This window comes from Cryobacterium sp. N22 (assembly GCF_002929555.1).
In the GTDB taxonomy this organism is placed as follows: Bacteria; Actinomycetota; Actinomycetes; order Actinomycetales; family Microbacteriaceae; genus Cryobacterium.
This window is the reverse complement of sequence record NZ_PJJP01000039.1, coordinates 286,492-344,162: the sequence shown is the minus strand read 5'-3', so window position 1 is coordinate 344,162 and position 57,671 is coordinate 286,492. Positions and strand designations below refer to the sequence as shown.

The window sequence follows — 57,671 nt, the reverse complement described above, 5'->3', positions numbered from 1 at the left end:
GCCAAGATCGGCGTGGTGGGCCCCAACGGTGCCGGTAAGTCCACGATCCTGAAGATCATGGCCGGGCTCGATACCCCGAGCAACGGTGAGGCCAGGCTCTCGCCCGGCTACTCCGTCGGTATCCTCATGCAGGAGCCGGAGCTCGACGAAACCAAGACCGTGCTGGAGAACGTGCAGGAAGGCGTTGGCCCGATCAAGGCCAAGGTCGACAGGTTCAACGAGATCAGCGCCGCGCTGGGCGAACCCGACGCCGACTTCGACACCCTGCTCGCCGAAATGGGCACCCTGCAGGAAGAGATCGATGCCGCCGACGCCTGGGACCTCGACTCCCAGCTCGAGCAGGCGATGGATGCGCTGCGTACCCCGCCGGGCGACTACCCCGTCGTCGACCTCTCCGGTGGTGAGAAGCGCCGCGTGGCGCTCTGCAAGCTCCTGCTGCAGAAGCCCGACCTGCTCCTCCTCGACGAACCGACTAACCACCTCGACGCCGAAAGCGTGCTCTGGCTCGAGCAGCACCTCGCCAAGTACCCCGGCGCCGTGCTCGCCGTCACCCACGACCGGTACTTCCTCGACCACGTGGCCGAGTGGATCGCCGAAATCGACCGCGGCCACCTGTACCCCTACGAGGGCAACTACTCCACCTACCTGGAGAAGAAGCAGGAACGCCTGCAGGTGCAGGGCAAGAAGGACGCCAAGCTCTCCAAGCGCCTCGCCGATGAACTGGAATGGGTGCGCTCCAACGCCAAGGGCCGTCAGGCCAAGTCGAAGGCCCGCCTGGCCCGCTACGAAGAGATGGTGAACGAGGCCGAGCGCGGACGCAAGCTCGACTTCGAAGACATCCAGATCCCCGTCGGTCCCCGCCTGGGCGCCCAGGTCATCGACGCCAAGAAGCTCAAGAAGGGCTTCGGCGACCGGGTGCTGGTCGAAGATCTCTCCTTCACCCTGCCGCGAAACGGCATCGTCGGCGTGATCGGCCCGAACGGTGTCGGTAAGACGACGCTGTTCAAGACCATCGTGGGCCTCGAGCCGCTGGATGCCGGTGACCTCAAGATCGGCGAGACCGTCGACATCTCCTACGTCGACCAGAGCCGCGGCGGCATTGACCCGAACAAGTCGCTGTGGGAGGTCGTCTCCGACGGCCAGGACTACATCCAGGTCGGCAAGACCGAGGTGCCGTCGCGCGCCTACGTGTCCACGTTCGGCTTCAAGGGCCCCGACCAGCAGAAGAAGGCCGGTGTGCTCTCCGGTGGTGAGCGCAACCGCCTGAACCTGGCGCTCACGCTCAAGCAGGGCGGCAACCTGTTGCTGCTCGACGAACCGACTAACGACCTCGACGTCGAAACCCTCGGTTCGCTCGAGAACGCGCTGCTCGAGTTCCCCGGTTGCGCCGTGGTCATCACCCACGACCGGTGGTTCCTCGACCGCATCGCCACGCACATCCTCTCGTATGAGGGAACCGCTGACGCACCGGGCAACTGGTACTGGTTCGAGGGCAACTTCGAGTCGTACGAGCAGAACAAGATCGAGCGTCTCGGCCCGGACGCGGCCAAGCCGCACCGGTCCGCATACCGCAAACTGACGCGCGACTAGGAGCCCCATGCGGCTGCACGTTCCCATCCGGCTGCGCTGGTCGGACCTCGACGCCTACGCCCACGTGAACAACGCCGAGATGCTGCGCCTCCTCGAGGAGGCGCGCATCCAGGCGTTCTGGGTCAACGACGAGGCGGCCGGTGCGGCCGGTGCGCAGGGAACCGCGGTGCTGGACGGCCGGCCGGGCGCGGCGACGCTCACTCTGATCGCCCGGATGGAGATCGAGTACCTCGCGCCGATCCCGTACCTGCGGGAGCCCATCGACGTGCAGCTGTGGATCGGCAAGCTCGGCGGTGCCAGCCTCGACGTGTGTTACGAGGTGTACGGCCCGGCCGGGCAGGAACCCGCGCCGCTGTACGCCCGCGCGACCACCACGATCGTCCTGGTGGATGCGGCGACGGAGCGTCCGCGCAAGATCAACGACATTGAACGAACCGCCTGGACCCCGTACCTGGAGCCCGCGGTCGCCTTCACCCGCAAATAATCCGGGCGTGAACGGGGTCAGCCCGCGAGGACCTTGTCTCCGTCGAGCGTGACCGTGACCTCGGGGAGGGGGTCGGTGGCCGGGCCCTGCAGAACTGCGCCGGTGGCGGTGTCGAAGAGCGACTGGTGGCAGGGGCAGTTCAGGCCCTTCTTCTCCGGCACCACGATGCAGCCCTGGTGGGTGCAGATGGCGCTGAACGCCACGACCTCGCCGGCGGTGGGCTGCGACACGATGATCTGCGCACCGTCGAACATCACCGCGATGGCGCCTCCCACGGGGACGTCGGAGAGCACCGCGACCTCGGTGGGCGTGGCCGTGCCCTGATCTGTGCCTGCGCCTGTGCTCGCGCCGTCGCCGCCGGGCGCGCAGGCGGCCAGGGCGAGTGCCGTTCCTGCGCCGCCGGCGACGAGCAGGGTGCGGCGGGTGAGGTCAGCGGGGTGGGTCAAGATGCTCCTACGGGGCGAGAACGGACGTGGTCGTGCGGGTGGGCTGGAGCCTAGTCGCGGGGCTTGGGGACCCGCACCATGCCCTCCTGGGCCACCGTGGCCAGGAGCAGGCCTTCCCGGCTGTAGATGCTGCCGGTGGAGAGTCCTCGGCCGCCCTGGGCGGAGGGGGAGTCCTGCACGTATAGCATCCACTCGTCGACCCGGCCGAAGCGGTGCCACCACATGGCGTGGTCGAGGCTGGCGACCTTGAGTCCCGGGGTGGCCCAGGGCAGGCCGTGCCGGCGCATCACGGGTTCCATGATCGAGTAGTCGCTCACATAGGCGAGCGCGGCGCGGTGCAGGTCGGGGTCGTCGGGGATGGGCTCGAAAGTCTTCATCCAGATCATCTGCTTGCTGGTGTGCTCGCCGTCCACGGTGAGGTAGATCGACGAGGGCACATGGCGCATGTCGAAGGGGCGGTCGTTGGCCCAGGCGCGCGCGAAGTCGTGGTCGATGTGTCCGAGGGTGTCTGCCGTGGTGGGCAGGGATTCGGGGTCGGGCAGGTCTGTCGGCATCTCGAGGTGGTGCTCGAGGCCCTCGTCGGTGTCCTGGAACGACGCGATCATCGACAGAATCGGCACGCCGTTCTGGTACGCCTGGGTGCGGCGGGTGGAGAACGACCGGCCGTCGTGGATGCGGTCGACCGAGAAGGTGATCGGGTGGTTGACGTCACCGGGGCGCAGGAAATATCCGTGCATCGAGTGCACGTGCCGTTCGTCGGGCACGGTGCGCATGGCGGCAACGAGGGACTGCGCGAGCACCTGGCCGCCGAAGACGCGACCCTGCGGCATCCACTGCGACGGGCCGGTGAAGATGTCCTCACTGGTGCGGGCACCGGTGTCGGTCAGATCGAGAGCGGCCAGAAGACCCTCCAGCGGTGCGTGCATGCTGCCTCCTTGTTCGAGCTCGGGTCCGTGGACACCGACGTACCTTGGTAGTTTAGACAGCAGATGAGCCAGTCATTTTCCCTCTCAGATTCCCTGTCCCTCGGCGACCTCCAGGTCTACCTTTCGCGCGCCAGCCGGGTGGAGGACGGGTCGGTGCGGCTCGTCTCCGCGGCGGGCGTCCTGGCCGTGTACACCGCGATCCTGTACCCGCGTGGTCTGCTCGACTCGAGTCCCACGGTGTTGGGCCTGCGCACCTTCGCGCTCACCGAACCCGTCGAGCTCGACGTCGTCGTTCCGGTGCGGTCGCTGCTGGACCGGCTGCTGCGCCTCGAGGCGGCCGTCACCGACGTGGATGCCCCGGTCACCGTCACCGTGCCGCTGCAGGTCTCGTCGGTCACCTGGGCGGGCATCACGCCGCCACGGGGAGGCTGGACTTCCCACGGCAGCGCCTCACCGGCCGTCCTGGAGGCCGCAGCCCGCGAGGGGATCGCCGAGGTCGCGTCCGTCATCCCGACCGGCACCGGCGAGCAGATTGTGCAGCGCGTGCGGTCCGAGGTCTGGGGGCGCCCGATCGAGGCCCTCGACTTCGTGCCCTCCGGTGCCGCGTTCGCCGCGGTGAGCCTGGGCTTCCTGTCGGCGGATGAGCCGGTGCAGCTCTTCGAGACCGGCCCCTGGACGCGTCTGAGCACCGCCCGCGGCCATATCCTGGTGCGCCGCAAGCCCTGGTCCTTGCGCGCCTAACCCGCCACCCACCCCCGCGAACTGTGAGTTAAGCACTCAAACTCAGCGTTTTGTGGGGCTTAACTCACAGTTCGCGGAGGGGTCAGAGTGCGGCGGCGACGGCCCGGCCCGCTGTGCGGCCGGAGAACAGGCAGCCGCCGAGGAAGGTGCCCTCCAGCGAGCGGTAGCCGTGCACGCCGCCGCCGCCGAAGCCGGAGGCTTCGCCCGCCGCGTAGAGCCCGGGGACCGGCTGCCCGTCGGCGCGGAGCGCCCGGGCCGAGAGGTCGGTTTCGATGCCGCCCAGGCTCTTGCGGGTGAGCAGGTGCAGTTTCACCGCGATCAGCGGACCGTTCTCGCGGTCGAGCAGCTTGTGCGGGCTCGCCACCCGGATGAGCTTGTCACCGCGGTAGTGCCGGGCCTGGCGGATCGCGTTGATCTGAGCATCCTTGCTGAAGTCGTTGTCGAGCTCCCGGTCGCGGGCCAGGATCTCCCGCTCCACCTGCGCGGCGTTGATCTGCACCTCGGGGGAGCGCTGCTGCATTCCCGCGATCAGCTGGTGCAGGGTGTCCGCCACCACGAAGTCCTCGCCCTTGCTCTTGAACGCTTCCACCGGGCCGGGCGCGCCCGATCCGAGCCGCTGGGCGAGCAGACGCAGGTCCTTGCCGGTGAGGTCGGGGTTCTGTTCGCTGCCGGAGAGCGCGAATTCCTTCTCGATGATCTTCTGGGTGAGCACAAACCAGCTGTGCTCGTGGCCGGTCTTGAGTAGGTGTTCCATCGTGCCGAGGGTGTCGAAACCGGGAAACAGCGGGGCCGGCAGACGTTTTCCGGTGGCGTCCAGCCACAGCGAGGACGGGCCGGGCAGGATGCGGATGCCGTGGGCGGGCCAGACCGGGTCGTGGTTGACGATGCCCTCGGTGTAGTGCCACATGCGGTCGCCGTTGATCAGCCGGGCGCCCGCCGTCTCGGAGATCCCCAGCATCCGGCCGTCGACGTGGGCGGGCACGCCGGAGAGCAGCTTCGCGGGTGCGGGACCCAGCCGGGCCGGCCACTGGGCGCGCACCAGGTCGTGGTTGCCGCCGATGCCACCGCTGGTGACGATCACCGCCGACGCCCGCAGCTCGAAATCGCCGACGACCTCCCGGCTGCTGGTCTGCCCGCGCGGCGCGGCGCTCGGGGCCAGCAGGCTGCCCCGCACCCCGACCACGGCACCTCCTTCGACGATCAGCTCGTCGACCTGGTGCCGGTGCAGAGCGGTGACCAGGCCGGCGCGCACCCCCTCGCGGAGCCTGGTGATGAACGGCTCCAGGATCGCGGGCCCGGTTCCCCAGACGATGTGGAAGCGGGGCACCGAGTTGCCGTGTTCCAGTGCGGTGTATCCGCCACGTTCGGCCCAGCCGACGACCGGGAAGAATGTGACGCCGCGTTCCTTGAGCCAGGCCCGCTTCTCGCCGGCGGCGAAGTTGAGGTACGCCTCGGCCCACCGGGTCGGCCAGTAGTCTTCCGTGCGATCGAAGCCGGCGCTGGCGAACCAGTCCTGCCGGGCCAGGGCGAGGGAGTCTTTCACTCCCATTCGGCGTTGTTCGGGGGTGTCGACCAGGAACAGCCCGCCGAACGACCACCAGGCCTGGCCGCCGAGCGAGGCGGCATTCTCCTGGTCGACGAGCAGCACCCGCTTGCCCGCCTCCACGAGTTCGGCCGTGGCCACCAGGCCGGCCAGGCCGGCCCCCACCACGATCACGTCGGCGGAGGTGTTCGGTTGCGTGGGCAGGCCGGGGCGGGCTGGGCTCATGGTGACTCCATTGTCAGTGAGGCGGATGGTGCGCGGTTCGAGCGTTACGCGTCGAAGGTGTTGACCATAGCGTGTGCGGCGCGCTCGAGGTAGTCCCACAGGGTGGCACGCTGCAGCGGGGGCAGATCGCAGGAATCGACGGCGTTCCGCATGTGCAGCAACCAGCGGTCCCGGGAATCCGGGTTCACCTTGAACGGCTGGTGCCGCTGGCGCAGCCGTGGGTGTCCGCGTTGTTCGCTGTACGTGCCCGGCCCGCCCCAGTATTGCTCGAGGAAGCCGGTGAGACGTTCCGCCGCGGGACCGAGGTCCTCCTCCGGGTACATGGGTTTGAGGACCGGGTCGCCGGCCACACCACGGTAGAACTCGGCGACGAGCTTCTCGAAGAAGGGCCGGCCGCCGACTTCCTGGTAGAACGACGGGCCGATCGCCGCACCGTTCTCCCCGGCACGAAGGTGCACCGCTGAGGGTCCGGTGGTCGGGATGAGGACCGGTCCTTGTTCGGATGCGGCCCGCACTGCGGGATTCGTCGACGCCGGATCAGTCATGGGTGTCTCCATCGCGGGGTGTGGCCGGGTCGGACCGTTTTTCCGGCTGCGGCTCGGTCTGCTTGTCGATCGGCCGGGTCTTCGGCTTGGCCGGCTGCTTCGTGGCGGGCTTGGCGGGCGGTGCGACCGGCGAGTCGGCTGCGGGATGCTGTGCCGGTGTTGCCGGGCTGTCAGGTGAGTCAGAGAACTCGGGTGAGGCATCCTGCACCGGCAGCTGCACGGTACGGGGAGCACGGGGCGCCTGATTGCGGGCGATCGACGGGATGCGCACGGTGGGCTGGGCGCCGGCATCACCGGCCTGCGGCGTCGCCGGAGCGACGGGCCTGGCCGGCGTCTTGGCGGCTTTCGGAGCGGGCGGGTGCGGTGCAGCCTGCTGCGCTGCCGGAGCGTGCGGTGCCGGAGCGGGCGGCGACGCTGCCGCCGCTGCGGCGGCAGCTTCGGCGGCCCGGACCGCGCGGGTCCTGCGCGGCGCCTTCTTCGGCGGCGCAATCACGGGCAACGGTGTGGTGCGCGGCGGGCGGGCACCCTGCACGCTGGCCGCACCCTCGAACCCGGTGAGCACGATGCTGGTCAGCGACGGCAACTGCACGCCCATCGCGTCGAGGGCCCTCTTGAGCCGCAGTCGCAGTTCGCGGGCCACGTCGTCCTTGGCGGTGGTGCGAGTCTTGATCACGATGCGGATGACGATGGCATCCTCGGCGATCGACTCGATTCCCCAGATTTCGGGCTTCTCGAGCACCCGGGAGCGCCACTTGCTGTTGGTGGCCATCTCGACGGCCACGCGCAGCATCTCGGCCTGCACGGCCTCGACGTCGGTCTTGTACGGCACGGCGAGGTCGATGATCACACGGGCCCAGCCTTGCGACATGTTGCCCACGCGCAGGATCTCACCGTTGCGCACGAACCAGAGGGTGCCGTTGACGTCGCGCACCTGGGTGATGCGGATGCCGACGGCTTCGACGACACCCGTCGCCGGGCCGAGGTCCACCACGTCGCCGACACCGAGCTGGTCCTCCATCACCATGAAGAGGCCGTTGAGCACGTCCTTGACGATGTTCTGGGCGCCGAAACCGAGGCCGGCGCCGAGGGCTGCGGTGAGCAGGGCGAAGGAGGTGAGGATGTTCTGGTCGATCACCGTCACGATCAGCAGGACGGTGATCACGACGACCAGCACGTTCACGATGTTCGTGAGCACTGAGCCCAGGGTGCGGGTGCGCTGGACGGTGCGCACGGCAGCGACAGGCGAGACGTTCAGAGCCTGGGTGTCATCGACGTTCTGGGTCTTTTTCACCCCGGACACGATCTGGTTCACCACACGGTGAATGGAGAAGAGCAGCACCCAGCGCGCGATCAACGCGAAGATGATGATGATGGCGATTCTGATGATCGGCCATTGCAGAATCAGGTTGACTGTCGTCCAAAATGTGTCCCATGTCATAGCCCGCCCAGTCTACCGAGAGCTTTCTCTGGCCTTCCTGAAGGCGCGACGACGATGGCGCCGTACCGTTCCTGGAGGAACGATGCGGCGCCATCGGAACGACGCGAGTTCTCTACTCGCTGTCGCGGGCTTGCACGCGCAGGCTGCGCTCCACACCGGCGAGGTTCTCCACCACGAGACGGCGAAGCGCCGCGGGCTCCGGGTTGGCGTCCAGCCAGGCACGGGTCGCGTCGACCAGGGCCTGGTTCGACAGCGGCGACGGGTAGAGGCCCACGATGAGCTTCTCCGCGATGGAGTAGCTGCGCTCGGCCCAGACCTTCTGCAGCACGTCGAAGTACTGGCCCACGAACGGCTCGAGCAGGCTCGTGTCGTGCGCGCGCAGGAACCCGGCGGCGGTGACCCGCACGATGGTGTTCGGTGCGGTGTCCACGTCGATGAGCGAGGACCAGGCGGCCTGCTTGCCCTCGATCGTGGGGATGGCGGCGCGCGCGTTCGCGGCCGACTGGGCGCCGGTGGCGGTGTTGTCCGCGGCCAGGGCGGATGCGATCTCCGCCTCGCCCGCTTCGCCGCCGGCGACGAGCGCGGCGAGCAGCTCCCAGCTGAGGTCGGTGTCGATGTCCAGGCCCGGCAGCGCGAACGCTCCGGTGCGCAGGCCCGCGACGGCGGCCAGCTGGGCCGGCGTCTCGGCCACGGAGGCGAAGAACTTCACGAACTGGAACTGGGCGTCGCTGCCGGCCTCAGCACCCTGGGCCAGGGCCCAGAGTGCGTCGCCGACAGCGGTGACGGTGGCATCGCGGTGCTCGGGCGCGACGTAGTACTGCGCGGCGAGCGACACCTGGCCGAGCACTGTGCGCAGCGTCGTGGACTCGGTTTCGGTGGCGATGTTGCCGAGCACCAGCTTCACGAAGTCGCGCGGCGAGGTCTCGGCGTCGCGGGTGGCGTCCCAGACGGAACCCCAGACCAGCGAACGGGCCAGCGGGCTCTCGATCGCGGCGAGGTGCTCGAGCGCCACGGCGTGCGATGCGGGGTCGAGGCGCACCTTGGCGTAGGCCAGGTCGTCGTCGTTGAGCAGGATCAGGTCGGCGCGTGCTCGGCCGACGAGCTCCGGAACATCCGTCTGGGCGCCGTCGACGTCGAGCTCGACGCGGTGGGTGCGCACCAGGGCGTCGTCGACCAGGTCGTAGAACCCGATCGCGAGGCGGTGCGGGCGGATGGTGGGGTAGTCGTCCGTGGCGGTCTGCAGCACCGCGAACGCGGTGATGACACCGGCCTCGTCGGTCTCGATCTGCGGGCGCAGCGTGTTGACGCCGGCGGTCTCGAGCCACAGGGCCGCCCAGCCGGAGAGGTCACGGCCGGAGGAGGCCTCGAGCTCGACGAGCAGGTCGGAGAGTTCGGTGTTGCCCCAGGCGTGCTTCTTGAAGTAGGAGGCGACGCCGGTGAAGAACGCGTCGATGCCCACCCAGGCCACGAGCTGCTTGAGTACCGAGCCGCCCTTGGCGTAGGTGATGCCGTCGAAGTTCACCTGCACGTCTTCGAGGTCGGTGATCGTGGCCACAACGGGGTGGGTGGAGGGCAGCTGGTCCTGGCGGTACGCCCAGCTCTTCTCCATCGCCGCGAAAGTGGTCCACGCTTCGGTCCACTCGGTGGCCTCTGCGGTGGCGATGGTCGACGCCCACTCGGCGAACGACTCGTTCAGCCACAGGTCGTTCCACCACTTCATGGTGACCAGGTCGCCGAACCACATGTGCGCCAGCTCGTGCAGGATCGTGACGACGCGGCGTTCCTTGATCGCGTCGGTGACCTTGGAGCGGAAGACGTAGGTCTCGGTGAAGGTGACCGCGCCGGCGTTCTCCATGGCGCCGGCGTTGAACTCCGGCACGAACATCTGGTCGTACTTGTCGAACGGGTACGGGAAGTCGAACTTCTCCTCGAAGTACGCGAATCCCTGGCGGGTCTTCTCGAAGATGTAGTCGGCATCCAGGTATTCGAACAGGCTCTTGCGGCTGAACAGGCCCAGCGGGATGACGCGACCGTCGCTGGAGGTGAGCTCGCTGCGCACCACGGCGTACGGGCCGGCCACGAGGGCGGTGATGTAGCTGGAGATGGTGTGGGTGGGCGGAAAGGCCCAGGTCTTGTTGCCGTTGCCGGCATCCGTGGGCTCTGGCGTGGCCGAGTTGGAGATGACCTCCCAGGCGCCGGGCGCGGTGACGGTGAAGTTGAAGACGGCCTTGAGGTCGGGCTGCTCGAACACGGCGAAGACGCGGCGGGAGTCGGGCACCTCGAACTGGCTGTAGAGGTAGACCTCGTTGTCGACGGGGTCGACGAAACGGTGCAGGCCCTCGCCGGTGTTCGTGTACGCGGCATCGGCGACGACGGTGAGCACGTTCTCGGCCGCGAGGCCGTCAAGCTGAATGCGGATGCCGTCGCTGACGACGGCCGGGTCGAGCGGGGAACCGTTGAGGGTGATGCTGTGCACGCTCTGGGTGATCGCGTCGATGAAGGTCGAGCTACCGGCCACGGCGCTGAAGGCGACGGTGGTGGTGCTGGCGAAGGTCGTGGGACCCGTCGTCAGGTCAAGGGTGACGTCGTAACTGGTCACACTGACGAGCGCCTTGCGCTCCTGGGCTTCGATCCTGGTGAGGTTTTCTCCGGGCAACGGTTTTCTCCATCTTCGTTTCGCGCGGCGCTTCTGGCGCTTTTCGCATAGAGGACAAGCCTAGCCACGGTGACGGCGATGGCGCGCCTGATTATGCTGCCGGCATGAGAACCAGCACGGATGCCGCGGCCGATACCGCACTGCGCTACCGGGCCTTCGCGGAGGTCGAGGCCCGGGGGCTGAGTGCGTGCTACGAGGCCTGGGCGGCCGGGGTAGCCGAGGACCCCGCGACGATCGGATTGATCGACCGGCTGCCGGCGGCCAAGCGGCAACCCAACCTGGTGTTCAGTGCCGCCAGGTTCCACGGCGCCGAGGCGGGCGGGTACCCGGGTTTCCGCGCCTGGCTGGCGGCGCACTGGGCGGAGGTGGAGCAGACCTGCCGCACCCACGCGACCCAGACCAACGAGCCGGGCCGATGCGCGGTGCTGCTGCCGGCGCTGGGCAGCCTGCCGGGACCGCTGGCCCTGATCGAAGTGGGAGCCTCGGCAGGCCTGTGCCTACTGCCCGACCGGTACAGCTACCGGTGGGGCCCGGCCGGGCGGCTCGACCCGGCCGACGGCCCCAGCCCGGTGCTGCTGGAGTGTGCGGTCACCGGTGCCGTTCCCGTGCCGAGCCGGCTGCCCTGGGTGGCATGGCGGGCCGGCATCGACCTGAACCCGCTCGATGTGACCGACCCTGCTGACGTGGCCTGGCTGGAGGCTCTGATCTGGCCCGAGCACGAGGACCGGCGGGCCCGGCTGCGAGCGGCCGTGCAGGTCGCCCGCGCGACCCCGCCCCGGTTGGTGCGCGGCGACCTCAACGACCTGGTCGAGTCCCTCGTGGCCGAGGCCCCCGCGGAGGCCACCGTCGTGGTGTTCCACACGGCGGTGTTGGCCTATCTCGACGAGGCCGGCCGGGACCGGTTCGCGGCGACCATGGCCCGTCTGAAGACCGAGCGTGGTGTGCGCTGGCTGGCCAATGAGGGGCGCACGGTGGTGCCCGGAGTGGCCGGGACGTTGCCGTCGACCCTGCCCGCGGCATCCGGCACGGCCGATTTTGTGCTGTCGCTGGACGGCCGCGCCCTCGCACTCGCTCAGCCGCACGGCCGGGCCGTGCACTGGCTCGACTGAGCGCCGGCTACACCGGCGGTGTCGTCAGCACGGGGGCAACCAGCACGGGGGCGACCAGCACGGGCACGGCCGCGGCACGGTCTGCACCGGCCCGGATCGGCCAGGCGCCGTCGATGACGATCAGGTCGTCGCCCTTGGACTTGCGCAGGTACGTCTGGAAGCTCTGGGCCTGCTCCAGCGCCCAGCCGACCTGGCGGTCGTGGAGGCCATGCAGGTCGGTCTCATCGGTCTTGGCCAGCAGCGCCCAGGCCACCCGGCCGGTGGCCACGGCATCCGCTTCGGCGTCGTGGGCGCCCTCGAGCAGCACGCCGTAGTACTCGGCGGTGGCCACCAGGGTGCGCTTGCCCTTGCGGTAGCGGTCGATGGCCTTGTCGATCACGTAGGGGTCGAGAACCGGGCCGAAGTCTTCGATCGGCGCCAGGCCGTAGCGGCGGGCCTCAGCGTTGAGCATCGACAGGTCGAAGCTGGCGTTGTAGGCCACGATCGGGCGGCCGCCCTCGATGCTGCGGCGCAACACCGTGAGCATCTCGGCGATGGCGGTGGCCGGGTCGACCCCGTCACGCTGGGCGACCTCGTCGGTGATGCCGTGGATGGCGGAGGCTCCCTCCGGGATGGGGATGCCGGGGTTGAGCAGCCAGCTGTACGAGCCGTTCACCGTTCCGTCGCGCATGACGCGGCCGATGAAGCACGTGACGATGCGGTCCTCGTCGGTGTTCACACCCGTGGTCTCCAGGTCGAACACACACAGCGAGGGGATATCGGCAATGGCGGTTTTCGCGGTAGATGTCTGCACGCTCCGACCCTATCGGCGCCCACCGACACTGCCCGGCAGGTGCGTGGGAGTGCCGCCAATCCCTCCGCGAACCGTGAGAAAAGCCCCAGGAATCCGAGATTTTTGGGGCTCATCTCACAGTTCGCGGGAGGGGGCGGGGTTACCAGGTGCCGGGGCGGTAGTCCTTGAGGAAGACGCCGTGGATGTCTTCGCCGGCCTCGCCGCGCACGATGGGGTCGTAGACGCGGGCGGCGCCGTCGACCAGGTCGAGCGGGGCGTGGAAGCCCTCCTCGGCCAGCCGGATCTTGGTGGGGTGCGGACGCTCGTCGGTGATCCAGCCGGTGTCGACGCTGGTCATCAGGATGCCGTCGGAGAGCATCTCCTTGGCACTGGTGCGGGTGAGCATGTTCAGCGCGGCCTTGGCCATGTTGGTGTGCGGGTGCCCTGGCCCCTTGTAGCCGCGGCCGAAGACACCCTCCATCGCCGACACGTTCACGATGTAGGTGCGCCGGGCGTCGGATGCGGCCATCGAGGCCCGCAGACGGCTCACCAGCAGGAACGGCGCGGTGGTGTTGCACAACTGCACCTCGAGCATTTCGAGAGGGTCGACGTCTTCGACGTTGGCCGTCCAGCTGTTCGCCTCGTGCAGATCGGGCACCAGGCCGCCGGCGTCGATGGCGGTGCCCGCGGCCAGCCGGGCCAGCGAGGAGGACCCGGGCGCCAGGGCCAGCGCGGTGAGGTCGTCGGCGGTGAGGGCGGCGCCGGTGGCGGCGGCGGCGAGGATCGGGTGGCTGGCCACGGAGGCGGCCAGCGCGGTGGGGTGTGCGTCGTTGGTGTGCCCGAACGAGACGATCTCGGGCAGCTCGCCCTCCGGCAGCGGCGACGACTCGGCCTCCACCAGCGGGGAGTACGAGCCGGGGGAGCGGCGCACGGTCTGGGCGGCGTTGTTGATCAGGATGTCCAGCGGGCCCTGCGCGGCCACGGAGTCGGCCAGGCCGATCACCTGGGCCGGGTCGCGCAGGTCGATGCCCACCACGCGGAGGCGGTGCAGCCAGTCCTTCGAGTCGGGCATGGCGCTGAACCGGCGCACCGCGTCGCGGGGGAAACGGGTGGTGATGGTGGTGTGGGCGCCGTCGCGCAGCAGCCGTAGGGCGATGTACATGCCGATCTTGGCGCGGCCGCCGGTGAGCAGGGCGCGCTTGCCGGTGAGATCGGTCCGGGCGTCGCGCTTGGTGTGGCTCATCGCCGCGCAGCTCGGGCAGAGCTGGTGGTAGAACGCGTCGACGAGGGTGTACTTCTGCTTGCAGATGTAGCAGGCGCGCGGCACGAGCAGTTCCCCGGCGGAGGGCCGGTCGGTGCCCAGACGCAGCTGGGCGCCGATGGTCTCGTCGTCGATGCGGGTGGGGGCGCCGGTGGCGGTGGCCGCGATGACCTCACGGTCGGCGTCGGCGATCAACTGGCGCTTCTCGTGGCGGCGCACGGTCTTCACCGACTTGAACATCTTGGCAGTGGCCTGGCGCACGGTGACGAAGTCGGGGTCGTCAGGGTCGATCGTGGCGAGGGAGGCGAGCACGCGCAGGGCCACCTCGAGGTCGTGGGGGTCGATCGCGGATGCGGCGGCGGACGATTCGGCCTGGCCGGCGGCGGCGTGGTCGATGGCTTCGGGGGATGCTGCGTCTGCGGGCGCGCTCTGCGGGTGTTGCTCGGTGGTCATCAGAGAATTCTACGACGGCGCATCCGCCAGTCATACTGCCGGGCCTGCAGACAACTGTGGCCGGTGCGGACAATTGCGCCCGGTGTGCGGGTAACAATTGTCCGCACCGGCCACAGTTACCTCAGATGAGGGGGCGGTGCGAGGTGGAGCTAGACCTTGGCCGGCTCTGCGTCGGGTTCGGTCTTGAGCGACGAGAGGTCCATCGACGAGGTCGGCGGCTCGAACGTGGCGTCGAACGGCATCTCGTCGTGGTCGAGCAGCGGGTTCTCGAACTGACCGGCGACGAGCTCATGTGCCTCTTCGACCGACTGCACGCTCGGCATGGAGCCGGGCAGCGGGCGGTTGGCGGATTCCTTGAGCCAGAAGATGCTGATTCCGCCGATGAACGAGGTCAGCATCAGGTAGTACGCCGGCATCATGTCGTTGCCGGTACCCACGATGAGCGCGTCGATGATGATCGGTGTCGTTCCACCGAAAATGGCAACCGCGAAGTTGTAGGCGATTCCCATCGCTCCGTAGCGGCTGGCCGTGGGGAACAGGGCCGGCAGTGCGGAGGCGAGGTTGGCGACGTAGAACGTCACGGGTAGCGCGATCAGGGCCAGACCCGCGAGGGTGGTCCAGACCGAGCCGGCGCCGATGAGCAGGAACGCGGGGATGGAGAAGACCACGGCGCTGACCGAGCCCATCCAGAGCACCGGGCGGCGGCCGATCTTGTCGGAGAGGCGGCCGGTGAGCGGGATGCAGCAGGCCATGATCACGAGGATCGGGATGGTCAGCAGTGTTCCGTGCAGCGGGTCGTACCCCATGGTGCTGGTGAGGTAGGTGGGCATGTACGAGGTGAGCGCGTAGCCGACGGTGTTCGCGGCGGCGACGAGGATCATCGCGAGCAGGATGCCGCGCCAGTAGTTCTTGAAGATGGCGAGCGGTCCCTTGGGGATGCTGTCGTCCTCGACGAAGGCCGGGTCCTTCAGTGCGGCCTCCTGGGCGTCCAGGCTGGCCTGGAAGGTCGGCGACTCTTCGATCTTCATACGGAAGTAGATCGCGATCAGGCCGAGGGGGCCCGCGAGCAGGAACGGCAGACGCCAGCCCCACTCCTCCATAGCGGCCTGGCCCAGCGTCACCTGCAGGATCGACACGAGAGCCGCACCCATGGCGAAGCCGAGGTAGCTGCCCATGTCGAGGAAGCTGGCGAGGAAGCCGCGGTTCTTGTCCGGGGCGTGTTCGCTGACGAAGGTGGTGGCACCGGCGTACTCACCACCGGTGGAGAAGCCCTGTACGAGCTTGGTCAGCACCAGAAGCACCGCGGCCCAGATGCCCAGCTGTGCGTAGCCGGGCAGGATGCCGACGACGAAGGTGGAGGCGGCCATGAGCATCAGCGTCATGGCGAGAACCTTCTGGCGGCCGAGCTTGTCGCCGAGCCAACCGAAGAACACGCCACCGAGCGGGCGGGCGATGAACGTGGCGGCGAAGGTGCCGAGGAGGAACAGCGTCTGCACGGTGGGGTCTGCCTCGGGGAGGAAGACGGGGCCCATGGTGGTGATCAGGTAGCCGAAGACACCCACGTCATACCATTCCATGGTGTTTCCGACGATGGTGCCGCCGAGAGCCTTGCGAAGCATGGGGCGGTCGACGACGTTCACGTCGGACACCTTCAGCCGTCGTCGAAGCAGCGGCTTCTTGATCTTCTTCACGGGGCGATCCGCTCCGTTAATTGCGTTTGACATGAGTCACTTTCTGACAATAGAGATGCCTCTTGTGGGAGGTCATGACATGACTCTTGCGCAGACATGACAGGCCTCGGGTCGAGGTCATGAGATGCCTCAGATGGAGGTCACGTGCCCCGGATGCGGGGCAGCCCGTCAGTGGGCATAAGAGTCAATTTTAGCTTAATTTGCCCCAGAATCAGGCATTTCTCTTTCGATAGCCCCTCTGGACAGGGCTTTAGCCGGGTTTGAGGGGAGCCGGATTGTGCACATTTCGGGACCTTCGACTCGCTTAGGCTGGAGCGATGAGCGACTCTGTGACCTTCTGGTTCGACCCCTCCTGCCCCTGGGCCTGGATGACTTCTCGTTGGGTAGACGAGGTGAGTGATGTGCGCGGCTTCGAGGTGAGCTGGCAGGTGATGAGCCTGGCGGTGCTGAACGAGAACACCGACGTCTCCGAGGAGTACCGCGCGTTCTTCCCCCGGGCCCTCAAATACACCCGTCTGGTTCAGGCCGCGCAGGAACTGCACGGCCAGGAGACGGTGAAGGCGCTCTACGACGCCCTGGGCACCCGAATCCACCACGAGGGCAACTCGGATGCCGATTCCGTGATTCCCGCGGCGCTCGCCGAGGTGGGCCTGCCGGCCGACTTCGCCCGCTACGCCGAGAGCGACGAGTACGACGTGCAAATGCGCGCCAGCCACTTCGACGGCATCAACCGGGTCGGCCAGGACGTGGGCACCCCGGTGATCGCCGTGAATGACGTGGCTTTCTTCGGCCCGGTGATCTCGCCCGCCCCGACCGGCGATGCCGCCGTGGCCCTCTGGGACGGCGTGGTGGCGGTGGCCAGCTACGACGGCTTCTTCGAGATCAAGCGCAGCCGCACCCGCGACCCGATCTTCGCGCCCGACCTCGTCCCGGCCGCCGGATAACCCACCGGCCGGGCCGAAGGATTCTCAGGCCACGCAGGTCTGGGAGGTGATGGCGATCCCCGAGCCTGTCGGGCCGCCGCCGTAGACGTAGTAGAAGCGCATGCTCTCGTTACCGGAACAGACGCCGCTGGTTGCGACGGTCACCGAGACGGCCGGCGCGATGGCCGCGCCAGGCACGCACACGAGTGGTCCCGCGGTGCAGACGGCGGCGAGGGCGGCCCCGATTCCGCCTTGCTTGATCGAGGCCTGCTCGGCCTGGCTGAACTGCATGTACATCCGCCCGCCGGCCGTTGTGCCGACAGCCATGGTCTTGACCGGCAGGCCGACGGCCTGAGTGACGATGGATCGTTCCGGGGCGAGGGCGGGTGCTGCGTGAGCAGCGACCGTGCCGGTCACGGCGAACGTGGCCGCCAGCGCGATGGTGGCAAAAGAAGTGGCGATCTTCGTGGTACTCATCAGCATGGTGTCCGTTTCGTATGAATTCGTCGTTACGTATGGTTGTCGGTTTCGTAGAAGCGGCCAGCCTAGGTCAGGGGCATCGGGTACGGCACGTCGGCATATTGGGGGACTGGTCGTGCCGGGCGCAATGTTCGTGAGCGCGGCCGGGCGCTCCAGCAAAATAGACTCGTCCCCATGCGCATCCACATCGCCACCGATCACGCCGGCCTCGACTTCAGCACCCTTCTGATCAGCCACCTCGGCACCGCCGGTCACGAGGTCATCGACCACGGGCCCACCAGCTACGAACCGCTCGACGACTACCCGGCGTTCTGCATCAGTGCCGCCGTGGCGGTTGTCGCAGACCAGGCGGCCGGCGTCGAGGCCCTCGGCGTGGTGTTCGGCGGCTCAGGCAACGGTGAGCAGATCGCGGCCAACAAGGTGCACGGCGCACGCGCCGCCCTGGTCTGGAACCCGGCCACGGCCACCCTCGCCCGCGAGCACAACAACGCCAACGTCATCGCGATCGGCGCCCGCCAGCACCCCATCGAGGACGTCATCGCGTTCATCGACACCTTCATCGCCACCCCGTTCCCCGGCGAGGAACGCCACCAGCGCCGCATCGACCAGCTGGCCGAATACGAGACGACGGGCACCATCGCCGGTACTGTCCTGAAGTAGCAGACCTGTTCCTGAGTTCCTGAGTCCGAGAGGCGCCGCCGTGCCAGAGGGTCATTCCGTCCACCGCATCACCCGGCAGTTCGCGCGCAACTTCGTGGGCCGCACCGTGGAGCTCTCGAGCCCGCAGGGCCGGTTCGCGGCCGGTGCGGCTCAACTGAGCGGTCACGTCATGACGGATACACGCGCGGTGGGCAAGCAGATGTTCCTGGAGTTCGACAACGGCCTCTGGTTGCGGGTGCACCTGGGCATGTACGGCGCCTGGGACTTCGCGGGTGACATCATCATGGACGCCACGATCGCCTCGAGCAACGGCCGGATGGGGCAGACCAACCAGCGCGGCACCGACCTCGCTCCGGTGCTGGATTCAGCGGGGGAGAACTCCATGCACAGCATCGGGGCGCCCCGCCGCACCCGGGTGCGCATGGCCGAGCAGGAAAAGGAGATCGACCAGCTCGATACCTTCCCGCCCGAACCGGTCGGCCAGGTGCGGGTGCGGCTGCTCACCGACACCGTCTCGGCCGACCTGCGCGGCCCGACCGCCTGCGAGGTCCTCGACCCCGCCCAGGTGGACGCCGTGATGGCCCGGCTCGGCCCCGACCCCCAGCTGGACGACACCCCCGAAGCCGAACGGCGCTTCGTCGACACCGTGCAGAAGAAGCCCACCCGCATCGGGCTGTTGCTGATGGACCAGTCCGTGGTCAGCGGCATCGGCAACGTCTACCGCGCCGAACTGCTGTTCCGGGCGCGGATCAACCCGCACGCCCCGGGCAAGTCGCTGGGCGAAGCGAGCCTCCGCGCCCTCTGGCGGGACTGGGCGCACCTGCTGGCCATCGGTGTGAACACCGGCCAGATGATGACCATGGATGACCTGACCGGCGACGATTACAGCCTCGCGATGAAGAACCGGGCCGACCGGCACTGGGTCTACAAACGCGAGGGCCTGCCCTGCCGGATCTGCGGCACCCACATCACCCTCGAGGAGATGGGCGCCCGCAAGCTCTACTACTGCCCGTCCTGCCAGGCCTGACCTGCACCATCCGTTGCACCCGTTTCACCCGCCGCCCGCACCGTACCCAGGAGCTAAGCCCCGTGAGAACCAACCCCAGCTTCGCGTTCGACCAGGTCGACGAGGTGCGCCGGCTGATCCAGGAGTACCCCTGGGTTACCCTGGTGAGCTCCACCGACGCCGGCGAACTCGTCGCCTCGCACTACCCGGTGATCCTCGACCCGGCGGCCGCCGCCGACGAGATCGTGCTGCTCAGCCATGTCGGCCGGCCCGACGAGCAGCTGCACGAGCTGGGCGCGCACGAGATGCTCGTGATCGTGCAGGGCCCGCACGGTTACATCTCACCGGGCTGGTATGACGCATCGCCCGCCGTGCCCACCTGGAACTTCGTCACCGCGCACCTGCACGGCACCCCGGAGATCCTCTCCGACGCCGAGAACCTGCGGGTTCTGGCCGCCCTGGTCGACCACTTCGAGGACCGCATGGACGAACCCCGGCGCATGAACGGCACCCCGGAGAACGCCGACTACGCTGCCCGCATCGTCGCCGGCACCGTCGGGTTCCGGCTGCGGGTCACCCGGTTCACGGCCAAGGACAAGATGAGCCAGAACAAGCCGGCCGCCACTGTCGACCGCATCCTCGCCGAACTCGACGGCGACGGCCCATACGCGAGCCCGGCGCTGGCCGCCCGGATGCGCCACGCCCGCGCCGCCGCATCCGACCGAGCCACCGAATGAGCCTGGTGCTGCGCAACGGGCGACTGCCCGGCAGCGACGACCTCGTCGACGTGCGCATCGACGACGGCCTGATCACCTCGATCGGCTACCTCGCACCCACCAACGACCGCTCGCCGGCGACCCGCACCGTGGATCTCGGCGAGCGCTGGATCGCCCCGGGGCTCTGGGACAACCACGTGCACTTCAGCCAGTGGTCCCAGACCTCCCGGCGGCTCGATGTGTCCGACGCGACGAGCGCCCAGGCCGCGGCCGACCTGGTGGCCGCCCGGCTGGCCGCGGTGCCGGCCGCCGGCGAGCACGACAGGCTCGTCGGCTTCGGCTTTCGGGACGCCCTGTGGCCGGATGCCCCGAGCCGTACCCTGCTCGACGCCGCGTCCGGGCCGGTACCGGTGGTGCTGGTCAGCGGCGACCTGCACAGCTGCTGGCTGAACTCCGCCGCCCTCGCCGTCTACGGCTTCGCCGGCCACCAGACCGGGCTGCTGCGCGAGGACGACGCCTTCGCGGTGGAACACGCCATTGACAACGTGCCGGACGCCGACCTCGACGCCTGGGCCGGCGAGGCAGCGCGCGCCGCGGCGGCCCGCGGGGTGGTGGGCATCGTCGACCTCGAGATGACCTGGAACCTCGACGTCTGGCGGCGCCGCATCGATGCCGGCACCGACAGCCTGCGGGTGGATTTCGGCCTGTACACGCACCACCTCGACGACGCGATCGCGCAGGGCCTCACCAGCGGCCAGGTGATCGACGGCACCGGCGGGCTCCTCACCGTCGGCCCGTACAAGGTGATCACCGACGGCTCGCTGAACACCCGCACCGCCTACTGCTTCGACGCCTACCCCGGACTGACCGGCGACCATGACCGTGGCATGCTCACCGTGCCCGCCGACGAACTCGAGGCCCTGATGCGGCGGGCCGCCGCCGCGGGCATCCGACCTGCCGTGCACGCCATCGGCGACAACGCCAACAGCCTCGCCCTCGACGCCTTCGAGGCCGTGGGCTGCACCGGCAGCATCGAGCACGCTCAACTGCTCACCGCGACGGATGTGGCCCGGTTCGCCCGACTGGGCGTCACGGCCAGCGTGCAACCCGAACACGCCCTCGACGACCGCGACGTGGCCGACCGGTACTGGGCCGGCCGCACCGACAGGGCGTTCCGGCTGGCCGACCTGCTGGCCGCCGGGGTGCAGCTCGCACTCGGCTCCGACGCGCCCGTCGCCCCGCTCGACCCGTGGGTGGCGATCTCGGCCGCGGTGGGCCGCAGCCGGGGCGGGCGCGCCGCCTGGCACCCCGACCAGGCGATCTCCCGGCAGGCGGCGCTGGCGGCATCCGCCCGCGGCCGGCACGGCATCGGTGTGGGCCAGACGGCCGACCTCGCGATCTGCGAGACCGACCCGTTCGTGGCCTCGGTGGCCGACCTGCGACGGATGCCCGTGGCCGCGACGCTGCTCGGCGGCCGGTTCACGCACACCACGCTGTGAGGTGCGGGGGATAACCCCCAGGCCGATCCGGCGGCTGAGGGGATGGGCCCGGAACGCGCCGCAGAGCACGCTGGAACCATGACGAACGACACCCTCAACCCCGCTACCGGCTCCGGTGACACCACCGCGAGCCTGAACTCTGCCACGCTGGGCTTCGTGCAGCCCGCCGAGACCCCCGCTCAGAAACCCGCCGTTCAGGATCCCGCCGGCCCCAACCGCGAGGACTCCGACGCTAACGGGGCCTCCGGCTACCTCGGCCTCTGGGCCCGCACGCCCCGGGAACTCGGCTTCCTGCTGCCGACCCTGCCCGTGGTGATCATCTCCCTGACCGTGCTGGTCACCCTGTTCTCCACCGGCCTGAGCCTGGTCGCCCTGTTCGTGGGCCTGTTCATCGTGGTGGCGGCCCTGTATGCCGCCCGTGGCTTCGGCGTCGTCGAAGTCACCCGGCTGCGTTGGGCCGGCCAGCCGGCCATCACTCAGCCGCAGTGGACGCCGCGCGGGGAACCCGCGACGCCGCTGCGCGCCATCCTCGGCCCCCTGGTGTCCGGCCACTACTGGCTCTACCTCCTGCACGGCATGATCGTGAACTTCATCGTGGGCGTCGTGTCCTGGTCGATCACCATCGTCTGGCTGGCCGGCGCGCTCGGCGGGCTCACCTACTGGATCTGGAGCTGGTCGCTGCCGTACGACAGCGAGTCGCAGGGGCTGCTCAGCCTGATGACCGGAGCGTCCAACAACCTGGCCGCCGAGAACGTGCTGAACGCCGCGTTGGGCCTGGCCTTCCTGCTCACGCTGCCGTTCGTCACCCGCGGCATGGTCCTGATGCACCAGGGCATCGCCCGCGTGATGCTCGGCGCCTGGTCGTCCGAGGCCCTGCAGCGCGAGGTCGCCGACCTCAGCGCCTCCCGCGGCGCCGCCGTGTCGGCCGAAGACCAGTCCCTGCGCCGGCTCGAGCGCGACATCCACGACGGCCCCCAGCAGCGCCTGGTGCGCTTGCAGATGGACCTCGCCAGCGCCGAACGCCGTCTCGACGACGATCCGGAGGCGGCACGCCGATTGCTCGTCGAAGCCCGCGAACAGGCCCGCGACACCCTCGAGGAACTGCGCGCGCTCTCCCGTGGACTGGTGCCGCCGATCCTTCAGGACCGTGGCCTGATCGTGGCCCTGGAGTCGCTGGCGGCCCGCAGCACCGTGCCCGTGCAGGTGGAACTGCAGGTGGACCGCGACCTGCGGCTGCCCCCGGAGATTGAGCGCAGCGCCTACTTCATCGCCGCTGAACTGCTCACCAATGTGGCCAAGCACGCCGGCGCCACCGGCATCCGCCTGCACCTGGAACTCCGCCGGGTGCCTGAGGACGATTCGACCTGGCTGGACCTCTGGGTCATCGACAACGGCCACGGCGGCGCGGTGCTGCAGGACGGCCACGGCCTGGCGGGCCTCGACGAACGCCTCAAGGGCCTGCGCGGCATCCTGTCGGTGCGGAGCCCGAACGGCGGCCCCACCGCGGTGGGTGCGCACATCCCGCTGGTCACCGACCTGGGCAGCTCCGTCGTTCGGTGATGAGTGCGCCCTATCCTGAACGGGTGAGCACACTCCCGCCTCCAGCCCCCACCGCACCGCTACGCCTGGTCCTGGCCGAGGACTCCGTATCGGCATCCTGCTGCTCAGCCAGTACGTCGAGGGCACCTACGTGCAGGAACTGCTGGCGTCGGGCGAGGGCGGCCTGGGCTACTTGCTCAAGGACCGGGTCGCCTCCCTCGACGAGCTGCAGGATGCCGTCGCCCGCGTGAGCGCCGGCGGCACGGTGCTCGACCCCCAGGTGGTGCGCGAACTGCTGGCCCGGCGCACCAAGCCGCTGGCGGCACTGACCCCGCGGGAGCGCGACGTGCTCGGCCTGATGGCGGAGGGCCGCACCAACGTCGGCATCGCGGAACGCCTCGTGATCGGGGTGGGGCCGTGGAGAAAAACGTCACCGCCATCTTCGTCAAGCTCGGCCTGGACGACACCGGGTCAGACCACCGCCGGGTTCTCGCGGTGCTGGCCTTCCTGCAGGGCTGACGGGTCAATCGGCGGAACCGGCGGCACCGGGGCGGCCGTCGTCCCGTGCCGGCGACGGGTAGAGCGGCGTGTGATGGCGCCAGAGGTCGAGATAACGCGTGTAGCCCAGATTCATCGAACCGATCATGAATCCCAGTCCGCCGAGCACGGCCACGGCGACACAGAGCCAGGGCGGCCAGCTGATGGCCAGGGTGATGCCCGCCAGGAGCAACCCGAGCAGCGCCGAGTTCACGGCCATGATGAACACCATGCTGCTGCCGAGAACCTGGCTCCAGTTGCGGGCGCCCAAGAAGTAATAGGTGGTCTGCGAACCGGGCATGTCGTCGAAACGTGACGCCATGAAATACCGGCTGATGCCGGGATCCAGTTCGGCGTACGCCCCGCGCAGCCGGTTCATCGCCAACACATAAGTGAGGTCTTCCAGGGCCACGCTGATCACCCGCACCTGGGTCAACACGCCCACCAGCAGGATGATGCCGAGCAGCGTCAACGCGATGCCGGGAAAGCCCTCGTCGAAATCGGTGGCCTGCCCCGCCAGGGCCAGGCTGACCAGCCCGGCCGAGACCAGGTAGAGGAACATGCTGATGCGGGTGAGCACCTCGCCCTGGGTGGTGCTGCGGGACGCGAGCAGGCTCCAGTGCTCCGTGGCGAGCAACTGCGCGCGCACAGACGGGGAAACCTCGGGGGTTGACCGGTCGGATGCCGGTTCCTCGTCGGACATGCAGCCATAGTGGCCCGCATCCGCCACGCCGAACAGTGCCGGGGGTGCGGGCGCGATGGAGGACACTAGGACCATGAGCGTGATTGAGAACTCCAAACTGGCCATCGTCGGTGCCGGCGCCGTCGGAACCTCCCTGGCCTATGCGGCCCTGATCCGCGAGTCCGCCCGTGAGGTGGCCCTGTACGACATCAATTCCGCCAAGGTCGCCGCCGAGGTGCTCGACCTCGCCCACGGCACCCAGTTCACCGGGGCATCCAGGGTCACCGGCGGCGATGACCTGGACGTGGTCAGCGACGCCAACGTCGTGGTGATCACCGCCGGCGCCCGCCAGCACCCCGGCCAGTCCCGGCTGGAGATGGCCGGCGTGAACGTGGAGATCCTGCGCGACCTGATGCCCAAGCTCGTCGAGCGGGCCCCCGACGCCATCTTCGTGCTCGTCACCAACCCCGTCGACGTGCTCGCCGTGGCCGCCCAGCAGTTCAGCGGGCTGTCGCCGGCGCGGGTGTTCGGCTCCGGCACCGTGCTGGACTCCTCCCGGCTGCGCTGGATGCTCTCCGAACGCGTGGGCGTGGCCATCTCCAACGTGCACGCCCTCATCGTCGGCGAACACGGCGACTCCGAGTTCCCGCTCTGGTCGCAGGCGCGCATCGGCCCGATCTCGCTGGCCGACTGGATGCTGGCCCGCGGTGCGGCGGGATCCGCAGCCAGCGGGTCCGTCCCGTTCTCCGAGGCCGAGTTCGAGTCGATCGCCGACGAGGTCAAGAACGCCGCCTACAAGGTGATCGAGGGCAAGGGCGCCACCAACTACGCCATCGGCCTCTCCGGCGCCCGCATCGTCGAGGCGGTCCTGCGCGACGAGGGAGCCATCCTGCCGGTCAGCTCGGTGCTCACCGACTACCGCGGTGTGAGTGGGGTGGCCCTGTCGGTGCCCAGCGTCATCGACGCCAGCGGCATCGCCCGTGTCATCGACGTGCCGTTCTCGGCCAAGGAGCAGGCGCTCTTCGAACACTCCGCCGCGACCCTGCGCGCCTCGCTGGACACCCTCGGCCTGGCCTGATCCGTGGAACCGAAGCTCAGGCGCGGCTGGACAGCAGCCCAGATCCCCGACCTCACCGGCAGCACCGCCATCGTGACCGGGGCCAACTCGGGCCTGGGCTTCGTGACCGCGGTGGAGCTGGCCGCGCACGGCGCCGCCGTGACCCTGGCCGTGCGTGACGCCGCCAGGGGAGTGGCCGCCGCCTCGCGGATGCGCGCCCGCCTGCCCGACGCCGACCTCACGGTGCGGGTGCTCGACCTGGCCAGCCTCGACTCCATCGCCGCGTTCGCCCACGGATTCGCCGCCGAAACGGGTCGGCTCGACCTGCTGGTGAACAATGCCGGCGTGATGAACCTGCCCCAGCGGCGAACGAGTGACGGTTTCGAGATGCAGTTCGGCACCAACCACCTGGGCCACTTCGCGCTCACCGGGCGACTGCTGCCGCTGCTGGCGGCCAGCCAGGATGCGCGCGTGGTGACCCTGTCGTCGACCGTGCACCGCATCGGACGGATGAACTTCGACGACCTGTCGGGCGCCAAACGCTACCGGCCGTGGCCGGCCTATGGCCAGAGCAAACTCGCGAACCTGCTGTTCACCAGCGAGCTGCAGCGCCGGGCCGCGGCCGCCAAGCTGTCGCTTCGGGCGATGGCGGCGCACCCGGGCTTCGCCCTGACCAACCTGCAGACGGCGGGCCCGATCATGCGCGGGGCGAAGACCACCACCAGGCGCAGCCGGATGATGGCGACTCTCACCCGGCACCTCGCCCAGCCGGCCGAATGGGGTGCGCTGCCCTCGCTGTACGCCGCCACACTGCCAGGGCTGCCCGGAGACTCGTTCATCGGACCGGAGGGATTCGGGCAGCAGCACGGGCATCCGGTGCCGGTGACCCGCTCCAAGCGGGCGCAGAACACCGACGACGCCCGCTGCCTCTGGACCGAAAGCGAACGCCTCACCGGCGTGACCTACGCCTTCGACTGAGCCGGACGGGCCCCGCTGGCGGACCTGCGTGTCACGCCGCGCCGTTGATCGAGCTTGTCGAGATCCGGTGACCTCGCCTACGTAGCGAGGGGACGTCACGGGGTCTCGACGAGCTCGACCAACGAGATGGTTGCGGACAAGCGTTTTGGAGGGGATGACGGGAATCGAACCCGCGCCATCAGTTTGGAAAACTGAGGCTCTACCATTGAGCTACATCCCCATGTGCCACACCTGCTGGCACTCGAATATCGTAGTACAGGTTTGGGGCACGTTTTTCCCGAGCGCCGACAAACACCCCGGAACGCGCCCGGAATCCGCACAGGGACGCCCCGGGCTTCGGGGCGTGCACTAGACTGACGGAGGTCAATCCGCCTGTCGCGTGAGTATGCGCGCCAAGTTGGTGGCCCCAACGGGTGAGATGACATCCGGGGCGTAGCTCAGCTTGGTAGAGCGCTCGGTTTGGGACCGAGAGGTCGCAGGTTCGAATCCTGTCGCCCCGACCATCACCCCCCTGCACATCTGTCGAACATAATCTGTCGAACACAGGAGATTTAAACGTGAAGTCCACGGTAGAAAAGCTGAGCCCCACGCGCGCCAAGGTCACCATCTCGGTGACCCCGGAAGAGCTGAAGCCCAGCATCACCCACGCCTACGGGCACATCGCCGAAGACATCAACATCCCCGGCTTCCGCAAGGGCAAGGTTCCGCCCGCCATCATCGACCAGCGCGTCGGCAAGTCCGCCGTGCTGGAGCACGCCGTCAACGAGAGCCTCGACGGTTTCTACCGCAAGGCCGTCGACGAGCACAAGCTCCGCCCGCTCGGCCGTCCGGAGGCCGACATCGTTGAGTGGCCCAGCGACAAGGACTTCTCCGGCGACCTGCAGCTGGCCATCGAGGTCGACGTGCGTCCCGAGATCGACCTGCCCGCCTACGAGGGCCTCAAGCTCACCGTCGACGCCGTCGAGATCTCCGACGACGAGGTCACCGAAGAGCTCAACACCCTGCGCAGCCGCTTCGGCACGCTGATCACGGTCGACCGTCCCGCCACCAGCGGCGACTTCGCCCAGATCGACCTCGTCGCATCCGTCAACGGTGTCGAGGTCGACAACGCCAGCGGCATCTCTTACGAGGTCGGCTCCGGCGACCTCATCGAGGGCATCGACGAGGCCCTCGAGTCCCTCACCGCCGGTGAGACCACGACCTTCGCCTCCAAGCTGCTCGGCGGCGACCACGAGGGCGAGACCGCGGAGATCACCGTCACCGTCATCGCCGTCAAGGAGCGCGAGCTCCCCACCGCCGACGACGACTTCGCGCAGATCGCCAGCGAGTTCGACACCATCGACGAGCTCACCGAGAGCCTCAAGGTCCAGGTCGGCCGCTCCAAGGTCTTCGGCCAGGGCAACCAGGCCCGTGAGCTGCTCATCGAGCAGCTGCTCTCCTCCGTCGAGGTCCCGATCCCCGAGGCGATCATCGCCGACGAGGTGCACCGTCACCTCGAGGGCGAGAACCGCCTCGAAGACGAGACCCACCGCGCCGAGGTCACCGAGGCCAGCGAGAAGACCTTCCGTCAGCAGATCCTGCTCGACACCATCGCCGAGGCCGAGAAGGTCAAGGTCAGCCAGGACGAGCTCACCCAGTACCTGATCCAGGGTGCCTCGCAGTACGGCATGGACCCGAGCGAGTTCGTTCAGGCCCTGTCCGGCAACGGCCAGATCCCGTCCATGGTCGCCGAGGTTGCCCGCAACAAGGCCCTCGCGATCGCCCTGGGCAAGGCGCTGGTCACCGACTCGAACGGTGCCACCGTCGACCTGTCCGAGTTCACGGCCGTCGTCGACGACGAGCCCGCCGCGGATGAGGCCACCGACGAGGCTGCTTCTGACGAAGCCGCCGAGGAGGCGCCCGCCGCCGAGGCCAAGCCGAAGAAGAAGGCCGCTGCAAAGAAGTAACACCGACGCCTGATGGCGCCAGCAAACGGGTCGGATGTCTTCGGACATCCGGCCCGTTCTGCGTGTACCGCCAACGGTGTGAATCTGCCGAGGGCGAACAGAGCCTTTTGCGCGCGTTGGACCCTATAGATTCATTCTGAAGCGACAAGCGAAACGGAGCGCGACATGGCCGAAATGGCACTTACACCCGGCGTTTTTGACAAACTGCTGGCCGACCGCATCATCTGGCTCGGCTCAGAGGTGCGGGACGACAACGCCAACGAGATCTGTGCCAAGATCCTGCTGCTGGCCGCAGAGGACTCGCAGCGGGACATCTTCCTCTACATCAACTCACCCGGTGGCTCGATCACCGCGGGCATGGCAATCTACGACACGATGAAGTTCGTATCGAACGACATCGTCACGGTGGGAATCGGACTGGCGGCCTCCATGGGCCAGTTCCTGCTCTCCTCCGGCACCAAGGGCAAGCGCTACATCACCCCGAACGCGCGAGTGCTGCTGCACCAGCCGTCCGGCGGATTCGGCGGCACGGCGGCCGACATCCAGACCCAGGCCAAGGTCATCCTCGACATGAAGAAGCGCATGGCCGAACTCACGGCCGAGCAGACCGGCAAGTCGGTCGAGCAGATCCTCATCGACAACGACCGCGACAACTGGTTCACCGCCCAGGAAGCCCTGGCCTATGGATTCGTTGACCACCTGCGCGAATCTGCGACGCAGGTCGTCGGCGGCGGCGGCACCGACGATTCAGTGAACAAGAAGTAGGACGGGCAGAAAATGGAATTCACTAATTTTGGCCACCAGGCCGGCGGTATGGCACCGGGCGGTATGGCACCGCAGGCACCGGAGTCGCGCTACATCCTCCCCACGTTCGAGGAGCGCACCGCCTACGGCTACAAGCGCCAGGACCCGTACGCCAAGCTCTTCGAGGACCGCATCATCTTCCTCGGCGTGCAGGTTGACGACGCCTCTGCCGACGACGTCATGGCCCAGCTGCTCGTGCTCGAGAGCCAGGACCCCGACCGCGACATCGTGATGTACATCAACTCACCGGGTGGCTCCTTCACCGCGATGACGGCGATCTACGACACCATGCAGTACATCCGTCCGCACATCCAAACGGTCTGCCTCGGCCAGGCGGCATCCGCCGCCGCCGTGCTGCTGGCCGGTGGCACGCCCGGCAAGCGCCTCGCGCTTCCCAACGCCCGCATCCTCATCCACCAGCCGTCCGCCGGCGGCCAGGGCGGCGGCCAGGCCTCCGACATCGAGATCCAGGCGGCCGAGATCCAGCGGATGCGCGAATGGCTTGAAGAGACCCTCGCCGGTCACTCCAACCGCACCAAGGAGCAGGTCCACAAGGACATCGACCGCGACAAGATCCTCGGCTCGAAAGAGGCCCTCGAATACGGCCTGATCGACCAGATCCTGACCAGCCGCAAGAACGTTCCCACCCTGGTCAAGTAGCACCTGGGCGACGGGTTGGCCCTCTGGTCAGCCTGTTCGCCGAACGGCGCGTCGCCCACCGGCGGCGCGCCGTTTCGCTTTGTTCCGTGGCTGCACGCATCTGTCACACGCACAAGCTAGGCTCGAATTCAGCGTCACTGATGGAGGAGGCTCACGGATGGCCCGAATAGGCGAGAGCGCCGACCTGTTGAAGTGTTCTTTCTGCGGAAAGAGCCAGAAGCAGGTGCAGCAGCTCATTGCCGGTCCCGGCGTGTACATCTGCGATGAATGCGTTGAGCTCTGCAACGAGATCATCGAAGAACGTCTGGCCGAGGCGGGAGCCGAAGAAGTCGGCAGTGAATTCGAGCTGCCCAAGCCCCGGGAGATCTTCGGATTCCTCGAGGAGTACGTCATCGGGCAGGAAGCCGCCAAGCGCGCCCTGGCCGTTGCCGTCTACAACCACTACAAGCGTGTGCGCAGCCGTGCCACCCTGACCGCGGCCGACGCCATCCACGACGACGTCGAGATCGCCAAGTCCAACATCCTGCTGATCGGCCCCACCGGCTGCGGCAAGACCTACCTCGCGCAGACCCTCGCGAAGCGGCTCAACGTGCCGTTCGCCGTTGCGGATGCCACGGCGCTCACCGAGGCCGGCTACGTGGGTGAAGACGTGGAGAACATCCTCCTCAAGCTCATCCAGGCCGCCGACTACGACGTGAAGCGCGCCGAGACCGGCATCATCTACATCGACGAGATCGACAAGATCGCCCGCAAGGCCGAGAACCCGTCGATCACCCGCGACGTGTCGGGGGAGGGCGTGCAGCAGGCGCTCCTGAAGATCCTCGAGGGAACCGTCGCCTCGGTGCCGCCGCAGGGCGGGCGCAAGCATCCGCACCAGGAGTTCATCCAGGTGGACACCACCAACGTGCTGTTCATCGTGGCCGGCGCCTTCGCCGGGCTTGACGACATCATCTCCCAGCGTGCCGGCAAGAAGGGCATCGGCTTCGGCGCCCCGCTGCACAGCAAGGGCGACGACATCAACCTCTTCAGCGAGGTGCTGCCCGAAGACCTGCACAAGTTCGGGCTGATCCCCGAGTTCATCGGCCGGCTGCCCGTGGTGACCACGGTCACCCAGCTCGACCAGGTGGCCCTCATGCAGATCCTCACGGTGCCCAAGAATGCCCTGGTGCGCCAGTACCAGCGCATGTTCGAACTCGACGGTGTGGAGCTGGACTTCGAACAGCCCGCGCTCGAGGCCATCGCCGACCTCGCGGTTCTGCGTAAGACCGGCGCCAGAGGCCTCCGCGCCATCATGGAGGAGGTGCTCGGACCGATCATGTTCGAGGTGCCGTCCGCCACGGATGTCGCCCGCGTCGTGGTCACCCGTGAGTCGGTCCTGGAGAACGCGGCCCCCACCATCGTGCTGCACTCGGCCCGCCGCGAGGAGAAGTCGGCGTAGCCCGAGCCGCCCGTATCGCACCGCCCCCGACCTCGTGTCGGGGGCGGTTCTGCGTTGGCGGCTAGTTGAGGCCTCGGCGGTCGAGCAGGGGCTGGATGTGCGCGTCCCGGCCGCGGAAGGAACGGTAAGCGGCCAGCGGGTCTCCGCTGCCGCCCACGCTGAGCAGCCGGTCACGGAACCTGTCGCCGTTGGCCCGGGTGAGGCCGCCGTTCTCGGTGAACCAGGCCACGGTGTCGGCGTCGAGTACCTCGCTCCAGATGTAGGAGTAGTAACCGGCGTCGTAACCGCCGGAGAAGGTGTGCGCGAAGTAGGTGCTCGCGTACCGGGTGGGCACAACGGGGTTGTCCAGGCCCACCGCGGCCAGCGCGGCCGCTTCGAATGCGGCCACATCCTCCACGGTGTCGTCGGCGCTGATGCGGTGCCAGGCTTGGTCCAGCAGGGCGGCGGCGAGGTACTCGCTGGTGGCGAAGCCCTCGTTGAACGTCGCCGACTCGCGGATGCGGTCCACGAGCTCCTGCGGCATGGACTCGCCGGTGCGGTAGTGCCTGGCATAGTTCGCCAGGACCTCGGGCCAGAGCATCCACATTTCGTTGACCTGGCTGGGGAATTCGACGAAGTCCCTGTACACATTGGTGCCGGAGAACCGCGGGTAGGTGACCTGCGCGAAGAGTCCGTGCAGGGCGTGCCCGAACTCGTGGAACAGGGTGGTCACCTCGTCGAAGCTGAGCAGGGTGGGGGAGCCGGCGGCGGGCTTGGGCACGTTGAGGTTGTTGGTGACGATGGTCGGGGTGCCCAGCAGGGTGGACTGCGAGATCAGCGCGTTCATCCAGGCACCGCCGCGCTTGGAGTCACGGGTGTAGAAGTCGGCGATGTACAGGCCCACCGGGGAGCCGTCCTCGTTGGCGACCTCGAAGACCCGGGCCTCGGGGTTCCAGGCCGTGAGGTCGTCTCGCGCGGTGAAGGTGATCCCGTAGAGCAGGGTCGCCGCGTAGAAGACGCCATCGTGCAGCACCCGCTCCAGTTCGAAGTACGGCCGCATGGCGCTCGTGTCGACGTCGTACCGGGCCTGCCGCACCTTCTCGGTGTAGAACGCCCAGTCCCAGGCGGCGAGTTCGAAGTCGCCGCCGGCGTCCCGCACGGCGGCCTGCAGCGCGTGTTGTTCCTCGCGGGCATTGCGTGCCGCGGCCGGCGCGAGGCGCTCCAGCATGTCGGCGACGGCCTCGGGGGACTTCGCGGTCTCGTCGGCCGTGACGTAGGCGGCGTGGCTGGCGAAGCCGAGCAGCCGCGCACGCCGGGCCCGCAACCGGGTGATCTCCAGCACGAGCTCGCGGTTGTCGTGCTCGCCGCCTCGGATGCCTCGTGAGCGGGATGCGGTGAGCAGGCGTTCGCGCACCGAGCGGTCGGTGAGCGAGGCGAGGTACGGATGGCTGGTCGGCAGCACCAGGGTGAGAACGTAGGCGCCGGGGAGACCTCGTTCCGTGGCCGCCGCGGCGGCGGCCGAGATCTCGCCCTCGCCGAGCCCGTCGAGGTCGGCGACGTCGTCGATCACGACGGCGAGCTCGTTCGTGTCGGCGAGCAGGTTTTTCTCGAACCGGGTGGTGAGAGTGGACAGGCGCATGTTCAGGTCGCGCAGGGCCGCCTTGTCAGCGTCGGAGAGTCCCGCGCCGGCGAGGGTGTACTCGGTGTAATACCGCTCGAGCAGGTAGGCGGTCTCCGGGTCGAGATCGAGGGTGCCGCGTCGCTCATACAGGGCGGCGATTCGGGCATAGAGCGCGGGGTCGAGCCGGATGGTGTCGGTGTGCGCTGCGAGCAGCGGTGCGAGCTCCTCCTCGAGGGCGGTGCCGAAGTCAGTCGCGTCCGACGAGCTCAGCGAGAAGAACACCGTGGCCACCCGCTGCAGCACCTGGCCGCTGCGTTCGAGGGCGACGAGGGTGTTCTCGATGGTCGGCTCGGTCGCATCCGCCGTGATCGCGGCGACCTCGGCGAGCTGTTCAGCCATCCCGGCGTCGAACGCCGGGCGATAGTGCTCATTGCGGATCTCACCGAAGGGGGGAAGCTGGTACGGCAGGGTGCTGGGAGCGAAGAAGGGGTTCGGGGAGTCGGCCATGGACTTAGCCTAGGACCCAGCTTCGGACGCCGGCTGGCGGGGCGGCTCGCAACGGGGCCAAGCGTCGTACAGTGTCGGCATGAGCAGCGCCGGCATGAGCAGCGGAGGACGGGGCGACACCCCGGAGCGACAGGAGACCGCACCCCGTGCCGGGCATCCGTTCGGCCACGAGCACCCGCAGCGGGTGTTGACCTGGCGCACGGCCGAGAATTCCGCCGGTTACCTGCTCCCGCACCTGCGACCCGGCCTCAGCCTGCTCGACGTCTCGAGCGGACCGGGCACCGTCACGCTCGATCTGGCCCGGCGGCTCGCACCGGGCTCCGTTCTCGGCGTGGACCCGTCGGACCTGGCCGTTGAGCAGGCGGCGGGCCTGGCCTTCGATGGGGGAGTGCACAACGCCCGGTTCGCGGTCGGGAACGCCTACGCGTTGCCCGCGGCGGACGCCTCAGTGGACATCGTGCACGCGCATCAGGTGTTGCAGCACCTGGACAACCCGGTGGCGGCGCTGCGGGAGATGAAGCGGGTCCTCAAGCCCGGCGGCATCCTCGCCGCCCGCGACACGGACTACGGCGCCGTGGCCTGGTACCCGAAGCTGACCGGACTCGACAGATGGATTCAGGTGTACCGGGCCGTGCACGAGTTCGACGGCGGCGACCCCGACGCCGGCCGGGCGTTGAAGGCGTGGGCCAGACAGGCCGGCTTCGACACTGTGAGCGTGAGCGCATCGATCTGGTGCTTCTCATCGGAGGCGGAGCGGGAATGGTGGGGCGAATCGTGGGCGGCGCGCGTGATCGAGGCGGACTTCGCCGCTCACGCCATCGAGTCCGGGGCCGCCCGGCTGAGCGACCTGCACGAGATCAGCGCAGCCTGGCACCGGTGGGCCCAGGATCCGGACGGCTGGTTCGCCATGCCGCACGGGGAGATCATCGCCGTCCAGCCATCCTGAGCGGCACGTTCCCCATTCAGCCACGTGCTCGGTCAGCTACCTCCTCATTCAGCACAGTGCGGTAGAAATGGTACCGATGCCCATTCTCACGTCCCTCCACCGCTGGGCCGAGTCGTTCCCCGACCAGGTCGCCGTCGCCGTCGACGGCGAGACCGTCAGCTACGCCCGGCTGCGCGAGCGCATCCTCGACCGGCCCGTCACCAACGGCCTCACGGTCATCAACCGGGCCAACAGCATCGACGCCGTGGTCGAGTTCCTCGCGGGGGTGTCGGGCAGCGGGTGTGTCGCCGTGCTCGATCCGCACTGGCCGGCGGAGCAGCGCGCTGAGGTCGAGCGGCGGCTGCGCGGCATCGCGGCAGGATCCGATACGACCGGTGCGCCCGCGCCCGGTGAGCCCGGTTCCGGAGGATGCACCGTGGAGCGTCTGACCGACGGCCCGGCAGAGTCCACGTTCCTGTACGGCTTCACCTCGGGCACGACCGCCCTGCCCAAGGCCTTCCGCCGCACCCGGCGGTCCTGGCAGCGTTCGCTCGAACAGAGCCCCGGGGTGCTGCGGGCGACCCGGCACGACCGCACCCTCGCTCCGGGTCCGCTCACGGCCAGCCTCAATCTATACGCGCTCGTCGAGTCGCTGCACACCGGCGGCAGCTTCCACTTCCTGGAGAGGTTCGACGTGGCGGCCGTTTTCGGCTGCCTCGAGCGCGAACGGATCACCAGGCTGGTGGCCGTTCCGACAGTGCTGCGGATGCTCGCCGACCGGGCGGTCGCGGCCGGCCGGGAGGATCGCGAGGTCGTCTGCATCGTCAGCGGCGGGGCGAAGCTGGACGCGGCCACCACCGGTCTGCTGCAGCGGTGGGCGCCCCACGCCACCATCGTGAGCTACTACGGCGCCGCCGAACTGGGCTTTGTCGCGGCGTCCACGGTGGCCCCTGGCGACACTCCTCCCAACGCCGACGGCATCGTCGGGCTCCCCTTTCCCGGGGTCGGCATCCGCATCGCCGACCACGCGGGCCGGCCGCTCCCGGCCGGCGTGACCGGAACCATCCAGGTCGTCAGCGACTACGTCTGTGACGGCTATCTGTGGGGTGACGACGGCGCGGCGTTGACGCGCGCCGGCGCCTGGAGCACGGTCGGCGACCAGGGCTTCCTCGACGAGTCCGGAGTGCTGCACGTGCGTGGTCGCCGGGCCGACATGATCGTCAGCGCCGGCACCAATGTGTATCCGCAGGAGGTGGAGGCCGCCCTGCACGGCGTGCCCGGGGTGCAGGCCGCCGTGGTGACGGGACGACCCGATGCGGTTTTCGGCACCCGCGTCGTCGCTGCTGTGGTCGCCGGGCCCGAGCTGGACGCCGCCCGGCTGCGGACCGCCTGCGTTGGAGTTTTGGTCGGAGCGCACCGCCCTCGCGACTTCTTCAGGCTGACCGAGCTTCCCGTGACGACGGCGGGCAAGGTCAGCCGCAGTCTGTTGGCACAGTGGATCGAGGAGGAAGACCCCCGTGTCGTTCGCCTCCGCTGATCCGCCCCGCGCTCGTCAGGGTATCCACCAGGATGACCGGCAGCCGGTGATCCTGCTGGGCCGCCGCACGGCCTTCGCCCGCCGCAACGGGGCTCTGCGCGGCGTGACGGCCGCCGACCTGTTGGCGCCGGTGCTCGCGGCGGTCCTGGCCGACAGTGGCCTGGCCGCAGCCGACGTCGATGATGTGATCATCGGCAACGCGGTGGGCGGCGGCGGCAATGTGGCCCGACTGGCCCTGCTGTCGGCGGGACTCCCGTTGGCCGTACCCGGGGTGACCATCGACCGGCAGTGCGGATCCGGACTGGAAGCCATCATCCTGGCCTGCCGGCTCGTGCAGGCCGGCGCCGGCAGCCTGTACCTCGCGGGCGGCGTGGAAAGCACCAGCACGGCACCGCTGCGGGCCCACCGGCTCAGTTCCACGGATGGCGCCCCCGACTTCTACGACCGGGTGAGATTCTCACCTGACGACATCGGCGACCCGGACATGGGCGTCGCAGCAGAGACCGTTGCGGCCGTTTACGGCGTCGACCGCGGGCGGCAGGACTCCTTCGCCCTCCGCAGCCACCGGCTGGCCGGAGAAGCGAGGGAGGCCGGCGTCTTCGCCGCCGAGATCGTCGACGTAGGCACGACGAAGGGGCCGGTCTCGGCAGACTCCGGGCCCCGTTCGGCCCTGACCCCGAGCCTCCTGGCCCGGTTTCCTCCGGTGTTCGCGGCGGGGGGATCCGTCACGGCCGGCAACTCCTGCGGTGATGCGGACGGCGCCGTGGTGGTGGTGGTCACCAGCCGGGCGCGCGCGGCGGCTCTCGGCGCATCCGGTCACCTGGTCTTTGTGGATGCGGTGCCGGCCGGTGTCGACCCCAATCTGCTCGGGGTCGGCGGTGCGGCGGCCGGGCTGAAGCTGTTCGCCCGCACCGGAATCACGGCCGGGCAGCTGGGCCGGGTGGAGTTCACCGAGGCGTTTGCATCGCAGACGTTGGCATCACTGGACCAGATGGCGATCCCCGTGGAGCGCGCCAACCAGCAGGGCGGCGCCATCGCGCTCGGGCACCCCTACGGGGCATCCGGGGCCCAGCTGGTCCTGCGCCTGCTCAGCCAGTGCCGCGCAGGGGCTTCTGCGGGTGAGCTGTCCCTGAGCGCCCTGAGTATCGCGGGCGGACTCGGACTCGCCGCCCTGTGGCGGTGGGAGGCGGCGGCCTAGATCCAGTCCTCGTCGTCGTCCATGACGATGGCGGGCTGCGTGATGGTAGCGCTGTCTTCCTTCGGGTCGAACCGGATGACGGTACCGTCGTCGAGTTCGATGACCGGGTTGCCCTCCAACCAAGTCAACGTCCAGCGCCAGGCGCTGGTGTCGTCAGGTAGCGCGGCGAGGTCGCCCTCGACGGCTTGCAGGGCGATGACGACGACCTCGGGCAGCCCGGCCGGCGGTTCTGCGCCGAGGGACCAGCGGGTTCCGAGTTGCATGGTTAGACCTCGGCCTCGTAGGTGACCCAGTTGGTGCGGGTACCGACCTCGTCGTAGAGCTTCTTGGTGGACTTGTCGTCTGCCGTGGTGATCCACTGCAGCGTGCGGTAGTTGTGCGCCTTGGCGTACTCGCGGGCGAACTCGAGCAGGGACTTGCTCACCCCGCCGTCACGCACAGCCGCGGTCACGAACAGGTCGTCGATGAACAGTCCGACGTCGCCGCTGAGGGTACGCGGGAACGCACGGTAGAGCGTGAATCCGACGAAGTCGCCGTTGTCGTCGACCGCGACAGCGCCGTCGAGGTCATGGTTCTTGTCGATGATCCAGCTCCACACTCGCAGGGCCTTCTCGTCGGTCAGGTCGCTCTTGGAGAACTCGCTATACCCTTCGAACAGGCCGAGCCACGGGAAGAAGTCTTTGTCGCCGAGCGGGCGGACCTTGATTGACATGCGGTTCTCCTTAAATTTCCGACACCGTGGCGAGCACGATATCAGTTACGACCAGTTCATCGGCCTTGACGAAGGTCAAGTCCGTGATCCGGCCTACTGCTTTCAAATCGGCGGCAACATGCGCGAGCAGGGCAACCTCTGCTTCCGGTCCGCCGATGGTGGCGGAGGTGACGGCAGACTTCTGTGACGCCTTCGCGTCGGTCTTGGCCCGACGGATGCCCGTGAGCGCCCGACTGGCCAGGTCCAGCAGCGCGATGCTGTCGGCATCCGGCGTCGTGCCGGAGGCGACCGGCCAGGTGGCACGGTGCACCGATTCGTCGTTGGACCACGACCAGGCTTCCTCGGTCGCGAAGGGCACGAACGGGGCGAACAGGCGCAGCAACGTCGACAGGGCGGTGCGCAGCGCGGCGACGGCCGAGGCCTGCTCCGGACCGGTCTCACCGTAGGCGCGTTCCTTGACCAGTTCGAGGTAGTCGTCGCAGAAGGTCCAGAAGAAGCTCTCGGTCGACTCCAGTGCACGGGCGTGGTCGAACGCGTCGAACGCGGCGGTCGCCTGGCCGACGACGACATCGAGACGGGCGAGCATGCTCACGTCGATGGGTTCGGTCACCGGCGCCGCGTCATCGCCGGCGAAGCCGAGGATGAACTTGCTGGCGTTGATGATCTTGATCGCCAGGCGGCGGCCGATCTTGATCTGGGTGGGGTTCTTCGGGTCGAACGCCGCGTCGGTGCCCAGCCGCGAGGACGCCGCCCAGTACCGCACGGCGTCGGAGCCGTGCTGGGTGAGCACGTCGGCGGGAGTGACCACGTTGCCCTTGGACTTGGACATCTTCTTACGGTCGGGGTCGACGATGAAGCCGGACAGCGCCGCGTGCTTCCACGGGGATTCGCCGTGCTCGAGTTCGGCGCGCAGCAGGGTGGAGAACAACCAGGTACGGATGATGTCCTGGCCCTGCGGGCGTAGCGAGTACGGGTACACGAGGTCGAAGAGTTCGGGGTCGCGTTCCCAACCGCCGGCCAGCTGCGGGGTGAGGGACGAGGTGGCCCAGGTGTCCATCACGTCGACCTCGCCGACGAAGCCGTTGGCCGCGCCGCGCTGCTCGGCCGTGTAGCCGGGAGCCACATCCGAGGATGGGTCGACGGGCAACAGGTCGCCGGTGGCGATGATCGGCTGGTCGAAGACCGGGTTGGAATCGGCGTCGAGCGGGTACCAGACGGGCAGGGGAACTCCGAAGAAGCGCTGGCGGGAGACCAGCCAGTCACCGGTGAGGCCGTTGACCCAGTTCTCGTAGCGCACGCGCATGAATTCAGGATGCCACTGCAACGCGGTTCCGTGTTCGATCAGGCGGGCGCGGAGCTTCTCGTCGCGGGCACCGTTGCGGATGTACCACTGGCGGGTTGAGACGATCTCCAGGGGCTTGTCGCCCTTTTCGAAGAACTTGACCGGGTGCACGATCGGCTTGGGGTCGCCGATCAGGTCGCCGGACTCACGGAGCAGGTCAACCATGGCCTGCTTGGCCGAGAAGACGGTCTTGCCGGCGAGCTGGGCGTAGGCGGCCTGCGCGGCCGGGGTGACGAGAACGTCGGGGGCCTCGGCGATGATGCGGCCGTCGAAGCCCATGATGGCGCGGTTGGGCAGGTCGAGTTCACGCCACCAGACCACGTCGGTCACGTCGCCGAAGGTGCAGATCATCGCGATGCCCGAGCCCTTGTCCTTCTGCGCGAGGTGGTGCGCGAGGATCGGGATCTCGACGTCGAACACCGGGGTGCGCACGGTGGTGCCGAAGAACGGCTTGTAACGGTCGTCGTCCGGGTGCGCCACGAGGGCGACACAGGCGGCGAGGAGTTCCGGCCGGGTCGTCTCGATCTCGATGGTGGAGCCATCCGGCTTGTGGAAGGACACCCGGTGGTACGCCGCCGGCATCTCCTTGTCCTCGAGTTCGGCCTGGGCGACGGCGGTGCGGAAGGTGACGTCCCAGAGGGTGGGGGCCATGGCCTGGTAGGCCTCGCCACGGTTGACGTTGCCGATGAAGGCGAGCTGGGAGGCGGTGATGGACTCCGGCGCGATGGTGCGGTAGCTCTGGTTCCAGTCGACGCTGAGGCCGAGGGTGCGCCACAGTTCTTCGAACTGCTTCTCATCCTCAACGGTGAGGCGTTCGCAGAGTTCGATGAAGTTGCGGCGGCTCACGGGGAGCTGGTCGGCGGCCTTGGTGCTCTTGCCGTCGCCGCCCTCGAAGGGCGGAACGAAGTCGGGCGTGTACGGCAGCGACGGGTCGCAACGCACACCGTAGAAGTTCTGCACGCGTCGCTCGGTGGGCAGGCCGTTGTCATCCCAACCCATCGGGTAGAAGACGCTCTTGCCGCGCATGCGCTGGAAGCGAGCGACGACATCGGTGTGCGTGTAGCTGAAGACATGGCCGATGTGGAGCGAGCCGGAGGCTGTGGGCGGGGGAGTGTCGATCGAGAAGATCGACTCCTTCGTGGCGGCGGCCCGGTCGAAGCGGTAGGTGCCCTGTGCTTCCCAGCTGGTCTCCCACTTGGCTTCGAGCCCTTCGAGGGCGGGCTTTTCGGGAACGCGGTCAGCGTGGGTCATGACTCTCCGATTCATTTCAGCGGCACCGTGTCGATGGTGAGGTGCCTTCAGTACTGCTGAACCAATCTAGCCGATTCCGCGCCCGGGGCCGCACGTCGAGGGAGTGAACGGGCTGATCCGAGGGAGGATCGCGACGCTGGCACCCGCCGGATCTGATTTTCGGCGGACACCTCGCGGGCAGGGCGGCGTGGCGCAGATCCGGCCGCAAAAGTCGCGAAAATATTGACATGAAAATACTTCAGATTTAACTTGTGCCGGGTGGTTCCAGACCGCTAACTTGAGCCAAGGGGCAACCGATTTTTTTGGGTCTACCGGGGAATTTCCTTCCTGACTAGGTCAACCCAGGGTTTCGATTGGGTCGCAGTCTGCGGCCTTCATTCTGGACCCCGGCCTGCCCTAAACCGAAGGATTCCGTCATGCGTAAACCCAGTACCCTCGCCCGGCGCATTGTGACCGTTGGTGTTGGCCCGGCCGCCATCCTGCTCGCCGGCGCGATGGTGTTCCAGGCGTCGAACGCCGCGTTCTCATCCTCGACCCGAAACCCCGGAAATAGCTGGAGCACCGGGAGCGTGGCCCTCACGGACGACGACAACGGCACCGCCGGTTTCCAGGTCACCAACGTCACGCCTGGCGACACCGGCGAGAAGTGCCTCGTCGTTACGGCATCGTCGTCCGTCGCCGGGGTAGTCAAGGCCTATGTGCAGAACCTGTCGCCCTCGGCGCAGGGACTGGAGAAATACATCAAGCTGAAGATCGAACAGGGCACCGGCGGGAGCTTCGCCGACTGCACGGGTTTCGTCATCGACCCGGCGGTCCCGGTCCTGCCGGCAGCGTCGTTGGCCACACTGTCCACGGTCAATAGCGACTACGCCACCGGTGGTAGCGCGTGGACGACCACAGGAAACGCCAGCGGGGAGTCCAAGACCTACAAGGGAACCTGGACCTTCGATGCGACCGGATTGACCCAGCTGCAGGTCGACGCGTTGCAGGGCGCCTCCACCAGCATCGACCTCGTCTGGGAGCTGCAGAACAGCAACTAGTTCGGCCATCCACCACCAGGTAGCGCCCCGACAGATCAGGTAGCAGTGTCCCTCGACAGTGGATCCACCGACAGCACCGTCGGTCGCCAGCCCCGCGCCGTGCGCGGGGGCTGGGGATTCCTGACGATCGCCACCCTGTCGAGGGCCTACCTGGTGTTGATGCTTGCCCTGGGCGCCTGCGCCACGCTGCCGATGCTCACCGGCCTCACGGGTTCGATCGTGCAGAGCGGGTCCATGGAACCGCTGATCAGTGCCGGCGACATCGTGCTCTCCGAGCCCATGGAGGCCGACACTCCGCCGCCCCTCGGGCGCGTCGTAAGCTTCCCCGCCCCGGCCGGGTCTGCCACGGCCGGCACCATGCTGCACCGGGTGATCGGGGCCAACGAAGACGGGTCGCTCATCACAGCGGGTGACGCCAACCAGAGCGTGGACAGCGGCCCCCTGGACCGGGGCGACATCATCAGCCAAGCCCAGCTCCTGATCCCCTGGATCGGGCTGCCCGCCTTCTGGCTGACCACGACGGCCATCACTCCGCTTGTGCTGTGGCTGACCATAACCGCCGCGGCCGTCGTCATCGTCGCGCTGGACGGCGCCGCGAACCCGCGGTCGCGCCGGCCCCGTGGACGTCACTTCCGACCGTCTGGTCAGGGGAGGGGCCCGCGGGTTCCGCCGGCCGAACTGGTCGCCGCGGGGGTCGTTGCGACACTGATCGCCGTCACACTGGTGGCGGCACCGCCCACCGAGGTGACCGCCGCCTTCAGCGCCACCACAACCATGGCCGGCAGCTCTTGGGAGACCGCCGGCCCCGCAACCCAACTGGCCTTCACGACCACCCCCTCCGGCTCAACCGGCGGCGTCGCCTGGTCCCGTCAACCCGTCGTGGCCATCCAGAACGCCGAAGGGGAAACCACGTCGAGCACCGCCAGCGTGGCCCTGACCCTGACCAATCCGGCTGGGGCGACCCTGGCCTGCGCGGCCAATCCGGTAGCCGCCGTCTCCGGCCGCGCGTCATTCGCCGGCTGCCGCATCGACCGGGCCGGAACGTACACGCTGACCGCCCGTTCCGGCGCACTTCCCGCCGCTCTCAGTGCCACGTTCACCATCACGACAGGCCCGGCCTCGAAGCTGGTCTTCACGGCCCAACCGGGCCCCACATCGGTGGACACAGCCTTTGCCGTCCAGCCGGTGCTGGCGATCCAGGATGCCGGCGGGAACACGGTCAGCAGCACAGCGGCCGTCACCCTGGGCCTGACCAGCGCTGCGGGGGCCAGTCTCAGCTGCACGGCCAACCCGAGAGCCGCCGTGGCCGGGACCGCGACCTTCGCCGGCTGCAAGATCACCAAGCCCGGGAGCTACTCCCTGACCGCGACCGCGGCCGGGTTGACCGCGGCCGTGAGCGGATCCGTCGCGATCAGCGCCGGTCCCGCCGCTCGCCTCGTCTTCACCACCAGCCCCTCCGGCTCAACCGGCGGGATAGCCTTTGGCACCCAGCCGGTGGTCGCCGTCCGGGACGCGGGTGGCAACGCCGTCGCCACCACCGCGCCGGTCACCCTCGCGATCACCACAGCGGCGGGGGCAACCCTCGCCTGCAGCGCGAACCCGGCCACGGGCACCGGAACCGTCACATTTGCCGGCTGCTCCATCGGGCGGGCGGGCACCTATACCCTGACCGCCAGCTCGGGAACGCTCACGGCGGCCGTGAGCGCGAGCTTCACCATCGCCGTCGGACCCGCCACGAAACTGGGTTTCACGTCGGCACCGACCACGACGCGGTACAACACCACCTTCGACAGCCAACCCGCGGTCGCGATCCAGGACGCCGGCGGCAACACCGTCGCGAGCACCGCCGCCGTGGCCCTGAAGCTCACGACCGCTGCCGGGGCCACGCTGTACTGCACAGCAAACCCCAAGGCCGCATCGTCCGGTGTTGCGGCGTTCTCCGGCTGCAGGATCGACAAGGCGGGCAGCTATACGCTGACCGCCACAGCCGGCGTCCTGACCCCGGCGGTCAGCGGCAGCTACACGGTGACCCCGGGTCCTGCAGCGAAACTGGCTTTCAGCGTCAACCCCGGTGGGTCGACCGGCGGTTTGGCCTTTTCCGGCCAACCCACGGTCGTGGTGCAGGACGCCGGCGGCAACATCGCGACCGGCACCTCGCCGGTGACCCTGAGCCTGACCACCGCAAACGGAGCCACACTGACCTGCGCGACGAACCCGGTCTCGCCGCTGTCGGGGGCGGCCGCATTCGCCGGCTGCGCCGTCGACCGGGCCGGCAGCTACACGCTGCGGGCGGTGTCCGGCAATCTCACCGCCGCCACGAGCGCAAGCCTCACGGTCGCCACCGGGCCCGCTGCCCGGCTGGTCTTCGTCTCTTCACCAGGGTCGACAACCTCGGCGACCACTTTCGGAAACACGCCGGCAGTGACCCTGCAAGACACAGGCGGCAACGCTGTCACCGCGACCGGGCAAGCCACCCTTGCCCTGACCAACGCTGCCGGCGCAACACTGGCTTGCACGACAAATCCCGCGCCGTCGTACTTCGGTTGGGGATTCATCTTCTCGGGATGCAGCATCGACAAGGCCGGTACCTACACGCTCACCGCAACCGCCGGCACGCTGACTACCGTGAGTCCCGCCTTCACGGTCACCCCCGGTGCCGCGAGCAAGCTGGTCTTCGTTGCGTCTGGGTCCGGTGGGTCGGTGAACCAGGTTTGGGGCACCCAGCCGAGTGTGGCGATCCATGATGCCAGCGGAAACGTTGTTGCGAGTTCGGCCGCGGTCACCGTCAAACTCACGACCCCGGCAGGGGCCACTCTCACGTGTACCAGCAACCCTCGTGCGGCGGTGTCCGGTGTGGCGACGTTCGCCGGCTGCCGGGTGAATCGGGCGGGGAGCTACACGCTCACCGCGACGTCGGGGACCCTCGCGGCGGGGGTCAGCCCCGGTGTCACGATCGCTCCGTAATCGTTGAATCTCGGAGTTCGCCCGCGGGCGTTGCGGCGCCCGCTCGAACGCGATGAACCGAGCCCCTGCTGGGGAGTGGTCTCAGACGACCCGCCCGCCTAGTAGGGCGGTGGATCTTCGGGCCGGTCGCTTGTCCGCGGCCGACCCGGTGCTGCTGGCGGTTCGGGTGTCGTGGCCAGGGTGGGTGGTGGACCGAGGGTGGTTTCCGGATAGGTGCGGTGGGTTTCCCCGGCCGGTGAGGTCCAGACGAGCACCCCACCGGGCTCTTGGACGACGGTCCAGAGAGTTTGGTGTTTGAGTCGGTGGTGGGCGCGGCAGAGGTGGGCCAGGTTGTCGTAGTCGGTCGATCCGTCGTGTTCTCTGGCGACGGTGTGGTCGATGTCGCTGCGGGATGCGGGTCTGCTGCAGCCCGGGAAGCGGCAGGTGCCGTCCCGTAACCCCAACCACCGGCGTGTGTCGGCCGGGACCCGGTACTGCTCCTTACCGACCGAGAGCACCGCCCCGGTCTCCGGGTGCACCAGCAGCCGGGTGAAGCTGGGGCAGCCGGCGGCGATCTCCCGGGCCACGTCGGCCGGGATCGGCCCGTACCCTTCCAGGAAACCGGGTGCCTCGCTTTTTCCCATCGCGGTGAGTACGGGCACGGTGACCATCACGCTGCCGCGGATGCCGCCGCCGGTGCCGGCGGGGGTGACGCCGTCCAGGACCAGGTCGGCCATTGCGTCGGCGCAGATCTGCCCGATCGTGCGCCGCTCTGTTTCGGGAATCAACGGGTCTTGCCGTTCCTGTTTCTGGGCGGCGTGGGCGATGCTGGTCAACCTGTCGTGCGCGGCCTGGGTTTGCACCGCGGTGCCGTACCAGGTCAGGGTGCCCATGCCATCGGCCCGGCCCTCCCACCAGACCCCACGTTCGGCAACAGCGGCGGTGGCCCGTGTGCTGAGGGTCTCCGGGTGCGCGCGTTCCCGCATCCGCCTCGCCTTCACCGCGAGTTTGCCCACGGTGAGGTCTTTGGCTTCCGGCAGCAACTTGGCTTCGAACTCGGCGGCTTCCTCGAGCGGGATGAAGCTGAGCTGGTCCATCAACACCTGCCCGTGCCGGTAACTGATGTCGCCGGAGCTCATCGCGGTGAGGGTGGCTTTCATCGGGCCGGCGAACATCGAGGATTCACCGATCAGGTTCTCCGCGGTGCGATCGGCCAGGCGCAGCGAGCAGGCGACCTCGGTGGTGATCGTGCGGCGGGCGATTTCCTGGTCTTCCCATGCCGCGATCTTCCGAGGGCTCGCGTCGGCGTCGGTGCGGACCGGGCCGCGGGCCGACTCGGCGGTGTAGTCGGGGTTGAGGACTTTCGCGGTGGCCGGGTCGGAGCTCCACCGCTGCAGGTCCGCCAGCGCACGAGCGCGTTCGGCGGTCGCCTTCGCGATCTTGCGGTGGGCCTTCCTGGCCTTGGCGACCTTCCGCGCGAGGGTGGCCTGAGCCTGATCCTGCAGGGTGCGCCGGCGCCGGTGGGCGTGCGCTGCGGCACCGGCGGCGGCGGCGGCGTCGGCAGCCGCGTCGTGGGCGTCGTGACCCGGGTCCTCCGGGTCGGTCGGGAACTGCTCTGCGGGGCTGCTCATACCCCGATATTCTCACCGACCACTGACATTCCAGCCCTTGCAGAACCGGGTGGGGAAAGGTACTCAAACCGGCCGCCTGTGGAGGAGTAGCGGGCTGGACGCATCAACGGTCCTTTCGCTCGCTACGATGTCCCCATGGCCAACCGAGGGGGATTCAGTGCCGGATGATTCAGCGGCAGGCCCGCCCGATTCTCCAGACGCTGCGCCGACCCCGCCGCCCAGGCCCGCCTTATGGCGGGAGCGTATCCCCGGGCTCGCCGACCGGCTGCCGACGCGGTGGCTCCTCACCGGCCTGACGACCGTGCTCCTCGGGCTGTCGGCCCTGTTCGGCGGGCTCGACGACACTCCGGTCCAGGCTGCCCCGGTCATCGCGGAGGGTGAACGCCACGTCGGGTCCGAGCTCACCGTCACCGTCACCCGGGCGCTGCTCATCGACGCGTTCCCTGAGCAGGGCGTCGTTCCGGCCGAGGGCGACCGGCTGCTCGTCGTGCGCGCACTGGTGGAAAACACCACCACGGAGCCGATCCGCCTGAACACCGTCGACTCCGACCGGATCCGGGTCGGCGGGGTGCCCGGCCTGCCGCGGGCCGAGCCGCCGTTCGACATCCTGGTGGTCGACGACGGCAGCGACGAGGTCGTCGCGCAGTCCGGCGTGCCCGTCGAGGTGGTTTTCATCTGGCAGGTTGCCGGCGACGCCGTGGCGGAGGGCGACGCGATCGAGGTTCAGCTGCTCGACCGCGTTTTCATCAGCGAGGGCGAGCTCACCTACGGCGGACTGTACGGTGACCCCGTAGTGAGCGGCACCCTCGAGCTGAAACTGGGCGACGTGGGCGCCGGGGTGTCGGAATGACCCCGGGGATATCGCGCTGGCGGCACGCCGCGAACGGGGCGGCGTTGCTGGCCATCCTGGCTGTTGCGTCGGTCGTCTTGCACACAACGCCGGGGCGGGAGCTGCAGCACTCGGCGTTCATCGTGCCGGCCACGTTGACGGAGCCGGCCAGTGGGCGCAACATCCGTGCCACCGTGCATTCTGTCGCCATCGCGGAGGCGGTGACCGCAGGTAACGGCTGGGCCGGGAGCACACCGGGCGTCTGGGTCGTTGTTGAGCTCAGCGTCGAGGCCGTGGTGGACGACGAGGGCGGCGTGCTCGGAACGGCCGTGCTGCGCGTGGGCGACACCGCATTCAGCGCCTCGACCCGACCGGGGACCGGCACTCTCGCTACCAGCGGGCTGGCCACCGGTATCCCGCTGACCGGCCCGCTCATGTTCGAACTCCCCGCGGATGTCGTCTCGGCCACGGCCGCACAACACGCCACCCTCGAAATCGCCAGGAGTGGCGATCCCCGCGTCGACTCCCTGCTCGTGATGCCCGTGGATCTGGCCGCGCTGGACGTGCAACCGAGCATCGATGTCGACTTCCCTAAGTGGGGTGCCCGGTGAGTCGCGGTGGAAAGCGGGTGGGCTGGCTGAGGCGGAACGGCCGCGCACTGCTGGCGGTTCTGGTGCTGCTACCGGTGACCGTGGGGATCATGTTCGCGAACCAGTGGATCCGGTATTTCGAGGAGTGGCCCAGCCGACCGGTGAATGCTGCTGTCGGCGAGACACTCGAGTACGGCAACGCACGGTGGCGCATCGAGTCAACCGCCAGGGTCAGCGCCGATAGTGCTGCCGGGCGTGAGCGGGACCTCCCCGCCGGCACCGACCTGATTTCCGTCACGGTCGAGGTCGACCCGACCGGCACCGGGCCGGATGGCGTGCCTGACCTGTGCACCGCCCGGCTGGAGGAATCCGGCGGCGGAACCGTGACGAGGAGCTGGTCGAACGGCTCCCGGGGGGCGCTCCTCGGCGGGGCCGGGCCGTTGCTCACCTCATGCAGCTCAGACCTGAGCACCCGGTATTCCTTCGAGGCGGAGTTCGTTGTGCCCGCCGAGGCGGGGGAGTCCTCATCCCTCACCGTCAACATCGCTGTCCCGGGCTTCCTGCCCGAGTACGGCAGGTTCGCCCTGGACTGACCCGCCAGGGGCGGGTTACGCGTTCGCGCGGACTGGTTCTGCGAGGGCGGCCGCCTGGCGTCGCTCGCCCAGCCGGCGCAGGCAGTAGTCGTAACCGGCGGCGATGAGGCAGATGCGCAGCGGCTCGAGGAGTACCTCGATGGCGAAGATGAGGCCGTCGTCGACGTTCATCCACCACGTCTCCAGGTCGTGGGCGCCGATCAGCCGGGTCGCGCCGAACCCGATCCACGCCCCGGCGGCTTCGATCACGGTGTAGGCGAGCACGAAGATGCCCATCGGCACGACCCCCGCCCGCCACACCAGCGTCAGGGCGTTCGCGAGCGGCTTCCAGCGGCCCACGAAGCCGGTGCCGACATCCGCAAATCGGCGGGAGACGGCCCTGGGCACGCGGGCGTAACGGGTGCGCACCCGGTCTGAGTAACGGTTCTGCGGCACCCTGATGAGCAGTGGGCCCGCGGTGAGCGCCCGGCCGTAGACGATGCCCGCGAGTGCGAGCCAGGCAACCGGGAGCAGCACGAGGGCGCCCACCTCACCGATCACCCAGGCGATGCCGTCCCAGACGACCCCGATCGGGGCGAAGACGTCTCCCAGGGCGGAGCGCAGGTCGGCTATCCAGTGCATCGCCGCACGGTTGGCAACCCACGACCCGAAGTCGTCACGGTAGTTGCTGATCAGGAACAGGGTGAGATAGACCCAGACGGCCTCGAGGTACACGGTCACCACGGCAGTCCATCGCGGCAGCCTGGCGCTGTACCGCTTGAGCAGGAATCGCCCGGTGAACGCGACGGCGATCGCCGCCGCAGAGGCCCAGGTGAGCTCGAGGTTGAGCACCCCGGCCGAGTTGTCGGTGTCGTCGAACGGGTTGATCTTGGCCAGTGCCGAGGCCGCGTACTGCAGGGTATCCTCCGCAAGGAACTGCCAGGCGGCGTAAAAGGCGAAGAAGGGCAGCACACTCGCCAGGAACAGGTCCTGCAGACTTGGCCGTCCGGTGGCCGGCGCCTCCTCGGTGCGGTCGATGGCGTCGTCGCCGGTCTTGGCGAGATCGTCGAAGGCGGGCATCCCGGGGCGCAGCACCAGGAACATCCCGATGAAGCTCGCCAGCCGGGCGAGGATGGCGACGGGCATGATGAGGAACGCGGTCAGGGCGTCCGTGGTCCCGACCAGGGCGGCGACCTCGATGACGAGGTACCGCGCCAGCCATCCGGCCAGATACAACGCCAGCAGGACCGGCCATCTGGAGGCGGCCAGCCGGAGCGTTGAGGTCACGATGGAGAACACATGGCTCAGCGTAGGGTACCCGCGGGTTCACGGAGGGGCATCAGGCCCGCGGGTTCACGGCAGGCGGGGCACTGCCGCGAGTAACGCTTGTGTGTACGGATGCGCCGGTGCCCGGAATACCTCGGCGGCAGTGCCGGTCTCGACGATCCGGCCGTCGTTCATCACGGCGACCTGGTCACTGACGTGCTGGATCACGCCGAGGTCGTGGGAGATGAACAGCAGGCTCAACTCCAGCTCATGCTGCAGTTCGTCGAGCAGGTCGAGGACCTGGGCCTGCACACTCACATCCAGCGCCGAAACGGGTTCGTCGCAGATCAGGATCTGGGGGCTGGAGGCCAGGGCGCGGGCAATGCCCACCCGCTGGCGTTGTCCGCCGGAGAGGTCGGTGGGCCGGCGATCCAACAGGGTCTCGGCCAGGCCGACATCATCAAGAAGTGCGGACACCCGGGCGGCCGTGGCGCGGCGCCCCGCCGAACCTCCGCCGGAGCTGCTCCCGGCGGTGGCGGCGACGGCATGGCGGAGGATCTCGCGCACGCTCAACCGGGGGTCGAATGATCCGAGCACGTCCTGGTAGACGGCGCCGACCAGGGACCGCCTGGCCCGGCGGTCGCGTTCGGGCAGCGTGCTCCACGCCTCACCGAGCAGGCGCACTTCCCCGGCGTCGGCGGCCGTGAGCGCCAGGGCGAGCCTGGCGGTGGTGGTCTTGCCGGAGCCGGACTCGCCCACGATGCCCAGGGTGCTTCCCCGAGGCAACCGGAAGGACACCTCGTCGACGGCGCGGTGCAGGGTGCCGTGCGGGCCACGGAACGACTTGGACAGCCCGATGGCCTCCAGGGCGATGACCGGTTCGGCAACGGGCTCTGCCGCCGGGGTGCGGGACGCAACGCTGACGGGGACCCGCTCGGGCAAGCGCTCGGGGACACGCGCGGGCGGGTGCGCGACGACGGGCTCCCGCACGGCCGTTGCCGGCGCGAGCCTGGACCCGCGCGGCCTGTCCACGGGAACCGCAGCCAGCATCCGCCTGGTCTCGGCGTGCCGGGGGTTCTGCAGCACCTCGGCCGTTGTGCCGGTCTCGATGATGCGGCCCTCGTGCATCACCGCGATCCGGTCGGCGATGCGGCCCACCACGGCGAGGTCGTGGCTGATCAGCACGATGGCCGTGCCCCGGGCGCGCACCTCCTCGAGCAGGTCGAGCACCTGGGCCTGCACGGTCACGTCGAGGGCCGTCGTGGGTTCGTCGGCCACCAACAGCGGGGGATCGAGGGCGAGCGCGGCGGCGATCAGGGCGCGCTGGCGCTGGCCGCCGGACAGCTCTCCGGAGCGCCGGCCCGCGTAGAGCTCCGGCTGCGCCAGTCCGGCGGCGTCGAGGACCTCGAGCACCCGGCGGCTGCGTTCGGCCCGGTCGAGTCGGGTGTGCAAGCGCAGCGAGTCGCCGATCTCGCGGATGATCGGGCGGAGCGGGTCGAGGGAGGCGAGGGCGTCCTGCAACACCAGGCCCACAGCCCGGCCGCGGCGCCGGCGCCAGGCCGACTCCGAGAGCCCGAGCACGGACTCCCCGGCGAGGCTGAGCTCATCGGCGCTGACCCTGGCCCCGGCACCGGCCAGACCAAGGATGCTGCGCGCGGTGACGCTTTTGCCCGACCCGGACTCGCCGACGATGGCCAGGCATTCGCCGGCTCGGACCTCGAACGAGACACCGCGCACGGCGTCGTCGGCTGACGCATCGCCGAAACCCACCCGCAGGTTGCCCACTCGCAGGGCGACCGGCGGGTGCAGGCCGGCCGCGAGCGCGACGGCAGCGCGGGAGGAGGCATCGCGTGGTCCTGTGGTGCTCATGCGTGCCTCATCCGTCGTTCGATCGAGCGGCCGAGGGTAGTCGCGCACACGGCGGTCAGCACGATGAACAGGCCGGGGAAGAAGCTCATCCACCAGGCCGAGGTGATGTAGGTGCGGCCGGCGGAGAGCATGGCGCCCCATTCGGCGGCCGGGGGTTGCGCGCCCAGCCCCAGGTAGCTCAGCGCGGCGGCCCAGACGATGGCCTGACCGATGCCGAGGGTGCCCAGAACCAGCAGGGGCGCCAGCGTGTTGGGCAGGATGTGCCTGGTCAGGATCCGGCCGCGGCCCAGGCCCTGCACCGTGGCCGCCTCCACGAACGCCGAGGATCGCACCCGGAGCAGCTGGGCGCGAATGATGCGCGCGTAGCCCGGCGCCGTGGAGAGCCCCACCGCGATGATGGCGCTGCCGGGACCCGGACCGAACACCAGGATGAACAGCAGGGCCAGCAGCAACCCCGGAAAGGCGAACAGCACCTCGAGGAATCTGTTGACCGTGAAGTCCACCGCGGCGCCGAGGGTGCCGGCGACCGTGCCGAGGACCGCGCCGAGGCCGAGCCCGATCAGGGTGGCCGTGAGGCCGATCAGGAGGGAGTCCCTGGCCCCGTCGACAACGCGGGTGTAGATGTCCCGGCCCGATTCGTCGGTGCCGAACCAGTGTTCCCACGACGGGGCGCCGAACGCTGCAAGCGGGTCGATGGCGAGCGGGTCGCCGGGGGCGAGCAGGCGCGGAACGATCGCCGCGGTGAGCAGCAGCACGGCCACGAGCACGGCAGCGAGTTCCACCACGCTGACCCGCATCCTGCCGAAGCCGCCGCCCGCGGATGCCGGGGGGCGCCCGGCACCGTGACCGGTCGCCGACGCCTGAATCTCCAGTTCGCTCACGAGAGCGCTCCGTTCCCGTGCTCGGTGGGCCGTGGGTCGGCCAGGCTGGACGCGAGGTCGGTGACGATGGTCATCAGAATGTAGGCCACCGCGACCACCATCACCACGCCGACCACCACCGGAACGTCACGCACCGTGACGGCGTTGAGCAGGGTGCGGCCGAGGCCGGGCCTCGCGAAGATCGTCTCGACCACCACGGCGCCGCTGATCAGGGAGCCGAACGCCCAGCCGGACAGGCTGATCGCGGGCAGGGCGGCGTGCCGCAGGGCGTGCCGCCAGAGCACCCCGCGATCGCTTTCCCCCCGGGCCCGCGCCGAGAGTACGAACGGTGATTCCAGGGCGGTGTTCAGGCTCTCCCGCATGACCTGGCCGAGGAAACCGGCCAGGGGAATGGCCAGGGTGGCGACGGGCAGCACCAGGCCGCGGGCATCCGCGGTGCTGATCGGCGGCAGCACCCCCCACCAGACGCTGAAGACCACGATGAGGGTGGTGGCCAGCCAGAAGTGCGGCAGGGCCGCACCGACAATCTCGAGGCCGGTGCCGATCCGGGCGGCCATGCGGCCGCGCCCGGTGGACCAGGTGGCCAGGAGCAGTGCGATGAGCCAGGCGACGCCGAGCGAGAGGACGGCCAGGAGCAGGGTTCCGCCGAGCTGGCTGAGCACGAGCGGGCCGACATCCATGTTGAGCGCGTATGAGCGGCCGAGGTCGCCGGTGGCCAGACGACCCAGCTGCTGCAGGTATTGCACCAGCACCGGCTGGTCGAGGCCGTATTCGGCGCGCACCGCCGCGAGTGCCTCCGGCGAGGTCTGCGAGCCCGGACCGCCGAGGATGGCCTCGGCAGGATCGCCGGGGATCAGCCGCACGGCGAAGAACGTGACGGTGGCGACGGCCCACAGCACGAAGACCGCGCCGGCGAGTCGCCGGGCGAGACCTCGGAGCCGAGGCCGTGCGCCCCGCCGGGCGGTTATCGTCAGCGGTTCAGCCACGCGTCGTAGAACGCCGGCGTTGAGACGGTCGGCAGCGCGCGGGCGCCCTCGACCGCCGAGCCGAGCAGGAAGTGGTTCTGCTGGTCGTAGAGCGGCAGGATGTAGAACCCGTTCAGGATCAGGTCCTGGGCGTCTTCGTACAGCGAGGCGCGCAGGTCGGCGTCGGCGTTGGTCGAGCCTGTCGAGACCTGGCCCGCCTCGGTGAGCAGGGAGTCCAGTTCGGGGTCGTTGACCTGGGCGTGATTGGCGAAGTAGCCGCTGGGCGCCGGGGTGATGCCGTCGGAGTGGAACAGGATCCGCAGCACGTCAGGGCCGATCTTGGTGTACGGCGCGCTGACGGCGTCGTACGCGTTGCTGCCCAGGGCGGTATACCAGCTGGAGAGGTCCAGCTTGGTCAGTTGAACCTCGAACCCGGTCTCCTTGGCCGTCGCCTGGATCTGCTCGAACAGCGACTGTTCGGCGGGGATGGACTGGTTGGTGCTCACCGGGAAGACGACGGTGAGCCGCACGCCGTCCTTGACGCGATAGCCTTCGGAGTCCTTCTCCGCCCAGCCGGCGCCGTCGAGCAGCTCGTCGGCGGCGTCGGGGTCGTAGTCGAACAGGTTAGGCCGGGACACCCCGAGCGGTTCGACGCTGGACAGTGCGGAGAAGGACCGTTCGGCGCTGCCCTGAAACAGCGACGCAACGGCGTCGTCGACATTTGCCGAGCGGATGAAGGCCTCACGCACCGCGGCGTCGTTGAACGGCGCCTTGCCGGAGTTCAGCTCGATGCGGTTGGAGGCGCCGGGGCGCGGCGCGTCGAGGTGCACGATGGTGTCGCTGGACTCAGCCTGGCTGATGGTGTCGGGCTGGGCGTTGTCGATCACGTCGACCTCACCGGCCTGCAGGGCGGCGTAGCGGGAGGCCGAGTCCGGGATGAAACGCCAGACGATTTCTTCCAGGTACGCCGGCCCGTCGTGCTCGGCGTCGGCCGGGGGAGAGGTGTAGTCCTCGTTCCGCACCAGCGTGATGGCGTTCTGCTTCACCCAGGAGTCGACGATGAACGGGCCGGTGCCCACCGGGGCGGCGCAGTTCTCGTCCTGGCTACGCGTCAGTGCGGTGGGGGACTCGATGGCGAGCCACGGCTGGGCGAGCGACTCGAGCAGCGCACTGTCGGGCTGGGTCAGGTTCAGCCGCACCACGGAATCCGAGACCGCTTCGGTACCGGTGACCTTGGCCAGGGCGAGGTATCCGGTTGAGGAGCCGGTCTCCGGGTTCTGCAGGTGGGCGATGTTGGCCTGCACCGCGGCGGCATCCAGCGGGGTGCCGTCGGTGAAGGTCACGTCGTCCTTGAGCGTGAACTCCCAGGAGAGCCCGTCTGGGCTCACCGTCCAGCTGTCGGCCAGCCACGGGATGATGGTGCCATCGGCGTCCAGGGAGACCAACGATTCCAGGAACTGCGAGCTGACCAGGGCTTGCGGATAGTTGCCGCCGACGTGGGGGTCCAGGCAGGTGGGCTCGGCGTCGCCGGAGGCGTAGGTCAGGGTTCCGCCGCTCGTGGGCTTCCCGCCGCCGTCGGGCGACGCGGCGGTGGTGCAGCCGGTCAAGGCGAGGCCGAGGGCAGCGGCACCGGCCAGAACGGCGAAGGTGGCGGAGCGCGGGGTGGAAGGAACGATTCCCGGACGGGGCATGCGGCGGTCTCTTTTCACGAAGGCGGTGCGGGGAAAGCCTGCTGTGGCATTATTGGACTCAGTCCAAAAAACGGATGCGTCGAGTCTCATCGTAGAACACAGGAGAGCCATGTCCGATTCCCGTGCCCCAGGCCGTCCCCGTGGTTCCTCCCGGGCGATGCTCGAAGAGGCCGCGGCGGAACTGTTCCTGGAGCAGACCTACGCGGGTACCACGGTCGGTGACATCGCCCGGCGGGCCGGGGTGAGCCGCAACACCTTCTTCAACTACTTCTCAGCCAAGAGCGACCTGCTCTGGGTCGATGTCGACGCCGGCCTGGCGGCGCTGCCCGCCTCGCTCACCGACTGCGACCGGTCCGCCCCGGTGACCGAATCGGTGCGACAGGCGCTGTTGCGGGTGGCGGCGGGGTTCGGGCCCGGCCGGGTGCCCTGGGCCCTCACCCAGTACGAGCTGATGGCGACGAGCAGCGAGTTGGAGGCATCCGCACTGGCCAGGTTTCTCGTGCAGGTGGGTCTCGTGCACGAGTTCGTCGGCGCCCGGCCGGGGCAGGCCGCCCTGGCCGACCTCGCCGGACGGGCGTTCTCGAGCGCGGTGGTGGCGGCAGCGGTCGCGGCCGCCAGGGAGTGGGCCGCCGCCGGCGTGGGTCGCGGGGAGCTGGCCGGCTACGTGGACGCCGCGATCTCGCCGGTCTGCGCTGGGTTCCACCCGGTTCTGGACCGGGATCAGGCTTACTGACAAGATAGTATTGATCGACAGACACAGATCCGGCTATCACCGGGGAGTCTTCGGAAGAACGTTGTGAGCGTGCCCCGGCACGTTCTTCGACAAGTAGAGCCGAACGGGTCGGGCCCGTCACAGCCTTTGTTTGAGCGGTCGTTCGCTTCTTTCAGGAACGGCAAGCGAGGTGGTACCGCGCAACGTCCTGTCGGGGCGAGCGTCCTCGTGGAATAGGCCAGCGGCTTTTCACCCGCCTCGTCCAGGAGAAGCATGACGTACCCGCAGCAGCCCACAGACAACGCGTTCGGTCTGCCCGACGCCGGCCCCGTCCGCGACGCAGCAGTCGTTCCCTCGCCGAACCTCCCGCAGATCGAAGGCGAGGTGTTGGACTTCTGGGAGAAGGACGGCACCTTCCAGGCCTCCATCGACAACCGCGAGGGCGCCCCGGAGTGGGTCTTCTACGACGGCCCGCCGTTCGCGAACGGCCTGCCGCACTACGGCCACCTGCTCACCGGTTACGCGAAGGACTTGTTCCCGCGCTTCCAGACCATGCGCGGCAAGCAGGTGCACCGCCGGTTCGGCTGGGACACCCACGGCCTGCCGGCCGAGCTCGAGGCCGAACGCAAGCTCGGCATCACCGACAAGAGCCAGATCGAAGAGATGGGCCTGGCCGCGTTCAACGCCGTCGCCCGCGAGTCGGTGCTCGAGTACACCAAGGACTGGGAGAAGTACGTCACCCGCCAGGCACGCTGGGTGGACTTCGAGAACGACTACAAGACCCTCGACATCACCTATATGGAGTCGGTGATCTGGGCCTTCAAGGAACTGCACACCAAGGGCCTGGCCTATGAGGGCTACCGGGTGCTGCCGTACTGCTGGCGCGATCAGACCCCGCTGTCCAACCACGAACTGCGCATGGACGACGATGTCTACAAGATGCGCCAGGACCAGACCGTCACGGTCACATTCCCGCTTGTCGGCGCCAAGGCCGAGACCCTCGGCCTCACCGCCGTGCGGGCCCTCGCCTGGACGACCACGCCCTGGACCCTGCCCACCAACCTCGCCCTGGCCGTCGGCCCGGACATCGAGTACGCCGTCGTCCCCGCCGGTCCGCACGGCACCCCGGATGCCGAGGTGCTGCGCGAGCAGGCCGGCGCGCCCGACCCGACCACCGAGGTGCTCGGCGCCGAGTACCTGCTGGCGATCGACCTCGTCGGCAGCTATGCCAAGGACCTCGGCTACGACAGCGCCGCCGAAGCAACGGCCGCCATCAGCCGCACCGTCACCGGCCGCGACCTCGAGGGCGTCTCCTACGACCGCCTGTTCGACTACTACGCCGACGAGAGCGAGTGGGGAACCCAGAACGCGTGGCGCTTCGTGCTCGCCGACTACGTCACCACATCCGACGGCACCGGCATCGTGCACCAGGCCCCCGCCTACGGTGAGGAGGACCAGATCGTCTGCCGGGCCTACGACATCCCGGTGATCCTCTCGCTCGACGACGGCGGCAAGTTCCTGCCCCACGTCACCGAGGTCGCCGGTCAGCTCTGGAGCGATGCGAACAAGCCGCTCACCCAGCTGATCAAGTCGCAGGGCCGGCTGCTGCGCCAGGCCAGCTACGAGCACTCCTACCCGCACTGCTGGCGCTGCCGCAACCCGCTGATCTACAAGGCCGTGTCGAGCTGGTTCGTGCGGGTCACCGACTTCCGTGACCGGATGGTCGACCTCAACCAGGACGTCACCTGGGTTCCGGAGAACGTCAAGGACGGCCAGTTCGGCAAGTGGATCGGCAACGCCCGCGACTGGTCGATCAGCCGCAACCGGTACTGGGGCTCCCCGATCCCGGTCTGGAAGAGCGACAACCCCGCCTACCCGCGCATCGACGTCTACGGTTCCCTCGACGAACTCGAAGCCGACTTCGGCGTGCGCCCCACCGACCTGCACCGGCCCTACATCGACGCGCTCACCCGGCCCAACCCCGACGACCCCACCGGGCAGTCCACCATGCGACGCATCGAGGATGTCCTCGACGTCTGGTTCGACTCCGGCTCGATGCCGTTCGCGCAGGTGCACTACCCGTTCGAGAACCGGGAATGGTTCGACAGCCACAACCCGGCCGACTTCATCGTGGAATATATTGGCCAGACCCGCGGCTGGTTCTACCTGCTGCACGTGCTCTCGACCGCCCTGTTCGACCGGCCCGCGTTCAAGAACGTCATCAGCCACGGCATCGTGCTCGGCAACGACGGCCAGAAGATGAGCAAGTCGCTGCGCAACTACCCCAACGTCAACGAGGTCTTCGACCGTGACGGTTCCGACGCCATGCGCTGGTTCCTGATGAGCTCCCCGGTCCTGCGCGGCGGCAACCTCATCGTCACCGAGGAGGGCATCCGCGAGGGCACCCGCCAGATGCTGCTGCCGCTGTGGAGCACGTGGTACTTCTTCTCGCTCTACGCCAACGCCACCGACTACACCGCCACCTGGCGCACCGACTCCACCGATGTGCTCGACCGCTACCTGCTGGCCAAGACCCGCGACCTCATCGAGGACGTCACCGGCGACCTCGAACGCCTCGACAGCACCCTGGCCGCATCGCGCCTGCGCGACTTCGCCGACGTGCTGACCAACTGGTACGTGCGCCGCTCCCGCGACAGGTTCTGGGCCGGCGTCGCCGCCGACGGCACCGGAGCGGATGCCTTCGACACCCTGTACACGGTGCTCGAAACCGTGACCCGGGTGGCCGCGCCGCTGCTGCCGCTGATCAGCGAACGCATCTGGCAGGGCCTGACCGGCGGACGCAGC

General features: G+C 68.8%; 47 protein-coding genes, 2 tRNA genes and 1 pseudogene (2 of these 50 only partly in view). 28 read left to right on the top strand and 22 right to left on the bottom strand.

Annotation, left to right across the window (positions count from 1 at the left end; translation table 11 throughout):
• Together ettA and CXY76_RS17010 are read left to right on the top strand one after the other, a co-directional pair.
• Nucleotides 1-1,590: the 3' portion of an energy-dependent translational throttle protein EttA gene (gene ettA, locus CXY76_RS17015; protein ID WP_104166609.1), read on the top strand. 93 nt of this gene lie to the left of the window's left edge; the window shows 1,590 of its 1,683 coding nt (coding positions 94-1,683); its start codon lies beyond the left edge, outside the window; the stop codon is at nt 1,588-1,590.
• Between the two features lie 7 nt (nt 1,591-1,597).
• The gene (locus CXY76_RS17010) at nt 1,598-2,074 is read left to right on the top strand and encodes a thioesterase family protein (protein WP_104166607.1); all 477 of its coding nucleotides are present in this window, start codon (nt 1,598-1,600) and stop codon (nt 2,072-2,074) included.
• A gap of 17 nt (nt 2,075-2,091) precedes the next feature.
• On the opposite strand, the gene CXY76_RS17005 is transcribed toward CXY76_RS17010, so the two are convergent.
• Together CXY76_RS17005 and CXY76_RS17000 are read right to left on the bottom strand one after the other, a co-directional pair.
• Nucleotides 2,092-2,520, bottom strand: coding sequence for a ubiquinol-cytochrome c reductase iron-sulfur subunit (locus CXY76_RS17005; protein ID WP_104166605.1), 429 nt, complete (start codon nt 2,518-2,520; stop codon nt 2,092-2,094).
• Between the two features lie 50 nt (nt 2,521-2,570).
• Nucleotides 2,571-3,446: an acyl-CoA thioesterase II gene (locus CXY76_RS17000; RefSeq protein ID WP_199190344.1), complete on the bottom strand. Its 876-nt coding sequence runs from the start codon at nt 3,444-3,446 to the stop codon at nt 2,571-2,573.
• 63 nt (nt 3,447-3,509) lie between these two features.
• On the opposite strand from CXY76_RS17000, the gene CXY76_RS16995 reads away from it, so the two are divergent.
• Entirely contained in the window at nt 3,510-4,187 is a 678-nt protein-coding gene (locus tag CXY76_RS16995; protein ID WP_199190343.1) for a hypothetical protein, read from the top strand.
• 82 nt (nt 4,188-4,269) lie between these two features.
• On the opposite strand, the gene CXY76_RS16990 is transcribed toward CXY76_RS16995, so the two are convergent.
• The 4 genes from CXY76_RS16990 to pepN all read right to left on the bottom strand — a co-directional run bounded on the left by CXY76_RS16990 (nt 4,270) and on the right by pepN (nt 10,594).
• Nucleotides 4,270-5,955: an FAD-binding dehydrogenase gene (locus CXY76_RS16990; RefSeq protein ID WP_104166603.1), complete on the bottom strand. Its 1,686-nt coding sequence runs from the start codon at nt 5,953-5,955 to the stop codon at nt 4,270-4,272.
• Nucleotides 5,956-5,999: 44 nt separating this feature from the next.
• Nucleotides 6,000-6,500 (bottom strand): globin, encoded by a 501-nt coding sequence (locus CXY76_RS16985; RefSeq protein WP_104166601.1) that lies wholly within the window; start codon nt 6,498-6,500, stop codon nt 6,000-6,002.
• On the bottom strand, nt 6,493-7,938 hold the full coding sequence (locus CXY76_RS16980; RefSeq protein WP_104166599.1) for a mechanosensitive ion channel family protein: 1,446 nt from the start codon (nt 7,936-7,938) through the stop codon (nt 6,493-6,495). Before CXY76_RS16980 ends, CXY76_RS16985 begins: the two co-directional genes overlap by 8 nt.
• 112 nt (nt 7,939-8,050) lie before the next feature.
• On the bottom strand, nt 8,051-10,594 hold the full coding sequence (pepN, locus tag CXY76_RS16975; protein ID WP_104166597.1) for an aminopeptidase N: 2,544 nt from the start codon (nt 10,592-10,594) through the stop codon (nt 8,051-8,053).
• 104 nt (nt 10,595-10,698) lie between these two features.
• On the opposite strand from pepN, the gene CXY76_RS16970 reads away from it, so the two are divergent.
• Nucleotides 10,699-11,703 (top strand): DUF2332 domain-containing protein, encoded by a 1,005-nt coding sequence (locus CXY76_RS16970; RefSeq protein ID WP_104166595.1) that lies wholly within the window; start codon nt 10,699-10,701, stop codon nt 11,701-11,703.
• Between the two features lie 7 nt (nt 11,704-11,710).
• Here the strand turns inward: CXY76_RS16970 and CXY76_RS16965 are convergent, their stop codons facing one another.
• The 3 genes from CXY76_RS16965 to CXY76_RS16955 all read right to left on the bottom strand — a co-directional run bounded on the left by CXY76_RS16965 (nt 11,711) and on the right by CXY76_RS16955 (nt 15,913).
• On the bottom strand, nt 11,711-12,496 hold the full coding sequence (locus tag CXY76_RS16965; RefSeq protein WP_233199966.1) for an exonuclease domain-containing protein: 786 nt from the start codon (nt 12,494-12,496) through the stop codon (nt 11,711-11,713).
• A gap of 139 nt (nt 12,497-12,635) precedes the next feature.
• Nucleotides 12,636-14,189 carry an SDR family NAD(P)-dependent oxidoreductase gene (locus tag CXY76_RS16960; protein ID WP_104166593.1) on the bottom strand — a complete coding sequence of 518 codons (1,554 nt, stop codon included), beginning with the start codon at nt 14,187-14,189 and terminating at the stop codon, nt 12,636-12,638.
• Nucleotides 14,190-14,338: 149 nt separating this feature from the next.
• Nucleotides 14,339-15,913 (bottom strand): MFS transporter, encoded by a 1,575-nt coding sequence (locus tag CXY76_RS16955; RefSeq protein ID WP_104166591.1) that lies wholly within the window; start codon nt 15,911-15,913, stop codon nt 14,339-14,341.
• 284 nt (nt 15,914-16,197) lie between these two features.
• Here CXY76_RS16955 and CXY76_RS16950 point away from each other — a divergent pair, with 284 nt between their 5' ends.
• Nucleotides 16,198-16,824: a DsbA family protein gene (locus CXY76_RS16950; RefSeq protein WP_104166589.1), complete on the top strand. Its 627-nt coding sequence runs from the start codon at nt 16,198-16,200 to the stop codon at nt 16,822-16,824.
• Nucleotides 16,825-16,848: 24 nt separating this feature from the next.
• On the opposite strand, the gene CXY76_RS16945 is transcribed toward CXY76_RS16950, so the two are convergent.
• Nucleotides 16,849-17,280 (bottom strand): hypothetical protein, encoded by a 432-nt coding sequence (locus CXY76_RS16945; RefSeq protein WP_146073481.1) that lies wholly within the window; start codon nt 17,278-17,280, stop codon nt 16,849-16,851.
• 177 nt (nt 17,281-17,457) lie between these two features.
• Between CXY76_RS16945 and CXY76_RS16940 the strand changes: the two genes are divergently transcribed.
• From CXY76_RS16940 to CXY76_RS16915, 6 genes and pseudogenes are all read left to right on the top strand, one after another.
• A complete protein-coding gene (locus tag CXY76_RS16940) occupies nt 17,458-17,943 on the top strand; it encodes a ribose-5-phosphate isomerase (RefSeq protein ID WP_104166585.1) in 486 nt (161 codons plus the stop codon).
• 40 nt (nt 17,944-17,983) lie between these two features.
• Nucleotides 17,984-18,970 (top strand): Fpg/Nei family DNA glycosylase, encoded by a 987-nt coding sequence (locus CXY76_RS16935; protein ID WP_104166583.1) that lies wholly within the window; start codon nt 17,984-17,986, stop codon nt 18,968-18,970.
• A gap of 62 nt (nt 18,971-19,032) precedes the next feature.
• Nucleotides 19,033-19,686, top strand: coding sequence for an FMN-binding negative transcriptional regulator (locus tag CXY76_RS16930; RefSeq protein ID WP_104166581.1), 654 nt, complete (start codon nt 19,033-19,035; stop codon nt 19,684-19,686).
• Nucleotides 19,683-21,164 (top strand): amidohydrolase, encoded by a 1,482-nt coding sequence (locus tag CXY76_RS16925; protein WP_104166579.1) that lies wholly within the window; start codon nt 19,683-19,685, stop codon nt 21,162-21,164. The genes CXY76_RS16930 and CXY76_RS16925 overlap by 4 nt, the downstream gene beginning before the upstream one ends.
• Before the next feature lie 78 nt (nt 21,165-21,242).
• Nucleotides 21,243-22,724 carry a sensor histidine kinase gene (locus CXY76_RS16920; protein WP_104166576.1) on the top strand — a complete coding sequence of 494 codons (1,482 nt, stop codon included), beginning with the start codon at nt 21,243-21,245 and terminating at the stop codon, nt 22,722-22,724.
• An 85-nt stretch (nt 22,725-22,809) separates the two neighbouring features.
• Nucleotides 22,810-23,222: pseudogene (locus CXY76_RS16915) on the top strand (LuxR C-terminal-related transcriptional regulator); the annotation flags it as partial.
• Between the two features lie 4 nt (nt 23,223-23,226).
• Here CXY76_RS16915 and CXY76_RS16910 read toward each other — a convergent pair.
• Nucleotides 23,227-24,018: a hypothetical protein gene (locus tag CXY76_RS16910; RefSeq protein WP_369826172.1), complete on the bottom strand. Its 792-nt coding sequence runs from the start codon at nt 24,016-24,018 to the stop codon at nt 23,227-23,229.
• On the opposite strand from CXY76_RS16910, the gene CXY76_RS16905 reads away from it, so the two are divergent.
• Nucleotides 24,017-25,000 (top strand): L-lactate dehydrogenase, encoded by a 984-nt coding sequence (locus CXY76_RS16905; protein WP_104166574.1) that lies wholly within the window; start codon nt 24,017-24,019, stop codon nt 24,998-25,000. The genes CXY76_RS16910 and CXY76_RS16905 overlap by 2 nt on opposite strands.
• Before the next feature lie 3 nt (nt 25,001-25,003).
• Nucleotides 25,004-25,957 carry an oxidoreductase gene (locus CXY76_RS16900; protein WP_104166572.1) on the top strand — a complete coding sequence of 318 codons (954 nt, stop codon included), beginning with the start codon at nt 25,004-25,006 and terminating at the stop codon, nt 25,955-25,957.
• A gap of 146 nt (nt 25,958-26,103) precedes the next feature.
• Here CXY76_RS16900 and CXY76_RS16895 read toward each other — a convergent pair.
• A tRNA-Gly gene (locus CXY76_RS16895) sits at nt 26,104-26,177 on the bottom strand.
• Between the two features lie 206 nt (nt 26,178-26,383).
• Between CXY76_RS16895 and CXY76_RS16890 the strand changes: the two genes are divergently transcribed.
• The 5 genes from CXY76_RS16890 (at nt 26,384) to clpX (ending at nt 30,805) form a co-directional block, all read left to right on the top strand.
• Nucleotides 26,384-26,460: transfer RNA gene (locus CXY76_RS16890), tRNA-Pro, on the top strand.
• 54 nt (nt 26,461-26,514) lie between these two features.
• Nucleotides 26,515-27,903, top strand: coding sequence for a trigger factor (gene tig, locus CXY76_RS16885; protein ID WP_104166570.1), 1,389 nt, complete (start codon nt 26,515-26,517; stop codon nt 27,901-27,903).
• Nucleotides 27,904-28,068: 165 nt separating this feature from the next.
• Nucleotides 28,069-28,668 (top strand): ATP-dependent Clp protease proteolytic subunit, encoded by a 600-nt coding sequence (locus CXY76_RS16880; protein WP_104166568.1) that lies wholly within the window; start codon nt 28,069-28,071, stop codon nt 28,666-28,668.
• Between the two features lie 12 nt (nt 28,669-28,680).
• A complete protein-coding gene (locus tag CXY76_RS16875; RefSeq protein WP_369826171.1) occupies nt 28,681-29,367 on the top strand; it encodes an ATP-dependent Clp protease proteolytic subunit in 687 nt (228 codons plus the stop codon).
• A gap of 157 nt (nt 29,368-29,524) precedes the next feature.
• Nucleotides 29,525-30,805 carry an ATP-dependent Clp protease ATP-binding subunit ClpX gene (gene clpX / locus CXY76_RS16870; protein ID WP_088456390.1) on the top strand — a complete coding sequence of 427 codons (1,281 nt, stop codon included), beginning with the start codon at nt 29,525-29,527 and terminating at the stop codon, nt 30,803-30,805.
• A gap of 61 nt (nt 30,806-30,866) precedes the next feature.
• On the opposite strand, the gene CXY76_RS16865 is transcribed toward clpX, so the two are convergent.
• The gene (locus CXY76_RS16865) at nt 30,867-32,912 is read right to left on the bottom strand and encodes a M3 family metallopeptidase (protein ID WP_104166564.1); all 2,046 of its coding nucleotides are present in this window, start codon (nt 32,910-32,912) and stop codon (nt 30,867-30,869) included.
• Between the two features lie 79 nt (nt 32,913-32,991).
• On the opposite strand from CXY76_RS16865, the gene CXY76_RS16860 reads away from it, so the two are divergent.
• The 3 genes from CXY76_RS16860 (at nt 32,992) to CXY76_RS16850 (ending at nt 36,572) form a co-directional block, all read left to right on the top strand.
• Nucleotides 32,992-33,858: a class I SAM-dependent methyltransferase gene (locus CXY76_RS16860; RefSeq protein ID WP_233199964.1), complete on the top strand. Its 867-nt coding sequence runs from the start codon at nt 32,992-32,994 to the stop codon at nt 33,856-33,858.
• A 76-nt stretch (nt 33,859-33,934) separates the two neighbouring features.
• Nucleotides 33,935-35,374 carry a class I adenylate-forming enzyme family protein gene (locus CXY76_RS16855; protein ID WP_104166562.1) on the top strand — a complete coding sequence of 480 codons (1,440 nt, stop codon included), beginning with the start codon at nt 33,935-33,937 and terminating at the stop codon, nt 35,372-35,374.
• Nucleotides 35,355-36,572, top strand: a complete 1,218-nt coding sequence (locus CXY76_RS16850; protein ID WP_233199962.1) for a thiolase family protein — start codon at nt 35,355-35,357, stop codon at nt 36,570-36,572. Before CXY76_RS16855 ends, CXY76_RS16850 begins: the two co-directional genes overlap by 20 nt.
• Here the strand turns inward: CXY76_RS16850 and CXY76_RS16845 are convergent.
• The 3 genes from CXY76_RS16845 to valS are packed head-to-tail and all read right to left on the bottom strand — an operon-like array spanning nt 36,569 to nt 39,877.
• Entirely contained in the window at nt 36,569-36,835 is a 267-nt protein-coding gene (locus CXY76_RS16845) for a hypothetical protein (RefSeq protein ID WP_104166560.1), read from the bottom strand. The two genes, CXY76_RS16850 and CXY76_RS16845, sit on opposite strands and share 4 nt — an antisense overlap.
• A 2-nt stretch (nt 36,836-36,837) precedes the next feature.
• Complete coding sequence (locus CXY76_RS16840) at nt 36,838-37,284, bottom strand: GNAT family N-acetyltransferase (RefSeq protein WP_104166558.1); 447 nt, start codon at nt 37,282-37,284, stop codon at nt 36,838-36,840.
• A gap of 10 nt (nt 37,285-37,294) precedes the next feature.
• Nucleotides 37,295-39,877 (bottom strand): valine--tRNA ligase, encoded by a 2,583-nt coding sequence (gene valS, locus CXY76_RS16835; RefSeq protein ID WP_104166556.1) that lies wholly within the window; start codon nt 39,875-39,877, stop codon nt 37,295-37,297.
• A gap of 416 nt (nt 39,878-40,293) precedes the next feature.
• Between valS and CXY76_RS16830 the strand changes: the two genes are divergently transcribed.
• Nucleotides 40,294-40,917 carry a hypothetical protein gene (locus tag CXY76_RS16830; protein WP_088456382.1) on the top strand — a complete coding sequence of 208 codons (624 nt, stop codon included), beginning with the start codon at nt 40,294-40,296 and terminating at the stop codon, nt 40,915-40,917.
• Nucleotides 40,918-40,962: 45 nt separating this feature from the next.
• On the top strand, nt 40,963-43,881 hold the full coding sequence (locus CXY76_RS16825) for a hypothetical protein (RefSeq protein WP_104166554.1): 2,919 nt from the start codon (nt 40,963-40,965) through the stop codon (nt 43,879-43,881).
• A gap of 98 nt (nt 43,882-43,979) precedes the next feature.
• Here CXY76_RS16825 and CXY76_RS16820 read toward each other — a convergent pair whose 3' ends face one another.
• Nucleotides 43,980-45,491, bottom strand: a complete 1,512-nt coding sequence (locus tag CXY76_RS16820; protein ID WP_104166552.1) for an HNH endonuclease signature motif containing protein — start codon at nt 45,489-45,491, stop codon at nt 43,980-43,982.
• Nucleotides 45,492-45,648: 157 nt separating this feature from the next.
• On the opposite strand from CXY76_RS16820, the gene CXY76_RS16815 reads away from it, so the two are divergent.
• Genes CXY76_RS16815 through CXY76_RS16805 form a run of 3 tightly spaced genes read left to right on the top strand, consistent with a single transcriptional unit; the run spans nt 45,649 to nt 47,503 of the window.
• Nucleotides 45,649-46,341 (top strand): hypothetical protein, encoded by a 693-nt coding sequence (locus CXY76_RS16815; protein ID WP_146073480.1) that lies wholly within the window; start codon nt 45,649-45,651, stop codon nt 46,339-46,341.
• Nucleotides 46,338-46,931: a hypothetical protein gene (locus CXY76_RS16810; protein ID WP_104166548.1), complete on the top strand. Its 594-nt coding sequence runs from the start codon at nt 46,338-46,340 to the stop codon at nt 46,929-46,931. The genes CXY76_RS16815 and CXY76_RS16810 overlap by 4 nt, the downstream gene beginning before the upstream one ends.
• The gene (locus tag CXY76_RS16805) at nt 46,928-47,503 is read left to right on the top strand and encodes a hypothetical protein (RefSeq protein WP_146073479.1); all 576 of its coding nucleotides are present in this window, start codon (nt 46,928-46,930) and stop codon (nt 47,501-47,503) included. The genes CXY76_RS16810 and CXY76_RS16805 overlap by 4 nt, the downstream gene beginning before the upstream one ends.
• Nucleotides 47,504-47,518: 15 nt before the next feature.
• On the opposite strand, the gene CXY76_RS16800 is transcribed toward CXY76_RS16805, so the two are convergent.
• From CXY76_RS16800 to CXY76_RS16780, 5 genes are all read right to left on the bottom strand, one after another.
• Nucleotides 47,519-48,781: a hypothetical protein gene (locus CXY76_RS16800; RefSeq protein WP_104166544.1), complete on the bottom strand. Its 1,263-nt coding sequence runs from the start codon at nt 48,779-48,781 to the stop codon at nt 47,519-47,521.
• Nucleotides 48,782-48,835: 54 nt separating this feature from the next.
• Nucleotides 48,836-50,617, bottom strand: a complete 1,782-nt coding sequence (locus CXY76_RS16795; protein WP_199190342.1) for an ABC transporter ATP-binding protein — start codon at nt 50,615-50,617, stop codon at nt 48,836-48,838.
• Nucleotides 50,614-51,414 (bottom strand): ABC transporter permease, encoded by an 801-nt coding sequence (locus CXY76_RS16790; protein ID WP_199190371.1) that lies wholly within the window; start codon nt 51,412-51,414, stop codon nt 50,614-50,616. Before CXY76_RS16790 ends, CXY76_RS16795 begins: the two co-directional genes overlap by 4 nt.
• An 80-nt stretch (nt 51,415-51,494) precedes the next feature.
• The gene (locus CXY76_RS16785) at nt 51,495-52,484 is read right to left on the bottom strand and encodes an ABC transporter permease (RefSeq protein WP_369826170.1); all 990 of its coding nucleotides are present in this window, start codon (nt 52,482-52,484) and stop codon (nt 51,495-51,497) included.
• The gene (locus CXY76_RS16780) at nt 52,469-54,154 is read right to left on the bottom strand and encodes an ABC transporter substrate-binding protein (RefSeq protein WP_199190341.1); all 1,686 of its coding nucleotides are present in this window, start codon (nt 54,152-54,154) and stop codon (nt 52,469-52,471) included. The genes CXY76_RS16785 and CXY76_RS16780 overlap by 16 nt, the downstream gene beginning before the upstream one ends.
• 109 nt (nt 54,155-54,263) lie before the next feature.
• Here CXY76_RS16780 and CXY76_RS16775 point away from each other — a divergent pair, with 109 nt between their 5' ends.
• Both CXY76_RS16775 and ileS read left to right on the top strand, forming a co-directional pair.
• Nucleotides 54,264-54,887: a TetR/AcrR family transcriptional regulator gene (locus CXY76_RS16775; protein WP_104166538.1), complete on the top strand. Its 624-nt coding sequence runs from the start codon at nt 54,264-54,266 to the stop codon at nt 54,885-54,887.
• Between the two features lie 252 nt (nt 54,888-55,139).
• Nucleotides 55,140-57,671, top strand: the 5' portion of a protein-coding gene (gene ileS, locus CXY76_RS16770; RefSeq protein WP_104166536.1) for an isoleucine--tRNA ligase. Its footprint extends 894 nt past the window's final position; 2,532 of the gene's 3,426 nt are visible here — the first part of the coding sequence; its start codon is at nt 55,140-55,142; the stop codon falls past the right edge of the window.

Coding starts and splice junctions, on each gene's coding strand:
- CXY76_RS16950 (WP_104166589.1), top strand. CDS start 16,198: ATGAGCGACTCTGTGACCTTCTGGTTCGACCCCTCCTGCCCCTGGGCC.
- CXY76_RS16840 (WP_104166558.1), bottom strand. CDS start 37,284: ATGTCAATCAAGGTCCGCCCGCTCGGCGACAAAGACTTCTTCCCGTGG.
- CXY76_RS16810 (WP_104166548.1), top strand. CDS start 46,338: ATGACCCCGGGGATATCGCGCTGGCGGCACGCCGCGAACGGGGCGGCG.
- CXY76_RS16845 (WP_104166560.1), bottom strand. CDS start 36,835: ATGCAACTCGGAACCCGCTGGTCCCTCGGCGCAGAACCGCCGGCCGGG.
- CXY76_RS16925 (WP_104166579.1), top strand. CDS start 19,683: ATGAGCCTGGTGCTGCGCAACGGGCGACTGCCCGGCAGCGACGACCTC.
- CXY76_RS16990 (WP_104166603.1), bottom strand. CDS start 5,955: ATGAGCCCAGCCCGCCCCGGCCTGCCCACGCAACCGAACACCTCCGCC.
- CXY76_RS16980 (WP_104166599.1), bottom strand. CDS start 7,938: ATGACATGGGACACATTTTGGACGACAGTCAACCTGATTCTGCAATGG.
- CXY76_RS16855 (WP_104166562.1), top strand. CDS start 33,935: ATGCCCATTCTCACGTCCCTCCACCGCTGGGCCGAGTCGTTCCCCGAC.
- CXY76_RS16830 (WP_088456382.1), top strand. CDS start 40,294: ATGCGTAAACCCAGTACCCTCGCCCGGCGCATTGTGACCGTTGGTGTT.
- CXY76_RS16985 (WP_104166601.1), bottom strand. CDS start 6,500: ATGACTGATCCGGCGTCGACGAATCCCGCAGTGCGGGCCGCATCCGAA.
- CXY76_RS17000 (WP_199190344.1), bottom strand. CDS start 3,446: ATGCACGCACCGCTGGAGGGTCTTCTGGCCGCTCTCGATCTGACCGAC.
- CXY76_RS16945 (WP_146073481.1), bottom strand. CDS start 17,280: ATGAGTACCACGAAGATCGCCACTTCTTTTGCCACCATCGCGCTGGCG.
- CXY76_RS16955 (WP_104166591.1), bottom strand. CDS start 15,913: ATGTCAAACGCAATTAACGGAGCGGATCGCCCCGTGAAGAAGATCAAG.
- CXY76_RS16780 (WP_199190341.1), bottom strand. CDS start 54,154: ATGCCCCGTCCGGGAATCGTTCCTTCCACCCCGCGCTCCGCCACCTTC.
- CXY76_RS16875 (WP_369826171.1), top strand. CDS start 28,681: ATGGAATTCACTAATTTTGGCCACCAGGCCGGCGGTATGGCACCGGGC.
- clpX (WP_088456390.1), top strand. CDS start 29,525: ATGGCCCGAATAGGCGAGAGCGCCGACCTGTTGAAGTGTTCTTTCTGC.
- valS (WP_104166556.1), bottom strand. CDS start 39,877: ATGACCCACGCTGACCGCGTTCCCGAAAAGCCCGCCCTCGAAGGGCTC.
- CXY76_RS16790 (WP_199190371.1), bottom strand. CDS start 51,414: ATGCGGGTCAGCGTGGTGGAACTCGCTGCCGTGCTCGTGGCCGTGCTG.
- CXY76_RS16910 (WP_369826172.1), bottom strand. CDS start 24,018: ATGGTCCTAGTGTCCTCCATCGCGCCCGCACCCCCGGCACTGTTCGGC.
- CXY76_RS16820 (WP_104166552.1), bottom strand. CDS start 45,491: ATGAGCAGCCCCGCAGAGCAGTTCCCGACCGACCCGGAGGACCCGGGT.
- CXY76_RS16940 (WP_104166585.1), top strand. CDS start 17,458: ATGCGCATCCACATCGCCACCGATCACGCCGGCCTCGACTTCAGCACC.
- CXY76_RS16880 (WP_104166568.1), top strand. CDS start 28,069: ATGGCCGAAATGGCACTTACACCCGGCGTTTTTGACAAACTGCTGGCC.
- CXY76_RS16795 (WP_199190342.1), bottom strand. CDS start 50,617: ATGAGCACCACAGGACCACGCGATGCCTCCTCCCGCGCTGCCGTCGCG.
- CXY76_RS16775 (WP_104166538.1), top strand. CDS start 54,264: ATGTCCGATTCCCGTGCCCCAGGCCGTCCCCGTGGTTCCTCCCGGGCG.
- CXY76_RS16905 (WP_104166574.1), top strand. CDS start 24,017: ATGAGCGTGATTGAGAACTCCAAACTGGCCATCGTCGGTGCCGGCGCC.
- CXY76_RS16860 (WP_233199964.1), top strand. CDS start 32,992: ATGAGCAGCGCCGGCATGAGCAGCGGAGGACGGGGCGACACCCCGGAG.
- CXY76_RS16865 (WP_104166564.1), bottom strand. CDS start 32,912: ATGGCCGACTCCCCGAACCCCTTCTTCGCTCCCAGCACCCTGCCGTAC.
- CXY76_RS16995 (WP_199190343.1), top strand. CDS start 3,510: ATGAGCCAGTCATTTTCCCTCTCAGATTCCCTGTCCCTCGGCGACCTC.
- CXY76_RS16920 (WP_104166576.1), top strand. CDS start 21,243: ATGACGAACGACACCCTCAACCCCGCTACCGGCTCCGGTGACACCACC.
- CXY76_RS16970 (WP_104166595.1), top strand. CDS start 10,699: ATGAGAACCAGCACGGATGCCGCGGCCGATACCGCACTGCGCTACCGG.
- CXY76_RS17010 (WP_104166607.1), top strand. CDS start 1,598: ATGCGGCTGCACGTTCCCATCCGGCTGCGCTGGTCGGACCTCGACGCC.
- CXY76_RS16960 (WP_104166593.1), bottom strand. CDS start 14,189: ATGACCACCGAGCAACACCCGCAGAGCGCGCCCGCAGACGCAGCATCC.